The sequence below is a fragment of the Delftia sp. WSY_22 genome, assembly GCF_043104185.1.
Lineage (GTDB): Bacteria > Pseudomonadota > Gammaproteobacteria > Burkholderiales > Burkholderiaceae_C > Comamonas > Comamonas tsuruhatensis.
Genome location: NZ_JBICKN010000027.1, coordinates 110,104 through 167,179, shown reverse-complemented (window position 1 = coordinate 167,179; position 57,076 = coordinate 110,104). Strand labels below are relative to the sequence as shown.

Here is a 57,076-nt window from a genome sequence, read left to right as displayed (position 1 = left end):
TGCACATAGCCAATTCTTTCCTGTCCGAAATCCCTAGGACACCCATCCGCAGCACCTGGGCGCAGAAGGCGGCAGCCGCCGCCAAGCACCGGGCCGCAGCTGGCGTCCGGGCGCCAAAAGGTGTAGGCGGACGGCTCGGCATCTTCCGCATCCACCGCCCCTGCCCTGCATCAGGCCCGCGCATGGCCAGCCGCAGTCCTGCCGCCCTGGAAGGGCCTGCGCCATGAGACCCCGCATCAAGGGCCGCATCTGCCGGACCTCGGGCTGGTTCCCCCCCTGAGCGCACGCGCCGGCCCTCGTCATTGCCTTCGTTGATCCCTTTCCACCTTGCTCTGCACCGCAGGCCAGGTGTGCCCTGCTGCACGCCTTTTTTTGCTCCCTTGCCGTTCAAGGGATACGACTTCAGAACTTCGCCATGCAAGCCTTTCGCAACCTCAAGATCTCCTCCAAGCTGCTGCTGGCCTTCCTGGCCGTGCTGGCGCTGACCACCTTCGTGGGCCTGTATGCCGTGATGCGGCTCAGCCAGATCAACCAGGCGTCCGTCGACATCGCCACACGCTGGATGCCCTCGTCGCGCATGCTGCTCACCATCCGCGCCACCACGGCGCGCTACCGCGCCAACGAGCTTCAGTACCTGATCTCCACCAGCGACCAGGATATCAAGGCCTTCGACGCCATCATGAGCGACCTGTGGAGCAAGATCCAGACGAACTACGACAACTACGCCAGCTTCATCCAAACCGAGCAGGAAAGGGCGTCCTACGACGAGCTGGGCCGGCTGCGCAGCGCATATGCCAGGGAGCACGCCATGATCATGACCCTGGCACGCAACGGCCGAAAGGACGAAGCCTTGGTGCTGGCGCAGGGTGAATCGCTGGAGCTGAGCCGGCGCCTGTACGACCAGATCGACCGCATGGTGCAGATCGACCACGATGCCGGCCAGGAGGCCAACAGGCACGCCAATGATCTGTACCGCAGCGCGCGCGCCTGGGTGGTGGGGCTGCTGGCCGCCAGCATCGCGCTGGGACTGGCGCTGGCGCTGGCGCTGGCGCGCATCGTGGCGCGGCCGCTGATCGAGGCCGTGGGCGTGGCCCAGGCCGTGGCCGAAGGCGACCTGACGCGCCGCATCCAGGCCACTACCACCGACGAAACAGGCCAGCTGCTGCACGCGCTGCACCGCATGGACCAGAGCCTCATCCACATCGTCAGGCAGGTGCGCAACGGCACGGACTCGATCGCCACGGCCTCCAGCCAGATCGCCTCGGGCAACAACGACCTGTCGCTGCGCACCGAGCACCAGGCCAGCTCTTTGCAGGAGACGGCCGCCTCCATGGAGCAGCTCACCGTCACCGTGCGCCAGAACACCGACAACGCGCGCCAGGCCAACCAGCTGGCAGCCTCGGCCTCGACCGTCGCCCAGCAAGGCGGCGAGGTGGTATCCCAGGTGGTGGACACCATGGACGCCATCCATGCCTCCTCGCGCAAGATCGCCGACATCATCGGCGTGATCGACGCCATCGCCTTCCAGACCAACATCCTCGCGCTCAACGCCGCCGTCGAGGCGGCGCGCGCCGGCGAGCAGGGCCGGGGCTTTGCCGTGGTGGCGGCCGAGGTGCGCGCACTGGCGCGACGCTGCGCCGATGCGGCCAAGGAGATCAAGCTCCTCATCGAGGACTCCAACGGCAAGGTCAGCACCGGATCGGCCCTGGTGGCGCAGGCCGGCCAGACCATGCAGAACATCGTCAGCAGCGTGCGCAACGTGACCGACATCATGGGAGAGATCACCGCTGCCAGCGTGGAGCAGACGGCGGGCCTGGAGCAGATCAACCAGGCCATCTCCCAGATGGACCAGGTCACCCAGCAGAACGCGGCCCTGGTCGAGCAAGCCGCCGCAGCAGCACAGTCCCTGCAGGAACAGGCCTACGGCCTGCAGCAGGCCGTGAGCGTCTTCAAGCTGGAGCGCGGCATGGAACTCACCGCCCTGCCCGCCACCCCTCAGCCCATGCCGGCTCCAGACCTGGCCAGGATCACCAGCGCAGCCCAGTCAGGCCGCTGGGAAGCGCATTGATCAGAACGAATGGGCCATGCCCACGCCGAAGGCCGTGCGCGAGCTCTGGTTCTCGTAGCGCTGATGGCCCAGGCTGGTGTAGAGCATGGTGCGCTTGGACAGCGCGTACTCGGCGCCCAGGGACAGCATGTTGTTGGTGTCTCGGTCCAGGCGCTGGCGCGCATAGCTGGCCTTGAGCGTGGTCGCGCCCATGCCGTAGGTGGCGCCCAGCGAGACCATGCGCGACTTGTCGGGCCCCGTGCCGGGCGTGCCCGACTTGCTGCGGTCATAGGCCAGCATCACCGCCGCCGTGCCGATGCGGTACTTGCCGCCCATGTACAGGTCGGTGTCGCCGCTGCCGTTGCGCTCGTGCGCCACCATGGCCGCCACCGCGCCCTGGTCGTAGTTGACCGATACCGAACGCGCACGGCCCTGGCGGCCGGGCGCCTGGGTGCGTTCGGGCGAGGCGCTCAGGTGCAGGGAAAAGCCGCCGAACTTGGGCGAGTCGTAGAACACGCCGTTGGACATGCGGCCGTATTCGGGCGAGCCGTTGTTGCTGGCGCGGTCGGTGGGCGTCAGGTAGTGGGCCATGTGCCAGGCCGGCGAGGCGATGCGGTTGAAGTTGCCCCAGGGATCGAACTGCCACTCCTGGCTCCACATGGCGCTGAGCGCGCGGCCCAGGCGCAGGTGGCCCCAGTTGCCCTGCAGGCCCACGGTGGACTCGTCATGCCAGAAGGGCTTCTTCGGATAGTCCTCGGTCAGGCCCGTGTCCAGGTCGAAGCGCGTGCTCAGGCGGAAGGTGGCCTTCAGGCCGCCGCCCAGGTCCTCGAAGCCGGCAATGGCCAGGTTGCTGCGCTGAATCGTTCCCAGCTTGCTGGTCTTGTCGAAATCCCGGAACACACCCGCGTCCAGATAGCCACTGATGGTGACGTTGGAGCCGGCGCCAGATGACTGGGCGGCCACCGGCAGGGCGGCAGCGATGGCGAGAGAGGCAAGGGTCAAGCGGGAGGTACAACGCATCCTGAACGGGTTCCTGAAATGAAAGATGGCACAACACCGGCGCGGCCCGGGGGCATGCGCGAACGGCGACGGGGGCTGCCACAACGGGGGTGGCTGGAAAGGTGCGCGGCGGGCTGGTGGCCAGCCGCGACTTGAAGGCAGCCAGGATGCAGATCGCAGCATGATCGCTGCACATTCGTCAAACATCCCGGCCAAAGACGTCAACCGCGCAGGTGGCGGGCAACAGGCGGCATTATGAAAGCAGGGGCCGGCGATGACCACGCCACCGTCAGGCCCGGTCAGTTTCGCAAGGCCGGCCTCAGCGGCTGCGCTCGGTGCGCGACACGTCCCAGAGCCGGTTCATCTCGCTGCAAAAGGGCTGGGCACAGGGCGCGCGGCCCTCGTACTGGCAGCCTTCGGTGGTACAGAAATGCGACTGGTGCTCGAAGGCCCGGCGCTCGCGCGGCAGGGCGCCCGAAGCCTGGGCCGCCGCCATGTGCAGCCAGGGATCGTTGCGCTGCTGCAGCATCTGCTGCACCTCCTGCGCGAACGCGGGCGACAGCGACGCCACCGAGGCCAGCCCGGCCGGCGATGCCATGGCGCCACCGGGCTGGCGCAGCGGCTGCAGCTCCAGCAGCAGCAGGGCGCTGGTGCGCAGCGCATCGGCGCCACGCGGCTGCACCACCACGGCCACCGGCCCCGAGGCCAGGGACTGCAGCGATGCATCCAGCGGCAGGCGCAGGCCCGGCTCCGTGGCCTGCGCGCCCGCCAAGGGCAGCGCAGCGCCCGCAGGCAGGGCCGCCGCCGTGAAAGGGGCCGCACCCGGCGCGCAAGCCGATGCGGCCGCCAGCGCCATGGCCGCGCCCTGCGCCTGGGCCCAGGCCTGGGGCACCTGCAGGCTCAGCGTGAAGCCGCGCTCGCCCTGCGGCGTCAGCAACGTGCCCTGCTGCACCCACCAGCTTTGCAGGGCGGGCAGGGTCTGTGTGGCCCCCCCGGCAGCGCCGCCTGCAATGCCCCCTGCTGGGCGCGCCCCGGCCTGCGGCGCCAGCCCGGATCCGGCCAGCAGCGCATCCATCACCTTGCCCTTGGCAGCCGCCACGGCCAGCGTCACTGCGGCAGCGGTGGGCGGCATGGAGGCCGCAGGCGTTGTCGATGCAGACGGGATGGGCGGTCCGGCCTGGGCCGATGGAGCGCTCCGGGGATCCTGCCCGCCAGTCGCCGTCGTGCCTGCCGCCAGCGCCTGGAGCAATGCCGCCGAGCCCGGCTGGGCCGCCAGCAATTGCAGGGCCTGGCCCTGCTGGGTGCCCACCTGGGCCAGCAGGGCCTGCAGCAGCCGGCCCAGCGCCTCGGACACGCCGCTGGCCGGCCACTGCGGCGCAGGCGCGCCGGGGCTGGCCTGCACCTGGCGCGCCAGCTGGGCCACCAATTGCTCGAAGGCCTGCAGGCGCAGGCTTTGCAGCATCTCGGGCGACCAGCGCACGGCCGTGGCCGCTGGCGGCGTGACGGGAACGGAGGGTGAGGCGGATGACGCGGGTGAAGCCGGCGCCACCGGCGCACCAGCGGCCGGGCCGGGCACAGGCGCCGCCACGGGCTGCGGCAGCCCTGCGGCTGGAGACGGGACGGGCGGCAGCGGCGAACTCATGTCAGAGGCTCCGCCCGCGCGATCAGGCCGATTCCGGGTAGAACAGGCGGCGCGTGGGCGTGCTGCCCACGGCCTTGGCGATGGCGCCGATGTGGTCCGGCGTGGTGCCGCAGCAGCCGCCCACGATGTTGACCAGGCCTTCGGCCGCGAACTCATGCACCAGGCGGCTGGTGACTTCGGGCGTTTCGTCAAAGCCCGTGTCGCTCATGGGATTGGGCAGGCCGGCGTTGGGGTAGCAGCTGATGAAGGTCTCGGGCGCGGCCTTGTTCAGTTCCTGGACGTAGGGGCGCATCAGCGCCGCGCCCAGCGCGCAGTTCAGGCCGATGGACAGCGGGTTGGCATGGCGCACGCTGTGCCAGAAGGCCGTCACCGTCTGCCCGGACAGGATGCGGCCCGAGGCATCGGTCACCGTGCCGCTGATCATGATGGGCAGGCATTCGCCGCTTTGCTCGAAGGCCTCGTCCACCGCGAACAGCGCGGCCTTGGCGTTGAGCGTGTCGAAGATGGTCTCGACCAGGATGACGTCGGCGCCGCCCTCGATCAGCGCCAGCGTCTGCTCCAGGTAGGCCTGGCGCAGCTGCTCGAAATTCACGTTGCGCGCGCCCGGATCGTTCACGTCGGGGCTGATGCTGGCCGTCTTGGGCGTGGGACCCAGGGCGCCGGCCACGTAGCGCGGATGGCCCGGCGTGCTGTACTTGTCGCAGGCCGCGCGGGCCAGCCGGGCGCTCTCGAGATTCATCTCGCGCGCCAGATCGGCCATGTGGTAGTCGTCCTGCGCAATCGTGGTCGCGCCGAAGGTGTTGGTCTCGATCAGGTCGGCGCCGGCGGCCAGGTACTTCTCATGGATGTCGCGGATCACGTCGGGGCGGGTGAGCGACAGCAGCTCGTTGTTGCCCTTGACGTCATGCGGGAAGTCCTTGAAGCGGTCGCCCACGCTGCCCGGGCCCGTGTAGCCCTGGCCCCGGTACTGGGCCTCTCCCAGCTTGAAGCGCTGGATCATGGTGCCCATGGCGCCGTCAAGAATGACGAGGCGCTTGGCAAGGATGGCGGGAAGCTCTTTGGCGCGGGTGTACTGGGGCAGGCTCATGGGCAGCGATTGTAGGAATTCCGGGGCGGCCGTGCCGGGCACGAGGATTCCCCCAGAAAAACGGCCTGCGCCCCAAACAAAAGGCGCGACCTATGAAACTAGCGCGCCCCCACGCCAGAGACACCGAGGAAGGGCCTATGCCGGCCGCGCCGCCCCGCACCGAGGGTGTCGCCCCCTCCCGCGTAGCGAGAGAGGGCGCCGTGCACACGGGGGAAGCGGCGCAGCCGCTCAGGGGGTGCTAACCATTTCAGCTGCAGACAGAGACGACTTGAGCCGGCTGGCGGCTCAGGCTCACATACACATGGCCCACGCCGCTGTCGAAATACGCGGCCTCATGGCGGCCCAGCTCCACCGATTCGCCGTTCTCGAACAGGATGCGCACCCGGCCCGAGAGCACCATCACGAACTCCTGGCCCGCATGGCGGATGGTCTCCGAGAATTCGCCTGCCTCGCGCGCATTGATCACGGCCACCAGGGGCTGCATCTTCTTGCCCGGGAAGGCGCCGCACAGCACGCTGTAGAGGTACTGGTCGGTCTCGTAGCGCTGCACGTCCTCGAAACGGTCCTTGACCACGGTGGGCGTGTCGCCGGCCGCCTGCTGGGCGTCTCCGACCATGAACAGCCGTGTCATGTCGATGTCCAGCGCATTGCCCAGCATGAGCACCTTCTCGTAGCTCAGCGCGATCTGGCCGCGCTCGGCCTTGGAGATGGTGGACACGGCCAGGCCGCTGCTTTCGGCCACCTGCTGCAGCGTCAGGCCGCGCTCCTTGCGGGCCTTGCGCAGCTTGGCCCCCACTTCGTGCTTGCCTGCGGGCAGGGCGGCGGCCGTGCGGGCGCCCGGCAGCACGGCGGCAAGGACCTGGTCTGCCGTGGGAAGCGGACTGGAACGAGGGCTGGGGCCGGGACCAGGGGCGGGACTGGTGCGAGGACGGGGGCTGGGCATGAAGCGGGCGATCGGGGCTGGCGACCGCCCGATTCTAGGGTCAGGCCCGCCCCCTCAGGTGCCGCGCAGATCGGCCTGGGGCGCCGGCCCGCGGCCCATGCGCAGCCAGCCTGCCAGCGCGCAGGCCATGAGCGCGAAGCCGATGTAGCCATAGACCGGGTACACCATGCCCACCAGCGTGATGAAACCCGCGAAGCTGCCGCCCAGTGCCACCACGCCCGCCACGCCCGTGCCCCAGCGAAAACGCGGCGTGCCGGCCGGCAGGATGCGGGCCACGAAGGCATAGAGCATGCCCACGGCGGTGTTGAGGATCATGCCGAAGATGACCAGCGACATCAGGTGCCCCAGCCAGGGCGAGATCTGCGTGGCCAGCGCCAGCATGGGCATGGACAGACCGCCCAGCGTGTCCATGCGCCAGACCATGGCGGCCGCGATCAGCAGCATCAGCAGGCCCAGCAGCAGCCCGCCGGCCACGCCGCCCCACAGCGCCACGCGGCGCGAGCTGGCCTGGCCGCCCATGATCACCAGGAAGGGCATGCCCGCCACCACGTTGTAGGAGACATAGAGCAGCGCCGCCACCAGCCAGTGCCCCGCACCCCGGGGCTGGGCGGCGGTGGCGGCCTCCAGCGCGGCCGGCTCGCCCTGGGGCGTCACCAGCACGTAGCCTGCGACCACCACGGTCATGAACACCAGCAGCGGCGTGACCGCGCCGATGAAGGCGATCACCCGGCCCACGTCCAGGCAGACGATGAGCACCGTGGCCACGGTGGCCAGCACGCTGCCCCAGACCTCGGGCAGGCCCAGCCACTGGTGCAGCAGCGAGCCCGCGCCCGCCAGCATGACCACCGTGATGGCGAAGAGGAAGAAGGTGATCAGCACATCGAACACCATGCCCACATGCCGGCCCAGCAGGGCCTGCACCACCTCCTTGTGCGAGCCGGCCTGCAGGCGCTGGCCCATGGTGGAGAACGCCATGGACAGGAAGACGAAGGCCAGGGCCGCCACCAGGCAGCCCGCCAGGCCGATGGCGCCAAAGCCCGCGAAGAACTGCAGTATCTCCTGCCCCGAGGCGAAGCCCGCCCCGACGATGACGCCGACGAAGGCGCCGGCAATCCTGCTCACTTCCTTGAATGCACCCATGCCTGTCTCCTTGGATTGTTGTGTGTTGCGGGGGCTGAAAAAGCGAAAAGGCAGGCGTCTCAGGCCGCGAAGCGCTCCGGGCTCAGCCGCCGGGCATCGACGCCCTGGGCCAGCAGCTCGGCGGGCAGCGGCTCGCGCATCAGCAGCGCGGCAGCGGCGGCCGAGGCGCCGGCGGCCGTCTGTATGCCGTAGCCGCCCTGCCCTGCCAGCCAGAAGAATCCTTCACGGCGCGCGTCCCAGCCGATCACGAAGTCGTCGTCGGGCGCAAAGCTGCGCAGCCCGGCCCAGACATGGCGCGGCCGGCGTATGCGCAGGCGGGTCAGTGTCTCGATACGGTCTATACCCATGGCCACGTCCAGTTCCTCGGCCACCACGTCATGCGGCGGCACGGGATCGGCATTGGCGGGCGAGCCCAGCAGCTGGCCCGCATCGGGCTTGAAGTAGAAACTCTCGTCCACGCCGATCACGGCAGGCCAGCCGTGGATGTCCTCGCCCTCGGGTGCGGCAAAGGTGAAGGCCGAGCGGCGCCGGGGCTCGATGCCCAGCGGCCGCGCGCCGCACAGCCGGGCCACGGCATCGGCCCAGGCGCCTGCGGCATTGACCACGGCGCGGGCACGGACCTGCGACCCGTCCTGCAGCACCAGGGTCCACAGGCCCTGGCCATCACCATCCACCTCGCGCTCGGCGCCGGACAGTTCGGCGCCGCAGCGCAGCCGCGCACCGGCACGCGCCATGCCGCGCAGAAAGCCCTGGTGCAGTTCGGCCACGTCGATGTCCATGGCGTCCAGGTCATGCACGGCACCCACCAGCTGGCTCTCGTCCAGGCAGGGCACCAGGGTGCAGGCCTGGCGCGCGTCGAGGCGCTCGGCGCGCAGGCCGTCGCGGCGGTACATGGCCAGGGCCTCGTCCAGCTGGGGCTCCTGGCCGGCCGTGCCTATGTAGAGCACGCTGCGCGGCTGCAGCAGCGCGTGCTCGCAAAAACCTTCGGGCGGCGCGCTGTAGAAGGCGCGGCTGGCGCGTGTCAGCGCGCGTATCTGCCCGGTGCCGTAGCTTTCCATGAACATGGCGGCCGAGCGGCCCGTGGCGTGGTATCCGGGCTGCGGCTCGCGCTCGAGCACCAGCACCGAGGCGCCCGCACCGGCCAGCCGCCAGGCCACGGAGGCGCCGGCCATGCCGGCACCGATCACGGCGAAATCCAGAACCTGGCTTTCCATCATCCATCGCTCCATTTTTTTCCAATGAGAAAATTATCCGATAAGAAAAAAATGAGGCAAGCCCTTCTGACTCCTGGTTTTCACCGGGGGTCCGCACAAGCGAAAAAAAGGGACGGCGCCTGGCCGTCCCTTTTTGCAACGCACGCCTTGTGCTCAGGCTGGCGGCAGCTTCCCGTCCCAGCCACCGGCCAGGGCCTGGTACAGCGCCACGGCAGCGCGCAGGCCGCGTGCGCGGCTGTCGGCGGCGGCGTCCTGGGCCGCGTAGAGGTCGCGCTGCGCATCCAGCACTTCGTACAGGCCCACGCTGCCCAGGTGGTAGCGGCGCAGCGCCAGCTGTTCTGCGCGCTGGCGCTGCTCGGCGGCCTGGGCCAGGTGGGCATCCTCGGTGCGCGTGCGCTGCAGGCGCACCAGGGCGTTCTCGGCGTCCTCCAGCGCCAGCAGCACGGTCTGCTGGTACTGGGCCAGCGCGGCCTGGGCGCCGGCCTCGCTGGCCGCGATGCGCGCACGCACGCGGCCCACGTCGAGGAAGGACCAGTCCACGCCCAGGAACACGCTGCTGGTGGCGCTGCCGCCCTCGAACAGCGCGCCGCCGTGCAGCGCCGTGCTGCCCAGCAGCCCGCCCAGCGACAGGCGCGGGAACAGGTCAGCCGTGGCCACGCCGATGCGCGCCGTGGCCGCATGCAGCCGAGCCTCGGCCACGGCCACGTCCGGACGGCGGCGCAGCAGGCCGGCCGGTGTGCCGGGGTCGATGGCCGGCGGCAGCTGCGGCAGGGCGGCAGGCACATCCAGCGCGGCGATCAGCGCCTCGGGCACCTGGCCCGTGAGCACGGCCAGCCGGTGCTGGGCCATGGCGATCTGCGCCTGCAGTGCCGGGATGCGCGAGCGCGTGGCCTCCAGCTGGGCCTGGGCGCGCGCCAGGTCGAACTCGGTGCCGCTGCCGTGTGTGAGGCGCAGCTGCACCAGGCGCAGCGTGTCCTGCTGGTTGGCCGCATTGGCTTGGGCCAGGGCCAGGCGCTGCTGCCAGCCGCGCAGGTCGGCATAGCTGCCCGCGACCTGGGCCGCGATGGCCACCTGCAGCGCCGCGAGATCGGCCGCGTCGGCGCGCAGGTCGGCACGCCGCGCCTCGATGTTGCGCCGCACGCGGCCGAACACGTCGATCTCCCAGCTGGCCGACAGCCCGGCCGTGTAGCTGCGCTGGCTGCGCGGCCCGTAGAAGGCCTCGCTCTCGCTGCGCTTTTGCTGCGTGGCCTGGCCCGACATCGTGACCGTGGGGAACTGGTCGAAGCGGCTTTCGCTCAGCAGCGCCTGGGCGCCGTCCAGCCGTGCCAGCGCCACCTGCAGGTCCTGGTTGCCGCCCAGCGCCTGCTCCACCAGCCGCGTCAGCTGCGGGTCCTGGAACTGGCGCCAGAAGGCGGCATCGGGCTCGGCCTGCGGGGTGGCCGGTGCAGGCTCGGCCCGCGCGAACTGTGCTCCGGCCTGCGGCGCCGCAGGCGCCTTGAAGTCGGGGCCGACCGCGCAGCCGGCCACAAGCCCGGCAGACGCCAGCGCCAGCGCGTGTCGGCTCAGGGATTTGCGGATTTCAGACATGGTGGGGCTCCAGGGGTGCGGCTTTGTCGGAGGGTGGGAAGGCAGGCGCGGCATGTGCAGGCGCATGCCCCGTCAGCGCCCGGCCCGAGAGCCGGCGCAGCGTGACGTAGAACACCGGCGTGAGGAACAGGCCGAACAGGGTCACGCCCAGCATTCCGGAGAACACCGTCACCCCCGTGGCCGCGCGCACCTCGCTGCCCGCGCCGCCGCCGATGAGCAGGGGCACGGCACCGGCGATGAAGGCGATCGAGGTCATGACGATGGGCCGCAGCCGCAGGCGGCAGGCCTGCAGCGCGGCATCGACGATGCCCACGCCGCGCAGCTCCAGCTCGCGCGCGAACTCCACGATCAGGATGGCGTTCTTGCAGGCCAGCCCCATCAGCACCACCAGCCCCACCTGCACGAAGACGTTGTTGTCGCCGCCGGCCAGCCAGACGCCGAACAGCGCCGCGCAGATGCACACGGGCACGATGAGGATGACGGCCAGCGGCAGCGTCCAGCTCTCGTAGAGCGCGGCCAGCACCAGGAAGACCAGCATCACGGCGATGGCGAAGACCACGGCCGCCGCATTGCTCTGCTCCACCTGCTGGTAGCTGAGGTCGGTCCAGGCCAGCTCGATGCCGCGCGGCAGCGTGCGCTGCGCGATCTCCTGGAGCTTGGTCAGCACCTCGCCCGAGGACAGCACGCGCGGGTCGGAGTCGCCGATCAGGTCGGCCGCCGGGAAGCCGTTGTAGCGCAGCACCGGGTCGGGCCCGAAGCTGGGCACCACGGTGACCATGGAGCCTATGGGCACCATCTCGCCGCGCGCATTGCGCGTGCGCAGCCGCGCGATGTCCTCCACGGCCTGGCGGTGGTCGGCATCGGCCTGCAGCATCACGCGCCAGACGCGGCCGAAGGCGTTGAAGTCGTTGACGTAGACCGAGCCCAGGTAGGCCTGCAGCGTCTGGAACAGGTCGGTCAGCGCCACACCCTGCGCCTTGGCCTTGGTACGGTCCACCTTGACTTCGAGCTGCGGGATGTTGGACTGGTAGCTGCTGACCGGATAGGTCATGCCCGGCGTTTTGGCGATCTCGGCCTGGAAGGCCTGCAGCGCCTGCTGCAGCGCCGCGTAGCCCAGGCCCGCGCGATCCTGCAGGAACAGCGAGTAGCCCGAGCCGTTGCCCAGGCCCTGGATGGGCGGCGGCATCAGCGCGTAGGCGAAGCCGCCCTCGATCTGCGCGAACTTGGCGCCCAGCTCGGCATTGATCTCCTCGGCGCTGCGCGTGCGCTCGCCGAAGGGCTTGAGCATGATGTAGGAGCTGGTCAGGTTGGGCGTGGTCGTGGTCTGCAGCGCATTGAAGCCCGCGAAGGCAGCGACTTTGTCCACGCCCTCCACGCTGTGGGCCAGCTCCACGATCTGGCGCGTCACCTCGGAGGTGCGGCCCAGCGAGGCGCCCTCGGGCAGCTTGGCGCCGCCGAACAGGTACAGCTTGTCCTGCAGCGGGATGAAGCCGCCCGGCACGGCCTGGAACAGCACGGCCGTGCCCGCCAGCAGCGCCGCGTAGACCGCAAACACCAGGCCGCGGCGGCGCAGCGACTGCCCCACGGAGTTCTGGTAGCCGTGCGCGCTGCGGTCGAAGAAGCGGTTGAAGGGCCGGAAGAACCAGCCCAGGCTGCGGTCCAGCCCGCGCGACAGCAGATCGCGCGGCGCGCCGCGCGGCTGCAGCAGCTTGGCCGCCAGTGCAGGCGACAGCGTCAGCGAGTTGATGGCCGAGATCACCGTGGAGATGGCGATCGTCACGGCGAACTGCTTGTAGAACTGGCCCGTCACGCCGCTGAGGAAGGCCATGGGCACGAAGACCGCGCACAGCACCAGGGCGATGGCGATGATGGGGCCCGAGACCTCCTTCATCGCCAGGTGCGCCGCCTCCAGGGGCGAGTGGCCCTCCTCGATGTAGCGCTCCACGTTCTCCACCACGACGATGGCATCGTCCACCACGATGCCGATGGCCAGCACCAGTCCGAACAGGGTCAGCGTGTTGATGGAGTAGCCCAGCAGGTACAGCCCCGCGAAGGTTCCGACGATGGACACGGGCACGGCCAGCAGCGGAATGATGGAAGCACGCCAGGTCTGCAGGAAGACGATGACCACCAGCACCACGAGGATCACCGCCTCGATCAGCGTGCTCTGCACCGCCTTGATGGAGTCGCGCACGAAGACCGTGGGGTCCCAGACGGTCTCGAAGTTCACGCCTTCGGGCAGATCCCTGGACAGGCGCTCCATGGTGGCGTAGACCTCCCGCGCCACGCCCAGCGCATTGGCGCCCGGCGACAGGAAGATGCCCACGGCCGCCATCTGCCGCGTGTCGCTGAGCGAGCGCATGCTGTAGTCGCTGGCGCCCAGTTCGATGCGCGCCACGTCGGACAGGCGCACGACCTGGCCGTCGGCACCCCCCTTGAGCACGATGGAGCCGAACTCCTCGGCCGTCTTCAGGCGGCCGCGCACATTGATGGACAGCAGCTTGTCCGAGCCCTTGGGGCTGGGCTCGGCGCCCAGCTGGCCGGCCGATACCTGCACGTTCTGCTCGCGGATGGCGGCGATCACCTCGGCGGCGGTGAGCTGGCGTGCGGCCACCTTGCTGGGGTCCAGCCAGACGCGCATCGCATAGTCGCCTGCGCCGTACAGCGCCACCTCGCCGATGCCGGGGATGCGCGCCAGCTCGTCCTTGATCTTGAGCGTGGCATGGTTGCGCAGGTACAGCGCATCATGGTTGCCGTCGCTGGAGGTCAGGCCCGCATACATCAGCGGCGTGGACGAGCGCTTTTGCGTGGTCACGCCGTACTGGCGCACTTCCTCGGGAAGGCGGCTCTGCGCCTGGCTCACGCGGTTTTGCACGCGCACGGCTGCCGTGTCGGGGTCCACGTCGGCGCGGAAGGTGGCCACCACCTGCAGGCTGCCGTCCGAGGCCGCGACCGACTTCAGGTAGATCAGGCCTTCGACGCCATTGATCGCCTCCTCCAGCGGCACGGCCACCGACTCGGCGATCTCCTTGGGATTGGCGCCCGGATAGGTGGCGCGCACCACCACGCTGGGCGGCACGACCTCGGGATACTCGCCCACGGGCAGCTGCGGAATCGCAACCAGGCCCACGGCGAACAGGATGATGGAGAGCACGACCGCGAAGATCGGGCGGTCTATGAAGAATTTGGAGAAATCCATGGTGCGTCCCGGTTCACTGCGCGGCCACGGCCGACGCCTGGGCCACCGCCGCCTGCCCATCGCCGGGCGCAGGCTTGGGGCTGACCGGCATGCCGGGGTAGTAGATGCGCTGCAGGCCGCCGACCACGAGGCGGTCGCCCGCCGCCAGGCCCTTTTGCACCACGCGCCGGCCATCGACCATGCGGCCCAGCTCCAGGTCGCGGCGCTCGGCCTTGTTGCCCTCGCCCACCACATACACGTACTTGCGGTCCTGGTCGGTGAGCACGGCCTTGTCGTCGATCAGCAGCGCCTGCTGCCCGCCGCCGCCCTGCTCGGACTGCCCTGACTGCAACTGCACGCGCGCGAACAGGCCCGGCGTCAGCAGGCGGTCGGGATTGGGCATGCGGGCGCGCATGCGCACCGTGCCCGTGCCGGCGTTGAGCTGGTTGTCGGTGAAATCCAGCGTGCCCTTGTGCGGGAAGCCCTCATCGCTGGCCAGGCCCATGCGCACGGGCCGGCCCTTGCCGCCGTTGGCGGCGTTGGCGGCCTGCTGGTGGCGCAGGAAGCTGTGCTCGTCCGCATCGAAATACACATACACCGGGTCCTGCGAGACCACGGTGGTCAGCACGCTCTGGTCGGCCTGGGCCAGGTTGCCCACGGTGAGCAGGGCGCGGCCCGCGCGGCCGGAGACCGGCGCGCGCACCTCGGTGAAGTCCAGGTTGAGCCGCGCGGCCGCCAGCGCGGCCTCGGCGGCACGCACCTGGGCGGCGCTCTGGGCCATGGCGCCGGCACGCGTGTCGGCTTCCTCGCGCGAGACGGCATGCTCGGCCACCAGCTGGCGGGCACGCTGGTCCTGGGTGCGCGCCAGGGCGGCGCCGGCACGCGTGCGCTCCAGCTCGGCCTCGGCGCTGGCCAGGGCCGCGCGGTAGGGCCGCTGGTCGATCACGAACAGCAGCTGGCCCTTCCTGACCTCCTGCCCCTCGCTGAAGGCAATGCGCTCGATATAGCCCGACACGCGCGGGCGCAGCTGCACGGAGTCCACGGCATCGATGCGGCCGTTGAACTCGTCCCAGACACGCACGCTGGCCGGCACGACCTCGCTCACCAGCACCTCGGGCGCAGGCGGCGGGCCGTCGCTGGCATGGGCATCGCCCACGGCCTGCGGGCGGCAGCCGGCAAGCAGGGCCAGCGCCGCCAGGGCGCCTCCGAACAGGGCACGCCGCAACGGCGGCGGGGGAAGAACTGGCATGGATCGACTCTCCTTGAGGGGGATGGGCAAGGCCCTGCTGCCGGGGTCGGTGCAGGGCCGGAAAAAGGGGGGCTGTACCGCAGGTTCTGAAGGCCTTGCCGGCGGCTGCTCACAATGGGTTGCATTCTTCAAGTTCAAGTGAACTTGAAGTCAAGATCCAGCCACAAAGACACCACGAAAATTGAGGACGGTTTGCCAGGGGAATCAATGGCCGGATCGGACAAGCGCAGCGGCCATCGGTACTGCGGCGGGCACGCGGCGGGCGGCGCCCGCAGGGCATCGAGGCACTACACTGCGATGCCATCTGACCCTGCGTTGGCCAGCGGGAAACGACGGCCGCGAACACTTTGCGGCCCCGGTTGTTCCCGCCAGCCAACCCCATATGGAAAAGCACTGGATGCCTGCCGCATGAACCTGCTTGCTCAAGCCGTACTGTCCCGCCCGCAGGGACGCAATGAACGCATCAGCACCGTGACGTTGGTGGCCCTGGACCCGCAGGGGCGCGACGCGGCGGCGCGCCATGTCGTGACCTTGCAGGTCACGCAATGGAAGGCCGGCGTCGTCGCGCAGGTCGATGACAGCACGCTGACCCCGTTGCCGCTGGCACTGGAGCCTGCACGCCAGCGCGCACTGGCCTATCTGCGCCAGCGCCTGGCGGCCGGCGATGTGCTGCAGTCCCAGCAAGGTTTTGCCGAGCTGGATGGCGTGCAAGCCTTGCCCTTGGCTGGCCACGCCCAGGAACCGGCGCCGCAGCCGCCACAGCTGCCGGAGTCGCCCGTGCAGGCCGCCGCCATACCGGCCCTGTGCCGGCGCCTGGACGGCAATGCCTGGCGGCTGATGCCCGCAGGCCAGCAGGCGCGCCTGGTGTGGCGCCTGGCGGAATATGCGGATGCCGCGCGCGGCGGCGGCGCCCAGCGCCTGCTGCATGCGCAGGTGCCGCGCCTGGTGGCCCTGCTGGGCACGGGCGACGACCTGCTCGACTACTGCCTGGCCTATCTGGTGGGCCGCCTGGGCGATGGCGGCGCGGCGGTGGCCATGCAGGCGCTGTCGCAGCGCGGCGCCAGCGAGGCCACGCGCGACCTGGCGCACCAGGCCTGGCTGGCGCTGCTCGCGCCGCAGGAGCGCCAGGCGGCGCTGCAGGAGCACCGGCATCAGTGGGAGCAGTGGGTACAAGGGGAGCAAGGGGCACAGGGGGAACAAGAGACACGCACCGCCCCGCCGGAGGACGGCCCGCAGGCGCAGCAGGCCGTGTTCAACGCCCTCACGCCCCAGGCGCTGCTGGCGGCCGATACGCTGGGCGCGCACGATGGCGCCGTCCACCGGCAGCTGCTGGCCTGGATGGAGCGCATCCCTTTCACACGCCCCTGGTGGCCTGCCATACGGCGCATCCACAAGCGTGCCGAGTGGCGGCGCGACCACGCCCTGCTGGCCGTGCTGCATGCCCGCTTCGATGGCCCGCGCGACGAGGGTGCCGTCTTCAGCCGCGACACCTCCCTGTACCTGCGCCTGCGCGGCTGGCGCCAGCTGCGGCGCATGGTCTCGGCCGGGCACAGCGAAGGCGCCGCGCAGGCCACGGCCCTGCTCCAGGCCATGGACCGCCGCTGCGCGGGCCAGGCTGCCTCGCGCTCCGGCCGCCTGCCCGAATCGCGCTGGCTGCTTGCCGCCCGGCTGCTGCTGCCGCGCTGGCCGCAGCTGCATGCCTCGGCACGCGCCCATGGCTGGTACACCGACAAGCCGCTGGACCTGCAGCAGCTGCCCGCGCAGCGCGTGGAAGGGCTATCGGCCATGTGGGACGCCCACCCCGGGCAACTGCTGCAACTGGTGGGCCGTTCGCAGTCCACGCTGCTGCTGTGGTCGCTCACGCGCGCCCTGCAGGACCAGAAGGCCTTTCTGGACAGCCTGGATGCAGCGGCCGCCGCGCCGCTGCTGCACCAAACCTATGCGCCCGCCGCCGCCTTGGGCCTGGAGATTGCCCAGCAGCGCATGGTCGCTCTGACCGACGATGCGGCGCGCCGCCCCTGGCTGCTGGCGCTTGCGCAATGCGGCGAGGGGCCGGCCGCCCGCTACCTGGGCGCCTGGCTGTCGCGCGACCGCGCAGCCGCCGCGCGCGATGCCGAGCTGGTGGCGGCCCTGCTGCTGTCGCCCGCCGCCAGCTCGCGCACGCAGGCACTGGCCCTGCTGCTCTATGCCGATGGCGCCGCCGTGGCCCTGGCCCTGCTGGCGGCGCTGCCCACGCTGGATGCGGACGGCGCTGCGCTGGCCGACATCCGCGATGCGGTGCAGGCCCTCTTCGCGGACAAGGCACCGCTGGTCGCGCACGCGCCCGGCGTTCCGGCCCCGCCGCTGCACCACCTGCTGACGCATTCGGTGACGGCACTGGTGGAGATGGCGACCGCCTGGCTGCTGGTCCACCCGCAAGGCCTGCGCACCCTGCCTGCGGCGGCGCTGCGCGGGCTGCTGGAATCCGAGGAACCTGCGCGCATGGCCTGCGGCATACGGCTCATGGGCAGCCTGGCCGACGATCTGCTGTGCGAGCAGGCCGACATGCTGGCCGGGTTCGCGGTATCGCCCCATGCCGCCTTGCGCGCAGCGGCCGCGCCCCTGGTCGAGCGCCTGGCCGGCACCCCTCTGTACAACGCGCGCTGCAACGCCCAGATCGCCGAACGCCTGCACGAGGTGCTGTTCCGTGCGGAAAAGGCCGAAGGCGTCCACGACGCGGCGCTGCGCCTGCTCACCGGCCCGCTGGCCGCCGTGGCCCCGGCCCGCGATGCCTCGGGCATCTGGCGCGCCCTGCAGGCCCAGGCCACGGGTGCGCAACGCTACGGCGCCTGGGGCCTGAAGGCGCTGGACATCCAGGCCTACACCCTGCGCCAGTGGTCCACGCTGGCGCGGCATGCCGATGCCGATGTGCGCGCACTGAGCCGCCAGAGCATCGACACGCGCCTCACGCCCATGGAACAGACCCGGCCCGAGCAGGCGGAACAGCTGCTGCCGCTGGCCGACGCCCTGTTCGCCGACACCCAGCAGTACGCACGCGAGATGTTCGGCCAGCGGCTGCCGGCCAATGCGCTCACGCCCGAGCTGCTGATCGGCTGGGTGGACCATCCCCAGTCCTGGGTACAGGCCCTGGGCCGCCAGCGGCTCGAGCAGCACATGAGCGCGCCCGAGGCCAGCCTCTACCTCGCGCGCCTGGCCCAGCACCCGGCCCCCGGCGTGCAGCTGTTCGTCACGCAATGGCTGCTGGCCCTGCCCGACGAGCCCGCACCGCAGCGCGCGGCGCGCCTGCAGGAGCTGCAGCCCTACTTCCTGGCCGTGCTCAGCCAGGTGCACCGCGCGCGCGCCAGCAAGACGCGCGTGCTGCATTTCCTGCGCGGCCAGGTCGATGCGCCCGAGACTGCGGCCGTGGTCGCGGCCATCTTCGCGCGGCAGGTGGTCAGCGCCAGCCAGGCCGACCAGCCCGACTATGTGGCCGGGCTGCGCGACATCGTGCAGCGCCATCCCCATCTGGCGCAAAGCTTCATGCAGCCCCTGGCGGCGGAGCGGCGCGGCCAGGCCCCGTCTTCCACCTGAGCGCCTGTTCACAGCACGGAGTCGAACGGACATGGAATTTCGCTATCAGTACTACGGCAGCACGCAGGTCAGCGACACGGCCACGCAACAGGCGTTTTCCTTCGCGCCCGACCTGCTGCGGCCTCCCACGCGCTTCGACGGCCTGCTCCGGCGCGACGGCCCGGCCTTCCTGCAGGTGCGCGAAGGCCTCAGCGCGCTGCACAGCGTGGTGGTCAGCGACATGCGTACGCGCGGCCGCGACAAGACGGCCTACCGCGAATGGCTGCAGGAGCATGAGTCCCAGCTGCTGGCCGGCTTCATGGCCGACACCGGCGGCGCCCAGGCGCGCGCCAAGGAAATCAGCGCCGAACTCAAGGACCTGCGCGAGACCCGCAACCAGGTGCTCTCCCCCTTCTACAAGGCCCAGCGCAAGTACTTCGACTGGCTGTTCGTGGCCAACCGCGATGTCTGGTATGTGCTGGACCCCGTGATCACCGTGCACCCGGACCGGCTGCTGTTCGAGGCCTTCAGCCAGGACGAGTCCAGCTACTGCGCGGTCAGCATCCGGCACGAGGCCTTCGAGCATGCGGGCGAGCGCATCTGCGGCACCACCAACATCGACTACTCGGCCAGCCTCTACGAAGAATTCCAGAAGATCCGCAGCTACCGGGACACGCGGCTGACGCTGGACCCGGCGGGCTTTGCCGTGCAGGTGGGCGCCGATCCGGCACTGCGCGAGGAAAAGATCGACCTGCCCGACAGCTGGCTGCGCGGCTTCGTGCAGGTCTCCAGCGCCATGGCCCTGCCCGCCACCGTGGTGGAACTGCACCCCATGGACCTGTTCAACATCTGCGCGCGGCTGCGTGCCCGGCGCGAGCGCCATGGCCCGCGCGCGCTGCGCTTCGAGCTGACGCCGGGGCAGCCGCCCGCCGTGGTGTTCGAGCCCTGGGAGGAACGCCTGGCCACCCGGCGCTCGCACGTCGTCAGCGATGCCTTGGGCACGGGCGGCGGCACCATCCGCCTGTGGGGGCGCCGGCGCCTGCTCACGCTGGAACGGCTGATCCCGCAGGCCACGCGCGTGCGCGTGCACCTGCTGGGCAGCGGCATGCCCAGCTTCTGGGTGGTGGAGCTGGGCCAGGTCACGGTCACGCTGGGCCTGTCGGGCTGGAGCGCCAACGACTGGGCCGCCAGCGCGCGCTTTCACCTGATGGCGCCGCAGGCCGAGGTCACGCCCGCCCAGGTCGAGGCCGTGGGCCGGCAACTGCAGTCGTGCTGGCAGGCCGGCGCGCAGGAACTGGCCCAGGCCACGGGCCTGGCCCCGGCCCAGGTGCACACGGCCATGACGCGCTGGATGCAGGCCGGGCGCGCGGTCTACGACCTGGACGCCGGGCGCTACGCCTGGCGCGAGCTGCTGCGCGAGCCGCTGACGGCGCAGCAATTGCAGCCCGTCAACCCCGAGGAGGACAAGGCGCTGGCCCTGGTGCGCGGCAAGGCCATTGCCCCGCCGCGCATCGACCGCAAGGACGGCTTCAGCCGCATCACCGGCCAGATACCGCGCGCCGACGGCAAGCGCCTGTTCGACACCCAGCTCGAACTCAACGCGGACGAGCGCCTGACCGATGCGCGCTGCAGCTGCAACCACTACCAGCAGCACCGGCTGCGCCAGGGGCCCTGCGAGCACATGATTGCGCTGCGCCTGGTGGCGCAGGCCCAGCTCGATGCCGCACGCCAGCCGGCAGGCCCGCAGCAGGCGGCCGCAGCAGGACAAGGAGAAATCGCGTGAACCGCCTCAATTGCTCTACACTGCCACGCGGAGCGACGCGCAGGCTCTTGCAACCCGGGTGGTGTTTCGCCACCCTTGTGAACTGCCGTTTCATGCACCACGGGCGCCGTTTTCACTGTGCCACCCCAGCGACGGTATGCGTTTTCCTGAGTGGCTTGCCACAAGCGAAACACGCATACCGTCGCGGGGTGGCGTCGAGCGAACAGCTCCCGTCCCGTGAGCCCTGCGGGCTCTTCGACGAGAAGCGCGTCGCTCCATTTCTTTGCCCACCGCACAGCGGCCGGGCCCGCCTTGCCGGGGTGGCCGCATGAGCCAGCCGCAACCCACCCGCGCCGAGATCTACGAGCGCATCAAGGCCTCCAGCAAACAGGAAGTCATCCTCGACGAGATGCAGCGCCTGGGCTTCTGGCCCAAGGACGAGGGACAGCCGCAGCTGGCCGCCGCCCACATCCAGCGCGAAGGCGAGCTGCAGCGCGAGCTGGCCGAGCTGCGCCAGCAGATCGCCGTGCGCCAGAACCCCGAGCGCGCATTGCGCCAGATGCGCAAGGAGCGCATGCAAAAGGCGCTGGCCCAGCGCGAGGAAACCAAACGCCGCCAGGCCCAGGAACGCCATGACAAGGCGCTGGCCTGGCATGCCAGGCGGTCCACGCACGTGGGCTATCTGGGCCCCGGCGTCTCCGCGGCCCTGCAGGATGCCGCCCGGGATGGCACGGAGCGCAGGCAGGCCGATCCGCAGCGGCTCGCCCGGCATGGCCTGCCGCAGCTGGCCGATGCCGCCCAGCTGGCCCAGGCCATGGGCATCACGGTGGCCGAGCTGCGTTTCCTGGGCTTTCACCGCGAGGTGGCCCGCACCCACCACTACCACTCGTTCACCCTGCCCAAGAAGACCGGCGGCGAGCGGCTGATCTCCGCGCCCATGCCGCGCCTCAAGCGCGCGCAGTACTGGGTACTGGACAACATCCTCGCCAAGGTGCCCGCGCACGATGCCGCGCACGGCTTCCTGGCCGGCCGCTCCATCGTCAGCAATGCCGCGCCGCATGCGGGCCACGACGTGGTCATCAACCTGGATGTGAAGGACTTCTTTCCCAGCATTGCCTTCGGCCGCATCAAGGGCGTGTTCCGGCATCTGGGCTATGGCGAGGCCATGGCCACCCTCCTGGCCCTGCTGTGCAGCGAAAACCGCGCCCAGGCCTGGCAGGTGGATGGCGAGAAGCTCTTCGTTGGCGGCAAGGCGCGCGAGCGCGTGCTGCCCCAGGGCGCGCCCACCAGCCCCATGCTCACCAACCTGCTGTGCCGCCGCCTGGACCGCCGCCTGCTGGGCCTGGCCAGGCAGCTGGGCTTTGTGTACACGCGCTATGCGGACGACCTGACCTTCTCGGCCTCGGGCGAGGCCGCGCGCGACAACGTGGGGCGGCTGCTGGGCCGCGTGCGCTGGATACTGCGCGACGAAGGCTTCACGCCCCACCCCGACAAGGAGCGCGTGATGCGCAAGGGCCGCCGCCAGGAGGTCACGGGGCTGGTGGTGAACGCGGACAAGCCCGGCGTATCGCGCCAGACGCGCAGGCGCCTGCGCGCCGCCCTGCACCGCGCCACGCAGGCCGGGACAGGCCTGCCAGGCCAATCTGTCCAGCCTGCCCAGGCGCCCCACTGGCAAGGCCAGCCGGCCCATGCCTCGCAGTTGCTGGGAATGGCGCAGTTCGTCCACCAGATCGATCCCGTGCAGGGCGGGCCGCTGCTGGCACAGGCCCGGCAGCTCACGCGCAGCCCTGTGGACCGGGCGAACGACGCCCTGCTCGAGGCCAGCCGGCAGGACCGCGCCGCCGCGCGCGCCAAGCCCGCCGCAAACGCCACGTTCCGGCGCCTGGCAGCCGGCGGGCAGGCACCTGCGCTGGCCAGCGGCAAGCCATGGTGGCAGCCGGCCGCACCTGCAGCGCCCGTGCTGGAGAAGACCGATCAGCAGCGGCGCGAGCAGCGCCAGGAGGAACGGCAGGCCGCCCGGCAGGCGGCTGGCCCTGCCCCCGGCGCCGCAAGCACCCTGCCCGCGGCATCGACCTCTCCATCGCCATCGCCGGCCGCACCGGACCCAAATCCGCCCGCATCGAAAAGGCCGCCGATGGCCGGCCTGCTCACCTACTGGGCGCAGATCGTGATCTGCTTCCTGCTGGGCACCGTGTTCCAGGCCCGGCTGATCACGCTGATCGGCATCGTCCTGGTCGTCATCCTCAGGTACCGGCGCATCCAGCGCTGGGATGTCTTCGGGGCGGCGATGGTGGTGGCCGTGCTGGCCGGCCTGGGATTGCGGCTTTCGTAGCGATCAGCGCACCGCGCTGCGCAGTGCCAGAAAGCGGCGCGGCGAGGTGCCCACGGCCTTGCGGAACATGGTCACGAAGGCCGGTGCGCTTTCGTATCCCAGGGCATCGGCCACGGTCTGGATGCGCAGCCCCTGGGACAGCTGCTGCAGCGCGGTGAGCACATGCAGCTGGCGGCGCCACTGGTTGACGGTGAGGCCGGTCTCGGCCAGGAACAGCCGCGTCATGCTGCGCTCGCTCATGCCGATGCGCTGGGCCCAGTCGGCCAGCCGCGCCTGCAGCTGGGGCTGCTCGCACAGGGCGCCGGTCATGCGACGCAGGCGGCGGTCGCGCGGCAGGGGCAGGTGCAGGCCCTCGGGCTGCGCGTTCTGGATTTCATCGAGCAGGACCTGCATGAGCCGGCCATCGCCGCTGTCGGGCTCGTAGTCCTGCGGCAGGCCCTGCACGCGCTCCAGCAGGGCATGCAGAAAGGGCGAGACGGCCAGCGCATGGCAGGGGCCGGGCGCGGGGCGCGCCGCGCCGGATTCCACAAAGACGATATGGCCGCTGGCCGCACCGCTGCAGCTGACGCGGTGCAGCGTGCCGCCCGGAATCCAGGCGGCGCTGCGCGGCGGCACCACGCAGACTCCGGCCTCGGTTTCCAGCGTGATCAGGCCCGCATTGGTGACCATGAGCTGGCTCTTGCGGTGGGCATGGAAGTCCATTGCCCAGTCACCCGGGCCCGAGCGCATCGGCAGGACGATCACGGGACGGTCCACATGGTCGGGATCCCACCTCTCGGGCAGGACTTTGAGCAGGGCGGAATCCACGGCATTCATGGTGTTTCTCTCAGTTCATGTCAATCGGTCATCAATCGGACCCGAGCAGCTCCCGTGCACGCTGCTGCGCCTCCTCGGGGGAGGCCACCAGCAGCATGGGATAGCCCCAGGCCTTGCCGAACATCTGTGCGAAGGCCTCGGCCTCGGCGCGCTTGTGCGCATCGGGCTCGGCGTGGACAAGGGCGCGCACCAGGCTTTTGAGCTCGGGGCGGCGGGCCTTCATCCACAGCACGACCTGCTTGCGCTCCTCGGGCGAGCGCTCCTCCTGGGACATGTCGCCGTCGCTGAAGAAGACAAAGGCCTGGCCGCGGGCCAGCAGGGCCGAGAAGTCCTCCAGCAAGCGGTCCACGGGCACGGCCTTGTCGCGCTCGTAGCCCATGCGGACCAGGGGAAAGCTGCTGCTGTCGATGTACATGGAAACCTCCGGCCGATGCCATTCAATACAAATGAGACCCATTACTGTATGAATGAACGGCAGCTGCGTCATTGCAGCACTCGGCCAAAGAATTTCGCAGTCCGGCCAGGACGCCTGCAGGGGCGGTACAAGCCCCGGTTGCCCTGTTCCTGCGCTTTCGCTCAGAATGGCCGCATTCTTCGAGTTCAAGTGAACTTGAAGTCAAGCCACGAAGGAAAGCCACCATGAAAACCGAGGATGATCCGCTGCTCAGCATCGGCGACGTGGCGCAGCGCAGCGGGGTCAAGGCCTCGGCGCTGCGCTTTTACGAGTCGCTGAACCTGATCGAGTCCGTGCGCAGCGCCAGCGGCCACCGGCGCTACCACCGCTCGTCGCTGCGGCGCATCGCCTTCGTGGTGTTCGCCCAGCGCATAGGCTTCACGCTGGAGGAGATCGCCGAGCAGCTGGCCAAGCTACCCAGCCGCCATGTCCCCACGGGCGGGGACTGGCAGAAGATGTCGCGGGTCTGGAAGCAGCGGCTGGACGACCGCATAGGCGAGCTGCAGCGGCTCAGCGAGAGCCTGGACCAGTGCATTGGCTGCGGCTGCCTGTCGCTGCGCCACTGCGTGCTGCACAACCCCGGCGACCTGTGCGCACAGAACGGCCCCGGGCCGCGCCGCTGGCTGGGCGACCCGCCGCCCGTGGCCATGGGCGGGCCCTGCCCGGGCCACTGCCACGACGAAGGCTGATCAGGACACGCGCCGTGTCGTGACGAAGTCCAGCACCGCCTGCAGCATGCGCTGCAGCGTGGGCTGGATCTGTTCGGCGCGCTCGGGCAGGTAGTCGAAGGGCAGGGCTTCCTGCATGTAGCTGCACTGCGTCATCTCCAGCTGCACGGCGTGGATGCCGGCCTCGGGCTGGCCGTAGTGGCGCGTGATGTAGCCGCCCGTGAAGCGGCCGTTGAGTATGGCGGTATGGCCTGGCGCGGTCTGCGCAATGGCCAGCAGATGCTCGGCCAGTTCCAGCGCGCAGCTCGTGCCCTTGCCGGTGCCCAGGTTCAGGTCGGGCAGCTTGCCTTCGAAGAAACGCGGCAGCACCGAGCGGATGGAGTGCGCATCCCACAGCGCCACGGTGCCGTGCACGGCCTTGAGGCGGTCCAGCTCGGCGCGCAGCTGTGCGTGGTACGGGCCCCAGATGGCCTCGCGGCGCGCGGCGATCTCGGCGTCCGCGGGCACATCGGCCGGGTCGGCGTACAGCGGCGTGTCGTCGAAGGTGTCCACGGGGCACAGGCCGGTGACGCTCTGGCCCGGGTAGAGGCTGGCGCCATCGGGCGGACGGTTCAGGTCCACCACATAGCGCGAATGCGTGGCCACGAGGATGGAGGCGCCCATGGCCCTGGCGAACTCGTACAGGCGCGGCAGGTGCCAGTCGGTGTCGGGCACGTGGCGGGCTTCCTCGGTCAGGCGCGCGGCGATGTCGGGCGGCACATGGGTGCCCGCATGCGGCATGGAGATCAGCAGCGGCGCCGTGCCCTGGTGGAAGACGAAGGGAGGGGGAGCGGTATCGGTCATGGCGTGATTCTGGAACGTTTCTGGCGGTTTTGCGGGCCCATGGCATGCGGGGGCCTCAGGATTGCAGGGTGGCCGCGCGGGCCGCGACAAAGCCATGGGCTGCCGCCTCGTGCAGCGCATGCCGTCCGGCCTGCACGCGGCGCTCGCCGCCCACCCACAGGCTGTGCAGGGCGCTGCTGCGGTGGCTGCCGAAGACATGGGCCGAGACCATGGCCTGCACCGGCAGGCCGGCCAGCGCCACATGGTCTGCATCCAGCGCCAGGAAGTCGGCCTGCTGGCCCACGGCCAGCCCGGCCACGGGGCGGCCTGCGGCCCGGGCACCGCCCTGCACGGCAGCGGTCCACAGCGCGGTGCCCACCTGCGGGTCGGGGCCGGCCAGCACATTGCGCTGGCGCAGCGACAGGCGCTGGCTGTATTCGAGCATCAGCAGTTCCTCGGCCGCGTTGACGCAGGCATGGCTGTCCGAGCCCACGCCCCAGGCGCCGCCGTGGCCCAGCCATTGCGGCATGTCGAAGATGCCATCGCCCAGGTTGGCCTCGGTGGTGGGGCAGATGCCGGCCACGGCGCCGCTGCGCGCGGCGCCCGTGTATTCACCGGGCGTCATGTGGGTGGCGTGGACCAGGCACCAGCGTGCGTCCACGGAGGCATGCTCCAGCAGCCATTGCACGGGGCGCTGGCCGCTCCAGGCCAGGCAGTCGTCCACCTCCTGGGTCTGCTCGGCAATGTGGATGTGGATGGGCGCGCGCGCGTCCAGCGCCGTCAGGCCCTCCACGGCCACGCGCAGGCTGTCGGGCGGCACGGCGCGCAGCGAGTGGGGCGCCAGGCCCAGGGCCGCGCCTTGTGCGCGCGCCTCGGGCAGCAGGCGCTGCAGCAGGGCCAGCATGCTGTCGGTGCTGCGGATGAAGCGCGCCTGGTCGGCGCGCGGCGGCTTGCCGCCGAAGCCGCTGGTCTGGTAGAGCACGGGCAGCAGGGTGATGCCCATGCCGGCCTTGCGCGCGGCGCGCAGCAGGGCCAGGGACAGCGTGGCGTCGTCGGCATAGGGCCGGCCATCCCGGTCGTGGTGCACGTAGTGGAATTCGCAGACCGAGGTGTAGCCGGCCTCCAGCATCTCCACGTACAGCCAGGTGGCGATGGCTTCCAGCGACTCGGGCGTGATGCGCGCGGCAAAGCGGTACATGAGGTCGCGCCAGCTCCAGAAGCTGTCCTGGGCCTCGGCGCGGTATTCGGTCAGGCCCGCAAAGGCGCGCTGGAAGGCATGCGAGTGCAGGTTGGGCATGCCGGGCAGCACGGGGCCGGGCGCGCGCGGCGCGCTGCCGGGCGGGGCGTCGGCCTGTACGGCCTGCAGGCGCCCTGCGCCATCCCAGCGCAGCAGTACATTGCGCGCCCAGCCCGTGGGCAGCAGCGCATGCTCGGCGAACAGCGTGCGGCTGTCGGGTGTCGGGTCGATGCCGCTCATTGCACGGCCTCCAGGATCTCGGCCAGCGCGCGCACGAAGCGTTCGTTGTCGGCCTCGGTGCCCACGGAGACGCGGATGAAGTGCTCGAAGCCCGGCTCCTTCCAGGGCTTGACGATCAGGCCCCGGGCCAGCAGCGCCTCGTTCACGGGGCCGTTGGGGCGGCCGATGTCGATGAACAGGAAGTTGGCGGCCGAAGGCGCTATCCGAAGTGCGGGCAGGGCAGGCAGGGCGGCCAGCCGCTGCGCCAGCACATCGCGCAGGCGCACGGTCTCGGCCACGCCGCGCTGCATGAAGTCCTCGTCGCCCCAGGCCGCCAGCGCCGCCGCCTGGGCGGCCTGGTTGACGTTGAAGGGCGTGCGCACGCGGTCCAGCAGTTGCACCAGGGCCGCGTCGCTGGCCAGTCCGTAGCCCACGCGCAGGCCCGCCAGGCCCCAGGCCTTGGAGAAGGTGCGCAGCACGATCCAGGGCATGGCGCGGCCGCGCAGCAGGGCCAGCACGTCGGGGTAACCGTCGGCGTGCAGGGCGTACTCGTAGTAGGCCTCGTCCACCACCAGCAGGGTCTGCGGCGGTGTGGCGTCCAGCAGGCGCACGAAATCGCCGGCGCTGAACATGCAGCCCACGGGATTGGAGGGATTGGCCAGCATGGCGATCTTGGGGCCGCGCGCCAGCGCCTGGCACCAGGCATCGACATCGAAGCCCAGCGCGGGCGTCAGCTCCAGCAGCTCGACGCGGGCGCCCATCATGCGCGGGTAGATCTCGTGCAGGCCGAAGGCCGGGCGCTGGGTGAGCACGCGGTCGCCGGGCGAGAGAAACGCCTGGCACAGCATCTGCAGGATGTCTTCGGAGCCGTTGCCCACGGCAATGGCCTCGGCCGGCACGCCGGTACGCGCTGCGATGGCCGCGCGCAGCGCCGTGCATTGCGCATCGGGATAGGTGCCCACGTGCAGGGCCAGGTCGGCCAGGGCGCGGGCCACGGCGGGGCTGGCGCCAAAGGGGTTCTCGTTGCTCGCCAGCCGCGCGATCTCGGTGACGCCGTAGCGCGCCCGCACGGCCTCGGAGGACAGGCCTGCGTTGTAGGGCGGCAGCGGCGGCACTTCGGGGCGTGCCAGGGTGTGGATCGCGTGGAGGGCGGGAGCGTTCATAGGTCGAATACCTTGCCGGGGTTGAACAGATGCAGGGGGTCCAGCGCCTGCTTGATGGCGCGCATGACGGCCAGTTCGGCCGGGGTGCGGCTGGCGCCGAGATAGGGCTTCTTGTGCAGGCCGATGCCGTGCTCGGCCGAGACGCTGCCGCCGAACTCGCCGACCAGGTGGTACAGCGCGGCCTCGACGCCTTCGCAGTCGCCGTTGGCGGTGGCACCGTCCACCGAGACATGCAGGTTGCCGTCGCCCACATGGCCGAAGAACAGCGTGTGGTGGCCGGGCCAGCGCGCGTCGAACGCGGCGCGGCAGGCATCGGCGAAGCGGCCGATGTCGGCCTGGGGCAGGCTGACGTCGAAGTTCACGGGCGGATGCATGTTCGTGTTGAGCTCGGCCGGCGCCTCGCGCAGCTTCCACAGCTGGCGCGCCTGTGCCACGGATTGGGCGATGACGGCATCGGCCACCTCGCCGGCCTCCATGGCCTCGCCCAGGGCCTCTTCCACGTCGGCGCGCAACATGGCCTCGTCCTTGCCGTCCACATCGATCAGGGCCAGCAGCGCATGCGCCTGGCCAAACGGCGGCTGCAGCTTCTGCCAGCGGATGGAGGCCTGGATGAAGCTGTCCCACATCAGCTCGAAGGCCGCCACGCCGTTGCCAAAGCGCGATTGCATGCGCGCGAGCACGGACAGCGCCGCATCGAAGTCCGGCACGGCCACCAGGGCCGTGGCGCGGGCCTGGGGCGCGGGGCGCAGGCGCAGCAGCACGCGCGTGACGATGCCCAGCGTGCCCTCCGAGCCGATGAAGAACTGCTTGAGGTCGTAGCCCGTGTTGTTCTTGAGCATGGGGCGCAGCATGGGCAGCACCGTGCCGTCGGCCAGCACCACCTCCAGGCCCAGCACCTGCTCGCGCATCATGCCGTGCTGCAGCACGCCGTTGCCGCCCGCATTGGTGGCCACGTTGCCGCCGATCTGGCAGCTGCCGCGCGCGCCCAGGTCCACGCCGAAGACCATGCCTGCGGCCACGGCCGCCTCCTGCACGGCCTGCAGCGTGGCGCCGGCCTGCACGGTCATCAGCGCGGTGCGCGCGTTCACGTCCTCGATGGCATTCATGCGCTCCATGGAGACGGCCACGGCACCCGCCACGGGCACGGCCGCACCGGCCAGGCCCGTGAGCCCGCCCTGGGGCACGACAGGCACGCGGTGGGCCGTGCACAGGCGCATGAGCGCGCTGACCTCGTCGGTGCTGCGCGGGCGCACCAGGGCCAGCGGGCGCTGGGGCGGCGTGCCGCTCCAGTCGGTGTGGTAGCGCGCGGGCACATCGTCGCCGCGCTGCGCCACTTCGGCGCCCAGGGTGGAAATCAATTCATCGAGAAACAGTGCATGGGGCATGGGACAGGCTTTCAGTGGCTCCCCTGCCCGCGGGTCCGCACGATGCGGCCCTGGCGCACGATGGTGCAGTCAGGCTTGCTGCCGAACCAGTAGGCCAGCTCGGCCGCATGGCGCACGGGCCAGAGCACGAAGTGGGCGGGACGGCCGGCCGCGATCAGGCCATGCTCGTCCTGCAGGCCCAGGGCGCGCGCGGCATGGCGGGTGATGCCCGCCAGGGCCTCGGGCACGGTGAGCCGGAACAGGGTGCAGGCCATGTTGGCCATGAGCAAAAGGCTCAGGCAGGGGGAGGTGCCCGGATTGTGATCGGTAGAGACGGCCATGGGAACGCCCGCGGCACGCAGGCCCGCGATGGGCGGCATGTGGGTGTCACGCAGCGTGTAGTAGGCGCCGGGCAGCAGCACGGCCACGGAACCCGCGCCGCGCATGGCGGCGATGCCTGTTTCCGACAGGTGCTCGATGTGGTCGCACGACAGCGCGCCATAGCGGGCCGCGAGGGCCGCCCCCTCCATGTTCGACAGCTGCTCGGCATGCAGCTTGACGGGCAGGCCCAGGCCGCGTGCGGCCTGGAAGACCTGCTCGGTCTCGGCCAGCGAGAAGGCGATGCGCTCGCAGAACACATCGACCGCATCGACCAGGCCCTCGGCCGCCAGCGCGGGCAGCATGGTGCCGGCGACCAGGTCGATGTAGTCCTGGCTGCGCCCTGCGTACTCGGGCGGCAGCGCATGCGCGCCCAGGAAGGTGGTGCGCACGGTCACGCCCAGGGCCTGGCCCAGGCGCCGGGCCACGCGCAGCTGCTTGCGCTCGTGCTCCAGCGCCAGGCCGTAGCCCGACTTGATCTCGATGGCGCAGACGCCCTCGTCCAGCAGCTGCTGCAGGCGCGGCAGGGCCTGGGCGAACAGCTCGTCCTCGCTGGCCTCGCGCGTGGCACGCACGCTGGAGACGATGCCGCCGCCGGCGCGTGCCACTTCCTCGTAGCTGGCGCCGTCCAGGCGCATGGCGAATTCGTTGGCGCGCTCGCCGCCATAGACCAGGTGGGTGTGGCAATCGACCAGGCCCGGCGTGGCCAGCATGCCCTGGCCGTCATGGCGCGGCAGGGACGCATATGCGGGCGGCAGGGCCTGCTGCGGCCCCACCCAGGCCACGCGGCCCTGCTGCACCACGATGCAGGCATCCTCCCCGTCACCCACGGCCTGGCCGGCCTCGAACATGTCAGGCGCCAGGCGCAGGTTCTGCCAGCAGCCGTCGGCCGAGGAGGATGGAGCGAGTGCGGAAGCAGGTGCAGAAGCGGATGCAGAAGCGGGTGCGTGGGGCTCGGTCATGGGGTGAGTCCTTGGATGTCGTGGTTCGTCAGCAGGCTTGCAGCAGCACCTGCACCAGCCGCGCGTCGTCGGTCTGCGGCACCAGCTGCTGCGGGTCGGGCTGCTGCGCGCTCCACCACAGGCCCTGGCCGGGGATGAGCGCAGCGCCATCCGCCTGCCAGTCGCCCTGCAGCACCATGCACAGGCCGGCGTCGGCGCGGCCGGCGTCGGCAGCGCTGTCCAGCACCTGGACCTGCGCCCGCCACCGGCCGCGCCGCGCCATCACGTTGAAGTCGGTGGAAGTGCCGCCCAGCAGCGAGCAGCCCAGCGCCACATCGCCGGAGAAGGCAAACGGCTGCCAGCGCGCGTCCAGCACATGGTCGATGCCTTCGCCGCGCAGGTGCACGCCGTCGCCATCGAGCAGCATGATCTGCCGGTCCACGCCTGCAAAGGCCGAGAACGGGCCGGGCTGGTCAATGGTGGCCACGCTGATGCGCCAGCCGAAAGCCTCCATGCCCGCCCCGGGCGGCCAGCAGGCGATCTCGCGCGTGCTGCCGCCCCCGTTCTTCCAGGGGCTGGCGGCGATCTGGTTCAGGTCGAAACGCTGCATGGCCGTGGTGTCCTGCAAGCGGCTCACTTGACCATGGGCAGGTTCAGCTGATGGCGCTTGGCGGCCGCCACGGCAATGTCGTAGCCCGCATCCGCATGGCGCATCACGCCGGTGGCCGGATCGTTCCAGAGCACGCGGCCCAGGCGGGCGGCGGCCTCGTCCGTGCCGTCGGCCACGATGACCACGCCCGCATGCTGGGAGTAGCCCATGCCCACGCCGCCGCCGTGGTGCAGGCTGACCCAGGTGGCGCCGCCTGCGGTGTTGAGCAGGGCGTTGAGCAGCGGCCAGTCGCTGACGGCGTCCGTGCCGTCCTTCATGGATTCGGTCTCGCGGTTGGGGCTGGCCACCGAGCCGCAGTCCAGGTGGTCGCGGCCGATCACGATGGGGGCCTTGAGTTCGCCGTTCTTCACCATCTCGTTGAAGGCCAGGGCCGCCTTGTGGCGCTCGCCCAGTCCCAGCCAGCAGATGCGCGCGGGCAGGCCCTGGAAGCTGATGCGCTCGCGCGCCATGTCCAGCCAGCGGTGGGTGTGCTTGTTGTCGGGGAACAGTTCCTTGATCTTGGCGTCGGTCTTGTAGATGTCCTCGGGGTCGCCGGACAGGGCCACCCAGCGGAACGGGCCCTTGCCCTCGCAAAACAGCGGCCGGATGTAGGCGGGCACGAAGCCGGGGAAGTCGAAGGCGTTCTTCACGCCCTGGTCCAGGGCCACCTGGCGGATGTTGTTGCCGTAGTCCACCGTGGGAATACCCATGGCCTGGAAGTCCAGCATGGCCTGCACGTGCTGGGCGCAGCCCTGGGCGGCGGCGGCCTTGAGCTGGGCATGGCGCGACGGGTCGGCCGCGGCGGCACGCCACTCGTCCACGGTCCAGCCCACGGGCAGGTAGCCGTTGATCAGGTCATGGGCCGAGGTCTGGTCGGTCACGATGTCGGGGCGGGCGCCGCCGGCCTTTGCGCGGCGCACCAGCTCGGGCAGGATTTCGGCGGCATTGCCCAGCAGGCCGATGGAGATGGCCTCGCCCGCAGCCGTGTGCTGGGCGATGAGCTCCAGCGCGTGGTCGATGTCGCGCGCCTGCTTGTCCAGGTAGCGTGTGCGCAGGCGGAAGTCGATGCTGCTTTGCTGGCATTCGATGGCCAGCACGCAGGCGCCGGCCAGCACGCCGGCCAGCGGCTGGGCACCGCCCATGCCGCCCAGGCCCGCCGTGAGGATCCACTTGCCCGTGAGGTCGTTGTTGTAGTGCTGGCGACCGGCCTCGACGAAGGTCTCGAACGTGCCCTGCACGATGCCCTGGGCACCGATGTAGATCCAGCTGCCGGCCGTCATCTGGCCGTACATGAACAGGCCCTTCTGGTCGAGCTCGTTGAAGTGCTCCCAATTCGCCCACTGGGGAACGAGGTTGGAGTTGGCCAGCAGCACGCGCGGTGCGTTCTCGTGCGTCTTGAACACGCCCACGGGCTTACCCGACTGGATCAGCAGCGACTCGTCGGCCTCCAGCTTTTTCAGCGACTCCAGGATCTGGTCATAGCACTCCCAGTTGCGCGCCGCGCGGCCGATGCCGCCGTAGACCACCAGGGCCTTGGGGTTCTCGGCCACGTCGGGGTCCAGGTTGTTCTGCAGCATGCGGTAGGCGGCCTCGGCCAGCCAGTTCTTGCAGTGCAGTTCGCTGCCGCGCGGGGCGCGGATGACGCGGCTGGCGTCATAGCGGGGATTGGTGGCAGCCGTGGCAGCGTTGGCGTTGAGGATGGCGTCGTTGGCGTTCATGGCGATCTCCTGGGTGCGTAGGGTGAGCGGTTGCGGGGTTCAGGCAGCCTGGTGGCTGGGCAGGTGGCGGGCGATGGCCTGGGGCCAGTCCGTGGCAAGCGCCCACTGGCGCATGGTTTCGATGTCGGGTGCCAGGTAGCGGTCACGGTCCAGGTGCGGAACCTGGCTGCGGATCAGCGCGTACTGCGCCTCGATCAGCTCGGAGCTGTTCAGGCTGCGGTCGAAGTCCATGCCCTGGGCGGCGGCCATGGCCTCCACGCCCACGATGACGGCGGTGTTGCGCGCCATCTCGCCCAGGCGCCGCGCGCCGTAGGTGGCCATGGAGACATGGTCTTCCTGGTTGGCCGAGGTGGGCAGGCTGGTGACGCTGCTGGGGTGGGCCAGGCACTGGTTCTCGGCAGCCAGGGCGGCGGCCGTGACCTGGGCGATCATGAAGCCCGAGTTCACGCCGCTGTCGGCAATCAGGAAGGCCGGCAGGCCCGACAGGCCGGTGTCCAGCAGCAGGGCCATGCGGCGCTCGGAGATGGCGCCGATCTCGGCCAGGGCCAGGGCGATGATGTCGGCCGCGAAGGCCACGGGCTCGGCATGGAAGTTGCCGCCCGAGATCACGTCGCCGTTGTCGAAGACCAGCGGGTTGTCCGAGGCGGCGTTGGCCTCGATCACCAGCACGCGGGCCGCATGGCTGAGGTTGTCCAGGCAGGCGCCCATGACCTGGGGCACGCAGCGGATGGAGTACGGGTCCTGCACGCGGCCGCAGTGGGGGTGGGAGGTGTCGATGGCGCTGCCGTCCAGCAGCTCGCGCACGGCGGCGGCCACGGCGATCTGGCCAAGCTGGCCGCGCGCCTCGTGGATGCGGGCGTCAAACGGCTTGACCGAGCCCTTGATGGCCTCCAGCGTCAGGCAGCCCGCTACCAGGCCGGCCGCGAACACGCTCTCGCCCTGAAACAGGCCCACCAGGGCCAGGGCCGTGGACACCTGGGTGCCGTTGAGCAGGGCCAGCCCTTCCTTGGGGCCGAGCACGAAGGGCTCCAGGCCCACGTGGCGCATGGCCTCGGCGCCGGACACCACCTGTCCGTCGATCTTGGCCTGGCCTTCGCCGATCAGCACGCAGGCCAGGTGCGACAGCGGCGCCAGGTCGCCCGAGGCGCCCACCGAGCCCTTGGCGGGGATCACGGGCAGCACGTCGGCGTTGGCCAGGGCCAGCAGCGCGTCCACCAGCTCGGGGCGCACGCCCGAGTGGCCGCGCGCCAGGCTCACGGCCTTGGTGGCCAGCACCAGGCGCACCACGGCGTCGGGCAGCGGCTCGCCCGTGCCCACGCTGTGCGACAGCACCAGGTTGCGCTGCAGTTCGGCCAGGCGGTCATGGGCGATCTTGGTGGAGGCCAGCTTGCCGAAGCCGGTGTTGATGCCATAGACAACCTGGTCCTCATCCACGATGTGCTGCACATGGGCCTGGGCGGCGCGCATGCGCTCGTAGGCGGGCGCCGCCATGGACAGGCGCACGCCGCCCTGCTGTATGGCCCGCAGCTGGGCCAGGGTGACCTGGCCGGGCTGCAGCGTCAGCGCGGTGCCGGGACGGGAGGTGAGGCCGGGAGTCGTGATGTTGTTCATGGTGATGCCCTGTCGGTGTCTGGAAGGATGTGCCAGGATGGATGTCTATGCCTGTCTATACAATATCAATCGAAGCGGAACAGCGCAAGAGCGGGAACCCCGCCTTTCCGGCCTCAGCCGTCGTGCGATCCGCCGTCGGTGCGAAAGCGGCTGCCCAGCCGGTAGCGCATGCCCGGATGCACGCAGTGCACCCAGGTCACGGGCGTGCCCAGGTACCAGGTGCGGCGCGTCAGCGTCAGGCAGGGCTGGTCGGTCTCCATCTGCAGCCAGCGTGCCTGCTCGGGCGTGGGCAGCATGGCGTCCACCACATGCTCGATCTGGTCGAAGGGCACGTTGCGCACCAGGTACACCGAAGGCTGGATCAGCGAGAAGTCCTGCTCCATGAAGTCCGGCGCCATGCGCGGGTTCACATGGCGGTCTTCCAGCTGCACGGGCACGTCGTTCTCGAAATGCACGCCCTGCAGGTGGAACACCGAGCTGCCGGCGGACAGCTGCAGCGAAGCCGCCGCCTCGGGCGAGGCCGACTCGCGGCGCACGCTGATCAGCTCGAAGCGGTGGTCATGGCCGCGCTGGCGGATTTCCTCGGCGATGTTGGCGATGCGCAGCAGCGTGGACTGCGGCTTTTCCTCGGCCACGAAGGAGCCCACGCCCGCCACCCGCACGATCACGCCCTGCTCGGCCAGCTCGCGCAGCGCGCGGTTGGCCGTCATGCGGGCCACGCCGAACTCCTGCACCAGCTCCTGCTCGGACGGCACGCGCTCGCCGGCCGACAGCGAGCCATCGGCGATCTTGCGCATCACATGGTCCTTGACCTGCTGGTACAGGGCCATGGGCACCTCCGCCGTCGTTGCGGAAAGACGAGAAGCCGTGGAGCGGGAAGACATGGTGTGGGCAGTGGTCATGGAAAAGCGTCAGTGTGCAGCAGCAGCCAGCGACTCTGCGCGAATCTCTTCGGTCAGCCGGGCTTTCAGCTCCATGAACTCGGGCGATGTCTTGACCGTGTAGTGGCGCGGATGCGGCAGGTTCACGGGGATGTCGGCCTTGATGCGGCCCGGGCGCGCGCTGAACACGGCCACGCGGTTGGCCATGAAGATGGCCTCGTCGATGTCGTGGGTGACGAACATCACGGTCTTGCGCTCGGCCTCCCAGATGCCCAGCAGCAGCTCCTGCATGAGCACGCGGGTCTGGTTGTCGAGTGCGCCGAAGGGCTCGTCCATGAGCAGGATCTTGGGATCATTGGCCAGCGCGCGCGCAATGGCCGTGCGCTGCTGCATGCCGCCCGACAGCTGCTTGGGAAAGTGGTTCTCGAAGCCGCGCAGCCCCACCTTGGCGATGAAGTAGTCGCTGCGCTCCTTTTGCAGCGCCTCGCTCACGCCCTTCTCGCGCAGGCCGAAGCGGATGTTCTGGGCCACCGTCAGCCACGGGAACAGCGTGTAGCTCTGGAACACCATGCCGCGGTCGGCGCCCGGCCCGTCCACGGCGCGGCCGTCCAGCAGCACCTGGCCCGTGGTCGGGAAATCCAGCCCCGCCGCAATGCGCAGCATGGTGGACTTGCCGCAGCCCGAAGGGCCGAGGATGGTGACGAAGTCGTTCTCGCGGACCTCGAAATCCACAGGCAGCAAGGCCTGCGTGCTCGTGCCCTTGTGGCTGGTGAAGGTGCGCGAAACACCTTGAATGGACAAAAGATTCATCACGATTCTCCAGGGCGCTTGTCAATATTCACGGCGGCTGCAACCGGCGCGACTCACCTCAGAGACACCGAGGAAGGGCCGCCCCGCACCGAGGGTGTCGTCCCCCTTCAAGGGGGAAGCGGCGCAGCCGCTCAGGGGGTAGATCCTTTTCACAGGGTGCTCCACTCGAACATGCGACGGTTCAGCGATTTGAAGATGAAATCGGACACCAGGCCGATGAGGCCGATCACGATGATGCCGAAGATGATCTGGCCCGTGTTCAGCAGCGCCTGGCTGTCGGTGATCATGTGGCCGATGCCCGAGGACGAGCCGATCAGCTCGGCCACGATCACATAGGTCCAGGCCCAGCCCAGCACCAGGCGCAGCGTCTCGGCAATGCCGGGCGCGGCGCCCGGAATCAGCACGCGGCGCACCACGCCGGTGTTGGAGGCGCCCAGCGTGTAGGCGGCCTCCACCAGGTCCTTGCGCGCGCCGCCCACGGTGACGGCCACCATCAGCGTGATCTGGAACACCGAGCCGATGAAGATGACCAGCAGCTTCTGCGTCTCGCCCACGCCGGCCCACAGGATCAGCAGCGGGATGAAGGCCGAGGCCGGCAGGTAGCGGCAGAACGACACGAAGGGCTCGAAGAAGGCCTCGACCGGCTTCCAGGCGCCCATGGCGATGCCCAGCGGCACGGCCACGACCGAGGCCAGGATGAAGCCGCCCATCACGCGCCAGACCGTCATGCCGATGTCGTGCAGGAAGCCGTACTCGGTGAACAGCAGCACGCCCTCGCGCGCCATGGTCATGGGGCTGGCCAGGAAGGTCGGGGAGACGAAGCCGCCCAGCGTCACAGCCGCCCAGACGAGAAAGAACAGCACGAAGAAGGCCACACCCAGCACCCACTTGGCCGTGGGGCTGACGGGCTCCAGCGGCGCCATGCGGCGGCGGCGGACGGGGGCTGGCGCCGCGGCGGGCGCGGGAGCGTGCGGTGTGGCGTGGGTCATGGGCTTGTTAGCCGGCTGGACTGCGGAAGTGGATGCGGCTTGCATGGTCATCCCCTGGCGGGCTTACTGGATGAAGCTGGCGTCGTACATCACGCCATAGTTCTCGGGGATGGAGCGGATGATGCCGGCCTCCTTGAGGATCACGGCCGATTCCTTCATGAACGGCACCAGCTCGTTGGCGAAGAATTTCTGGTTGGCTTCCTTGTCGGACCACTTGAGGTAGGAGGCCGACTTGCCGAACTGCTCGCCGCTTTGCTTGACGGCCGTGCCCATGATCTCGAAGGACTTGGTCTTGTCGGCCTCGATCATGGCCACCGCATCGAAATACGACTGGGCCAGGGCCTTGGCGGCGGCGGCGTTGGCCTTGAGCCACTTGGGATCGCAGCCCACGGTGTCCATGACCATGGGGTAGTCGATGGTGGTGGCCAGGATCTTGCCCGCCGCCGGGTTGGCGCGGATGGTGGACAGGTAGGGCTCGTAGCTCATGGCCGCATCGTTCTGGCCGGCCACGAAGGCCTGGGCCGCGGGCTGCGGCTCCAGCGAGACGGTCTTCACATCCTTCATGGTCATGCCGTTCTTGTGCAGCATCCAGGCCAGGCCGAAGTACGGCGCCGTGCCCGGCGCGCTCACGGCCACGGTCTTGCCCTTGAGGTCGGCAAAGCCCTTGACGTCATTGCGCACGGCAATGCCGTCGGCACCGTAGGACTTGTCCATCTGGAAGATCTGCACGATGGGCACGCCGTTGGTGTTCCAGGCCACATGCGTCTCGATGGTGGTGGCCGCGCACTGGATGGCGCCAGAGGCCAGGGCCAGGTGGCGGTCCTTCTGCGGAATCATCTTCAGGTCCACCGCCAGGCCGTTCTTCTTGAAGATGCCGGCCTTGTCGGCCAGGGTCAGCGGCGCGAAGCCGGTCCAGCCCGACATGCCCAGGGTGATCTTGGTCTCCTGCGCGGCAGCGGGCTGCAGTGCGGCGGCAAGGCAGAGGGCGGCGGCCAGCGGCCCCAGGGGCAGGCGGCGGAACGTGGGGATCGAACTCATGTGGCACTCCTCGGTCGGGAAAGCAAGTTGGCAATGGCAGTTTCGGGGTCCGCGGGCAGACCGGTGCGGAAGCCCGAAGTGTGTTTTTGCCGACCAAACATGTATATACAGGATTACCCGGCAAACCTGGCAAGGGCGGAAACCTGCATCCATCTGCGGTCAACACAGAGAGCGAGAGCAAGCACCGTGCCAACCCATCTTGTCCATACAAGCTGGGGAAAGTCCCTGGTCGCGATTCACCACCGTGGTGCAGGCCACCGCACGGCGCGCCGCTACGGTGCAATCACAGCCCGCGCCACCTTCAAAAAAGGTGCAATCAGCGGCGAGGCATTGCCCGCCGGCACGGCCAGCACCACGCCCTGGGGGGCCACGCGGCCCCGGATGCGGCGGCAGGCCAGGCGCTGGCCATCGTGGGCACGGTCCACCACCGGCCGCGTGGTCAGCACGCTCAGGCCGTGGCCGTTGGCCACCATGGAGCGCAGCATCTCGATGGAGGCGAACTCATGGGCCACCAGCGGCGTCACGCCGGCCTCGCGGAACAGCGACAGGAAATACTCGCGGCTGTGCGGCAGGTTGATCAGCACCAGCGGGTAGCGGGCCACCTCGGCCAGGCCCACGCTGGTCCTGGCCGCCAGCGCATGGCGCTGCGGCAGCAGCACATAGGGCGGCAGCGCCGCCACGGGCAGCAGCTCCATGCGGGGACGCGCCAGGCCCGTGTCGTACTGCAGGGCCGCATCGAGCTCGCCGCGCTCCACCTGCTGCGTGAGCGAGGCGATATCGCCCTCCACCAGCTCCAGCGCAATGCCGGGGTGCAGGCGCTGCATCTGCGCCAGCAGGGCCGGCACCCAGCGCGCGCCCAGCGTGCTCAGAAAACCCAGGCGCAGCACGCCCGCCATCGCCGCCGTGCGCGGCCCCTGCAGGCTGCGTGCGCCGTCCAGCAGCGCCTGGGCCTCGCGGCTGCGCACCGCGCCGGCCGCCGTGAGATCCAGTCCCCTGGCATGGCGGCGCACGAACAGCGCCTCGCCCCACAGCGCCTCCAGGTCGGCAATCGCCTTGGAGATGGACGGCTGGGACACGCCGATGGCTTCTGCCGCGCGCGCCGCACTGCCATGGCGTGCAGCGGCCACGAAGTACTCAAGCTGCCGGAGGCTGATATGGATCATCTTTTTGAATGCATTGCATCAGGATTGAATATTTTCCATTGATTCAATTGCGGGCCAGCATGCAGCCATCCACCACCTGTCCATGGCTGCATCAATGACCGAATCCGCCTCGCCCCCCGCCCCTGCCAGTACCGCCCGCCCGCTGGACGGCGTGCGCATTCTCGACTTCACGCGCGTGCTGGCCGGGCCGCTGTCCACGGCCCTGCTGGCCGACCTGGGCGCCGAGGTCGTCAAGATCGAGCCGCCGCAGGGCGACGACTACCGCGCCATCGGCCCCATGAACAACGGCGAAAGCGCGCTGTTCACGGTGATGAACCGCAACAAGCAAAGCCTGGTGCTGGACCTCAAGCACCCCGAGGCCGTGGCCCTGGTCCACGAGATGGCGGCCCAGGCCGACGTGGTGGTGGAGAACTTCCGGCCCGGCGTGGCCGAGCGCCTGGGCATCGGCGCAAGCCAGTTGCGGGCGCTCAATCCGCGCCTGGTCTATGTCAGCGTCTCGGGCTTCGGCCAGACCGGGCCGCTGGCCCACCGGCCGGCCTACGACATCATCGTGCAGGCCATGAGCGGCCTCATGGAGGCCACGGGCGAGCCCGATGGCGCGCCCACCGTCGTGGGCGAGGCCGTCAGCGACGTGGTGGCCGGCCTGTTCGCCTCCTGGGCCACGCTGGCCGCGCTGCTGCAGGCCCGCGCCACCGGGCAGGGCCAGCAGGTGGACGTGGCCATGTTCGACACCACGCTGAGCTTTCTGGCCACCTCGGTGGCGCGCTACCTGTTCACGGGCCGGCCCGCGCGCCGCGTGGGCAACCGCCATCCGCTGTCGGCCCCCTTCGGCGTGTACCGCGCAGGCGACGGCCACTTCGCGCTGGCCGTGCTCAACAACAAGCTGTTCGCCGCCGCCCTGCAGGCCATGGAGCTGGGCAGCCTGGCCGGCGACCCGCGCTTTGCCAGCGACGAATCACGCTCGGCCCACGAACCCGCGCTGCGCGAGGCCATCGAGGCCTGGGCCGGCCGCCATGAAGTGGCGCAGGTGGTGGCCGCGCTGGATGCGGCCGGCGTGCCCGCCGCCCCCATCTGGAACATTGCCCAGGCGCTGGAGTCGCCCCAAAGCCAGGCGCGCGGCCTGCTCGGCGCGGTGCACGACGAGCGCCTGCCCGGCCTGCGCCTGCCCACCCAGCCCGTGCATTTCAGCGGCGCCGCACCCAACCGCGCCGAGCGCGCACCGGCCCTGGGCGAGCACACCGAGGCCCTGCTCTCGCAGTGGCTGGGCCGGGGCGCCGAAGCCATTGCCGCGCTGCGCGCATCCGGTGCCCTGGGCACCGCAGGCGCAGCCCCCTCTTCCCCATCACATTGAGCAACCGACATGAACTTCCAACGACTGGGCACCACCGCCGACGACCACGCCATTGCCGATGCCGTGGCCCGCTTTGCCGACGACGTACTCGCCCCGCTGGCGCAGCGCATGGACGAAGAGGCGCTGTCCGCCACCTGCCATGTGCCGGGCCTGTCGGCCCTGGGCGTGATGGGCATGAACCTGCCCGAGGCCCTGGGCGGCCCCGGCGTCACGCCCACGGCCATGCTGCTGTCCCTGGTGGCCATCTCGCGCGCCTGCGCGGCCACCTCGTCCATGATCGGCGCCCACTACCTGGGCACGGACGCCGTGCTCATCGGCGGCGACGACGCCCAGCGCCAGCAGTGGCTGCCGCGCTGCGCCAGCGGCCAATGGCTGGCGGCCTTTGCGCTGACCGAACCGCGCGGCGGCTCGCACCCGGCCGACATGCGCACGCGCGCCGTGCGCGATGGGGACGACTATCTGATCACGGGCGTCAAGCACTTCATCTCCAACGCCGCCGAGGCGCGCTTCATGGTCGTCTTCGCCAAGACCGACATGGAGGCCGGCGCGCGCGGCGTCAGCGCCTTCATCGTGCCGCGTGACCTGCCCGGCATCCAGGTCTCGGCGCCCGAAAAACTCATGGGCATCCGCGGCGGCCATGCCTTCGAGGTATCGCTGGACGGCGTGCGCGTGCCTGCCAGCCACCGGCTGGGCGCCGAGGGCACGGGCTTCAAGACGGCCATGAAGGTGCTGGACAACAGCCGCCTGGACGTGGCGGCCACCGCCCTGGGCGTGGCCGAGGCCGCCCTGGCCGCCGCCGCGCAATGGGCCAATCAGCGCCTGGTCGGCGGCGAGCCACTGGCCACGAAACAGGGCATCCAGTGGAAGCTGGCAGACATGAAGCTGCGGCTGGAGTCCTCATGGGCGCTGACCATGCAGGCCCTGGCCTTGCGCCAGGCAGGCCAGCCCTTCACCCAGCACTCGGCCATGGCCAAGCTGCATGCCTCGGAAATGGTGGGCTTCGTCACCGACGAGGCCCTGCAGATCCACGGCGGCTACGGCTACACGCGCGAAATGCCGCTGGAGCGCCTGGTGCGCGATGCGCGCATCCTGCGCATCTACGAAGGCTCGTCCGAAGTGCAGCGCAGCATCATTGCGCGCGGGGTGCTGGGCGGCAGCTGAATGCAGCAGCGGGTGGCTAGGAGAAATCTGAAAATGGCACCCTCGCGCCCGGAAAAGGCCATTGATGCAGAGCGGCTCAAACCCCAGGTCTTCCCTGGACCTTGCGAGGGGGCGCAAAATGGCGGCTGTTGCGGCCTTCGGGCCGCAGCGCATTTTTTGCGGGAAGCGCCCGCATCCCGCTCCCTCCCGCGCCAGCCGCCTCTGCCGAAAGAAGTCCCCGTTGTCCGCCGCGCATTCCGTCCTGCAAGCCGTGTTCGGCTACGAACAATTCCGCGGTCCGCAGGAAGCCATCGTCTCGCACGTGGTCGCCGGCGGCGATGCGCTGGTACTCATGCCCACGGGCGGCGGCAAGAGCCTGTGCTACCAGGTGCCGGCCATCGTGCGCCAGCAGCAGGGCCACGGCGTGGCGGTGGTGGTGTCGCCGCTGATCGCGCTCATGCACGACCAGGTGGGCGCGCTGCACGAGGCCGGCGTGAGCGCGGCCTACCTGAACTCCACGCTGTCCTATGACGAGACGCAGGAAGTCGAATGGCGCCTGCAAAGCGGCGACATCACCTTGCTGTATGCCGCGCCCGAGCGCCTGAACACGCCGCGCTTCCTGGGCCTGCTCGACGACCTGCATGCCCAGGGCAAGCTGTCGCTGTTCGCCATCGACGAGGCCCACTGCGTGAGCCAGTGGGGCCATGACTTCCGGCCCGAGTACCGCGCGCTGAGCGTGCTGCACGAACGCTATGCGGGCGTGCCGCGCATCGCGCTCACGGCCACGGCCGATGCGCTGACGCGCGCCGACATCGTCGAGCGGCTGCAGCTGGAGAGCGCACGGCATTTCGTCAGCAGCTTCGACCGCCCCAACATCCGCTACCGCATCGCCGAGAAGAAGGACGTCAGCAACCAGCTGCTGCGCTTCATCGAGCGCGAGCACGAGGGCGAGGCCGGCGTGGTCTATTGCCAGTCGCGCAAGCGCGTGGAGGAGCTGGCCCAGACGCTGAGCCAGGCCGGCGTGCCCGCCCTGCCCTACCACGCGGGCCTGCCCTTCGAGACGCGCCAGCTGCACCAGGACCGCTTTCTGCGCGAGGACGGCATCGTCATCGTGGCCACCATCGCCTTCGGCATGGGCATCAACAAGCCCGATGTGCGCTTCGTGGCGCACGTGGACATGCCCAAGAACATCGAGGGCTACTACCAGGAAACCGGCCGCGCAGGCCGCGACGGACTGCCCGCCGACGCCTGGATGGCCTACGGCCTGTCCGACGTGGTCAACCAGCGCCGCATGATCGACGAAAGCCCGGCCGAGGACACCTTCAAGCAGGTCATGCGCGGCAAGCTCGATGCCCTGCTGGGCCTGGCCGAGGCCACGGACTGCCGCCGCGTGCGGCTGCTGGCCTACTTCGGCGAGCAGTACGGCCTGGGCGCACCGGGAGAAGACGCAGAGACGGACATTGAAGGCCGGCCGCTGCAGCGCGTGGCAAAGACCGCCTGCGGCAACTGCGACAACTGCCTGGAGCCCCCGGCCCTGTGGGATGGAACGGACGCCGCGCGCAAGCTGCTGTCCACCATCTACCGCGTGCACGAGGCCAGCCAGCTGACCTTTGGCGCGGGCCACATCATGGACGTGCTGCGCGGCAAGGACACCGAGAAGGTGCGCCAGTACGGGCACGAGAAGATCTCCACCTTCGGCCTGGGCAAGGACTACAGCGAGCCCCAGCTGCGCGGCGTGATGCGCCAGCTGCTGGCCACTGGCGCCCTGGGCCTGCACAAGATCACCAGCGAGAACAGCGGCCACAGCTTCGACACCCTGTGCCTGGCCGAAGGCTCGCGCGAAGTGCTGCGCGGCAATGTCCAGGTACAGCTGCGCGAGGCCGTCGCAGCGCCGCGCACGCGCACCTCCAAGCGCGCCACCCAGCCCAACGCGGCCGCCGCCAGCCTGGGGCCTGATGCCCAGGTGCGCTTCATCAACCTCAAGGCCTGGCGCGCCGAGGTCGCGCGCGAGCACAACCTGCCCGCCTACGTGATCTTCCACGACGCCACGCTGGCCGCCATTGCCGAGCGCAACCCGGCCTCGCTGGACGACCTGCAGGGCATCAGCGGCATGGGCGCCAAGAAGCTGGACGCCTATGGCGCCGAGGTGCTGCGGGTGGTGGCCACGGGTTGAGGCGCATAGCCCTCATGCACATCGCCTGGGGCTGGGCTTCACCATGAGAAAAGGCCTGCACCTCCATGGCGGCAGGCCTTTTTCGTGAAGCCGGAACCCCTTACTGCGCCAGCACCCTGAACGTCAGCGTGTAGTTGTTGCCGTACTGCGGCGCGGCGGCGCCGGCGGGGGCGTCGGCGCGGTAGCGCACCAGGGCCAGGTAGATGCCGGACTTGGGCAGGGCGTAGGAGATGCGGCCCTGGCCATCGGTGGTCAGTGCATCCACGCTGTGCTGGCTGGCCAGGTCCATGGCCGAGCGGAAGATTTCCACCTTCTGCGCGGCCAGCGGCCTGCCGTCGTATTGCACGGTGAAGTCGAACTTCTCGCCCGCGAACAGGTCGGCCGGATGCGTTACGGGCACGATCTCCAGGCCCTTGCCTGAGGGCGCGAGCGCAGCCCGGCTGGGCTTGCCCACCGTGATGTAGGTCTCGGAGACCGACAGCGACTGGTAGTGGCTCAGCAGCCTGGCATCGGCCGGCGTGGGCGTGGCGGGATCACGCGCGGTCTCGACCTTGCCGTTGCGCTCCCACGAACGGAAGACAGCGCCCAGGCGCGGGCCGGTGCTCACGCGGTAGGTGCCTTTCTCGTCGGGCAATTGGTGCTCGGCCACGGTGCGGGTCTTGAACTGGCGCACATCGGCCATGGGCGTGACCGAGCCATCGGGCGCCGTCACGGTGAAGCGCGTTTCGCCAAAAGCCACTTCGGGGATGAAGAACTTGTCGGCAAAGCTGGCGTCCACGCTGATGACGGCCCGGGGCTGGGCCTCGAAGCTGGTGGGCAGCAGGTAGGGCGTGTGGGCCTGGGCGGAGATGCACACGGCCGACAGCAGCGGCAGCCACCAGGCCAATCGCTTGGATAGGGTTCCAGCCATGTCCGCTCAGGGCTTCTTGACGTCGTTCTTGTCCACGACGCCGTCGGCATTGACGTCGGCTTCCTTGAAGCTGCGATCGGCGATGGCCATGTCTTCTTCCACGGTGTATTTGCCGTCGCGGTTCCTGTCCACGATGCCGAAGCGCACATGGGCCTGCTTCATGGACTGGGCATAGCGCTCGTCGGGCTGGCGGCCCGCGTACTGCTGCTTGAGGCGGGCCTCGAACTCGTCCACGTACTCCTTCTCGCTGAGCCAGCCGTCGCCATTGGTGTCGCCGGCCAGGAAGCGCTGCTTGCGCACGGTGTCGTACTCCTGGCGCGTGACCACGCCATCACGGTTGGCGTCGTAGCTGCCCATGAAGGCAGACTGGCCATGCCCGCCCGCAGGCTGGGCCGGGCCGCTGGCGGACGGTGCCGTGGGCGATGCGCAGGCGGTGAGCAGGGCCGCCAGGCCGGCAGCGGCCAGCATGCGGTGGGACAGAGAGAACTCGATCATGAAACGACTCCTGAAGTAGGCAGATACAGCGGCGGCTGCGATGGTGGTGGAGGCTTTCCGGCCGACACCGCCGCTGTAGGGAAGGCCGGCCGGCCCCTGGAGAAACTCCTCGGATCCGCGCCACGCGGCAAGTGAAGGTGGCGTGGGTGCAATGGCATGGTGCGCAGGGTGCTCAGAACGCAACGTTCATGGACACGGCGAAGGTGCGGCCCGGGTTGCTCAGCAGCTCGATGTCGCGGCGGTCGCGCGCCACGCCGGGCTGCAGGCTGCGGGTGCTGGAATAGTCCCAGTAGCGCTTGTCGCCCAGGTTGTAGATGCCGGCGTTCAGGCGCACGTTCTTTGCGACCTGCCAGTAGCCGGCCAGGTCGAAGATGGCATAGCCGGGCACGCGGAACAGCTCGGTGGTCGAGTCGGTCAGGCCGGTGCCCGCGTTCTGGTAGCTGTCGCGGTTGGTGGCCACGGCCTGCTTGCCCGCGACGAAGGTGCCGGTCAGGTTCAGGCCCCATTGCCGGGCCGGTGCGTCATAGCCCACGCCGACGATGGCCTTGCGCGGCAGCACGCTGTCCAGCGGCACATCCTTGTCGCCTGCGTAGTAGGACTTGGAGGTGCCGCGGCTGAGGCCCAGCGCCCAGGTGGAGTACAGGCCCCTGGCGGCGGGCATCCACTGGCCGTGGTCCAGGCGCGCGCTGGCCTCGAAGCCGTAGATCTTTGCGCTGTCGCGGTTCTCGGCCTGGTAGATGGTGCCGATGTGGGCGGGCACGTTGACGAACAGGTCGGGACGGCCCGCGCGCAGGTAGCGCGTGTAGGCGATGAAGTCGGAGTACCTGGTATAGAAGACCGAGCTGTTGAAGGTCACGCCCGGCGTAGGCGAACCCTTGAGGCCGAAGTCGAAGGCATTGCTGCTTTCCTCCTTCAGGTTGGGGTTGCCCACCAGGGCGTACTGGCCTGCCGCGTTGTAGTTGCTGGCCATGTTCCACGAGCCGAAGATCTCGCCGGCCGAGGGCTCTCGCCCGCTGCGCTTGAACTGGGCATAGGCGCTGAACGTGGGCGTGAGGTCATAGACCAGGGCGAGGCTGGGGCTGAGGATGGTGTTGCCGCGCGTGCCGCCGTAAATCTTTTCCACATCGGCGGCCGTGAGCACGCCCGAGACGAAGTTGTCCAGGTCGCGTGTCTTGATCTCCACGCGGTCCACGCGCAGCGCGGGAATCAGCGCCAGGCGGCGGCCGCCGGCCTGGAAGCTGATCTCGTCCTGCAGGAAGGTGCCGTAGCGGCGGGTGGTGGTGTCGGGCTGGGGCTTCATGCTGCCGGACACGGCCCAGGGGCGCTCCGTGTCCTGGGTCGAGGCATTGACGCCAAAGCTCAGGCGGTGGCGGTCGATGCGCTTGTCGCCCGTGCTCGAGAAACCCCAGGTGCGCGTCTCGTTGCCCGAGACGTTGTGCACCTTGGCGCCCGTGGCCAGCGTGGTGGTGTCGGTGACGTCGTTGGTGTCCGTGTTCTGGAAGTACAGCCGCGTGTCCAGCTGGTCCACCCAGGCGCCGGCCGGTGTCCACAGGTGCTGCAGCTGCAGCGTGTTGCGGCTGGTGTCGCTGTTCTGGCGCGAGCTTTCGGTGATGCTGGTGTTGGTGGTGTCCCAGCCGTGGAAGGAGGTGTCGTTCTTGCGGCGATACAGGTCGGCCGACAGCACCAGGCGGTGGGCCGGGTTGATGCGCAGGCCGCCCTTGAGCAGCAGGGCGTTGGAGTTCCAGTCGTCGGGATAGCTGTTGACGATGGCGCTGTGGTTGCGCGTCTCGTGGCCGTCGCGGCGCGAGTAGGCGATCAGGCCGTCGAGGTCGCCCGAGCGGCCAGCGGCCGTGAAGCTCTCGTTCCAGGAGCGGTCGGCCGTGTCGTGGCCGATCTTGCCGCCCAGGTAGGAGGTCTTGCCGCCCACCAGGTAGTCCTCGGCGGACTTGGTGCGAAAGCCCACCGAGCCGCCGATGCCACCGGCCGCGCGCCGCGCCGTGGTGGTGCCGGAGTGGATGTCCACGCCCGAGAACATTTCCGGATCGATGAAGTCACGGCCCACGCCGAAGGTGTTGGCGCCGACACGGCTCACATAGGGGCGCGTGGTGGCGTCGGGCATCTCGACGCCGTCCACATCCATGCCGATGCGGTTGCCCTCGATGCCGCGGATGTTGTAGCCCGTGGTGCCCGAGCGGTCGAAGCTGCTGCGGTTGCGGCTGGTGCCCGAGGCCGTGCCCGGCGCGGAGACCAGGGGCTGGTAGCGCACCACGTCGGCCATGCTGCCGGCCTGCTCCAGCGCCGGGCCGCTGACGGTGGTGGAGGCGCCCGGGGTTCGCTGCGCGGGCTCGGCCGTGTCGACCACGTCGACCTGGGCCAGTGCCTTGGTGGGTGCCTGCGCCATCAGCCGGGCCTCATCGTCCAGGGCCTGAGGCCGGGGCTGGGCCCAGGCGCCGGACGTGGCCAGGCCGATCACGGCGGCCTGCACGGCCACGGCCAGCAGGCTGGGCCGCAAGGCCGGCGCAGCGCAGGGATTCCAGAAAAGGGAGACAGGGGCGCAGGAGCGTGAAGATGGAGCCATGGCAGGAATCGGGGAACGAGGGTTGCTGGCTAGCTGCCGACCTCTTCGCGGAGTGCTCTTGCGAGACCATTGATTCCCCCCGGGTGTGATTTCTTCCTGCTGGCTTTCCGCGATTCTCCCACCAATTGATAATGATTATCATTTGTTTTGTATCATTTACGTCACAGGGACAGATCACGGTCCCGCGCGGACCTCCTCCACAAACCCCACACAAAGACTCGACAGCGCAGCAAGATTGCCCGCTCACACTGCGGCGGCTGAATATCTGGAGCCCTTTGCTGTGACCAATAACGCCCAACTCCTGGCCGACGAAGCCAAGTACTGCTCGTTCGGGGATACCGTCCACTACGTCAATCCCCCCAAGATCTTTTCGGGCTGCGAAGGCAGCTACATGTACGACGAGGCCGGCACGCCCTACCTCGATCTGCAGATGTGGTATTCGGCCGTGAACTTCGGCTACAAGAACAAGCGCCTCGAGCAGAAGATGATCGAGCAGCTGCAGACCCTGCCCCAGGTCGCCAGCCAGTACCTGCACCCCACCAAGATCGAGCTGGCCAAGTTCATCGCCCAGGATGCGGAGCGCAAGTGGGGCCATGCCGGCCGCGTGCACTTCAACGTGGGCGGCGCCCAGGCCATCGAGGACTCGCTCAAGGTCGTGCGCAATGCCAGCGGTGGCAAGAGCCTGATGTTCGCCTTCGAGGGCGGCTACCACGGCCGCACGCTGGGCGCCTCCAGCATCACCTCCAGCTACCGCTACCGCCGCCGCTACGGCCACTTCGGCGACCGCGCGCAGTTCATCCCCTTCCCCTACCCGTTCCGCCGCCCCAAGGGCATGACGTCGGAGGAATACGCGGACTCCATCGTCCGGGAATTCGCGCGCAAGTTCGAGAACGAATACCACGCCATCTGGGACCCCAAGACCAACCAGTGCGAGTACGCAGCCTTCTACGTGGAGCCCATCCAGGGCACGGGCGGCTACGTCGTGCCGCCGCCCAATTTCTTCAAGGGCCTCAAGAAGGTGCTGGACGACCACGGCGTGCTGATGGTGGTCGATGAAATCCAGATGGGTTTCTGGCGCACCGGCACGCTGTGGTCGGTGGAGAACTTCGGCGTCAAGCCCGATGTGCTGGTCTTCGCCAAGGCGCTGACCAACGGCCTCAACGCCCTGTCGGGCCTGTGGGCGCGCGAGGAACTGATCAACCCCACCATCTTCCCGCCGGGATCGACGCACTCCACCTTCGCTTCCAACCCGCTGGGCACGGCCCTGGGCCTGGAAGTCATGAAGATGACCCACGAGATGGACTTCGGCCGCCAGGTGCGCGAATCGGGCGCCTACTTCCTCGAAGGCCTCAAGGAGCTGCAAAAGCGCCACAAGGAAATCGGCGATGTGGACGGCCTGGGCCTGGCGCTGCGCGCCGAGATCTGTACCGAGGACGGCTTCACGCCCAACAAGGCGCTGCTGGACAAGATGGTGGACATCGGCCTCGAAGGCGGCCTGGAATACAAGGGCAGCAAGCGCGGCCTGGTGCTGGACGTGGGCGGCTACTACAAGAACGTGATCACCTTCGCGCCCTCGCTGATGATCTCGCGCCCCGAGATCGACGAGGCCATGGTCCTGCTGGACCAGTTGCTCACGAAAGCCAAGGCGGCCTGAAGGCGCGATGCCCGCAGAGCGCCTGCACAACCAGCTCGAACCCCCAGGCCTGCTCGCGCAGTTCGCGGCCCATCCTCCCGAGGGCTTCGCACTGCTGCAGGACTGGCCGGCGCCGGCCTTCACGGCGCCCTTCGATCTTCTGACCACGGCGGACGACGCGCTCAAGGCGCGTCTTTTGTCGTTGCCCGGTGGCGGCTGGCTGTCGCGCCGGCTGCGCCTGTCCACCGACTTCGTGGGCACCACGGTCAGCGAGTACGCCGTGCTGCCCATGGGCACCCCTGCCGCCCAGCAGGCTGCCGCGCTGCGCGCGCGCGCAGGCCGGCGCTTGCTGACCATCGTCAAGGACCTGCCCCAGGATTCACCGCTGCTGCCGGACGCCGACAACGCCCACGCACGGGCGCTGGCGCAGGCCCTGGCCGATGCGGGCTTCATCCTGGTCGAAGGCCAGGCCCTGGCCCATGTGCCCATCGACTTCTCCAGCCTGGACGAGTACCTTGCGCGCCTGTCCAGGAGCCGCCGCCAGAACCTGCGGCGCAAGCTCAAAAGCCGCGCGCAGCTGCAGGTGCAGCGCATTCCCACGGGCGCGGCCTTTGCCGATGACGCCCGGGTCGATGCCTACTACGCGCTGTTCGATGCGGTGTATGCGCAAAGCGAGATCCACTTCGACAAACTCACGCGCGATTTCTTCGCGGCCGTGCTGCGCGACGCGGACAACGGCGGCCTCGTCTTCGAGTACCGCTCGCTGCAAGACGACGGCGCGCCCGGCGCGCTGCTGGGCTGGAACCTGTGCTTCGAGCACGGCGGCAAGCTGGTCGACAAGTACATCGGCCTGTCCTACCCGGCCGCACGCGAGGCCAACCTCTACTTCGTGAGCTGGATGGTCAACCTCGAATACGCCATCGAACGCGGCCTGAGCCACTACGTGGCCGGCTGGACCGATCCCGAGGTCAAGGCCCAGCTGGGCGCCAGCTTCACCTTCACGCAGCATGCGGTCTTCATACGCAACCCGCTGCTGCGCGCACTGGGCCGGCGCTTTGCCGGCCACTTCGAAAGCGATCGCCAATGGAGCGAACAGAACTGAATGCCCAGCCGGTCGTGCTGGATGTGGATGGCTCGGTGGGGTCCTTGCCCGGCGAGCTGCGCCTGCCGCTGCAGCACTGGCAGGAGCAGGTGCGCTTCGGCTGCGGCCTGCGGCGCTTCGCGCGGTTCCGCGCGGCGCTCGATGCACAGTTGCCCGCCGCGCATGGCACGGCCCTCATGGGCAGCGGCGACTTCCACCATCTGAGCTGGCCGCTGATCGAGCGCTGCATCGCGGCGCGGGCCCTGTCCTCAGGCCGGCCGCTGCGCGTGGTCGTGCTGGACAACCACCCCGACAACATGCGCTTTCCCTGGGGCGTGCACTGCGGCTCCTGGGTGCGCCGCGTGGCCCTGCATCCGGCCGTCTCGCATGTGCACGTGGCCGGCATCACCTCCGGCGACATCGGCCGCGCACACGCCTGGGAGAACTACCTCACGCCGCTGCGCGCGGGCCGCCTGAGCTACTGGAGCGCGGGCGTGGACACGGGCTGGGCGCGCCGCCTGGGCGTGGACTCGGCCTTTCGCAGCTTTGCCAGCGTGGCCGAGCTGTCGCGCACGCTGGCGCGCATGCTGCGCGAGCAGGCCCAGCCCACCTACCTGAGCATCGACAAGGACGTGTTCGCGCCCGAGGTGGTGCGCACCAACTGGGACCAGGGCCGCATGCTGGAGAGCGAAGCCATGGACATCATTGGCGCGCTGTCCGGCCAGATCGTGGGCAGCGACATCACGGGCGATGTGTCTTCCTGGCGCTACGCGACCTGGTGGAAGCGCTGGATGAGCGCGGGTGACGGCCAGGACACGCAGATCGGCGCGCAGACGCTGGCCACCTGGCAACTGGGCCAGCATGCGTTCAACGAGCGCCTGGTGGAGCGTCTGCAGCAGGCCGGCTGAGGCCCCACCGGAGCTGCGGCGACCGGTGCTGCGAGGTCAGGCGGCGGCCTGCTTCATGGCGCTTTCCAGCACCTGGACCAGATCGCCAAAGCGCGCGTCGTCGAACCACAGGCTGTTGCCCACCGCCACCAGGCGCTGCGCCCAGTCGCGCCCCTGGTCCACCACGTCCTGGCGTGCCAGGCCCAGCACATGGTCGTAGCGGCCATAGTCGGGCAGCACATGGACGAAGGGCAGCGACAAACCCCAGCCCCGCCCCCATTGCGCGCGCAGCAGCGCATCGCGCGTGGCGGCATCGCGCAGGCGCAGCAGCAGCACGGGCCAGACGCCTTGCGCACCCGGCACGGTGTCGCCCACCACCTCGATGCCATCGATGGCCGACAGCCAGGCGCCGCGCTCACGCGCCTGGCGCTGCAATTGCTGCTGGAAATCCGCCAGCCGCGCCAGTGCGCGCCGGCCCACGCGGCGGCGCCAGGCGCCCAGTTCATGGCGGGCAATGGCGTCGTCGAAATCATCGCCGGCGGCCTGCACCCAGTCGCTGCGCGACAGCGCATCGCGCAGGGGGCGGCCATAGGCCAGGTCCAGCCCGGCGGGGCGGTACAGCGCCGCATAGCCCAGCAGCTCCAGGCTGCGGCGCAACTCCCAGCCCCGGTCCTGGCGCACGCTGGCCGCATGTGTCTCGCGCAGTGCCTCGCGCAGCGCGGGGTCGCGCGCCAGCAGCACGCCGCCCTCGAAGGTGGTCAGGCCCTTGCCCACGGCCAGGCTGTAGAAGCCCACATCGCCCTGCCAGCCCACGGGCTCGCCGCGCAGGCGCGCGCCCAGGGCCTGGGCCGCGTCCTCCACCACCCAGGCACCCACGGCGCGCGCGCAGTCCAGGGCCGTGTCCACGTCGGCCACGCGGCCGCACAGATGCGTGGGCAGCACGGCCAGGGTGCGTTCGCTGCACAGGGCGCGCAGGCGCGCGGGGTCCATGTCCAGCGTGTCGGCATGCAGATCGCACAGGCGCAGCTGCAGGCCGCAGTGCGCCACGGCCAGGGCCACCAGCGGGCAGGTATAGGCGGGTGCGATGACTTCGCTGCGGCCCGGCGCCAGGCGGCGCAGGGTCTGCAGCGCCACCATCAGCGCCGAGGTGCCAGAGCATTCAAGCTGCACGGCGGGCACGCCCAGCCACTGCGCCAGCGCCGTCGCCAGGTCCGCGTCGCCCCAGGGCAGCAGGTCGGCCGCGCGCAGTGGCAGGCCCGCCGTGGGCGGCAGCATGCGTTCAGCCACGGTGCGTGCCGTGCTCGGCCGAGGCCGCCAGATGCGCGGCACCCGCGCTGGCCGAACCCGCGCCCGGGTTGCCGCCCACATGGCCCGGCGTGTCATCGTCTGCGCCGGGCCCCTCGGCCTCCTGCGTCTCGCTGACGGCCAGGCAGGCGATGCCGGCCACGATGAACAGGCAGCCGATGATCTGGGGCATGCCTATGCGCTCGTCGAACAGCCAGTACGACAGCGCCAGCACGGAAAGAATCTCCAGGTGCGATGCCGCAAAGGCCGGGCCGATGGGCGCGCGCTTGAGCAAGGTCATCCACGAGAAAAAGGCGCCGATGTAACCCACGAAGGCGCCATAGATCCAGGGCTGGCCGAACACGCGCGCCAGCCAGTCCACCGAGAACTCCAGCGGCAGCGCCGCATTGCCGGCCTGCTTGAAGCTCAGCTGGGCCAGCGTGTCGAAGGCCATGAGCACCAGAAAGCCAATGAAATAGAAACGTTTCATCTCAGTTATTCACGGGGCTGCGCGCCGCCCGCATCGTATGAAACTGGCGAGCCCCAAAGCCAGGGACACCGAGGAAGGGCCGCCCCGCACCGAGGGTGTCGTCCCCCTCCCGCGAAGCGAGAGAGGGCGCCGTGCACACGGGGGAAGGCGCGAAGCGACTCAGGGGGTGCTGTTTCATCTCAATGCAGGCCCACGATGGCGACGCCTATGGACACCAGAACGATGCCTGCCACGCGCATGGGTGCCAGCTTCTCGGCAAACAGCAGCCGGCCCGCGATCATGATGGCCACGATGTTGATGGAGCCCAGCAGCACACCTTCGGACAGCGGCACCAGCGAGAGAAAGGCCAGCCACAGCACGAACTCGGCCACATAGCAGCCCACGCCCAGCCACAGCCAGGGCCTGGAGGCCATGAAGCGCCAGCGTGCCAGGCCGTCGAGGTCACCGGGCTGGCTGGCAGCGGCCTTGAAGGCCAGCTGGCCGCCGCTGTCCACCAGCACGTTCAGCACCCACAGCGTGATGACCAGCGGCGAGAGATCACTGCCCATGCGGCGCAGCCTCCACAGCCCGGCCTTCGCGGGGGGCGGCGCCGCTGGCGATGCGCGCCACGAACTCGGTGGTGCGCGCGATCACGGTGCGGCGGTCGCGGTCGATGGTGACCATGTGGTAGCTGTTGTCCAGCAGCACCAGCTCGACATGGGCCTGGCTGGCGCCGTGCACGATGTCGTGGGCGTTGGCCACCGACGAGATGTCGTCGTTGCGCGCATGGATGACCAGGCAGGGCGAGCGCAGCTGGGGCAGGCGCGCCAGCACATGGGCCGAGAGGCGGCGCAGCTCGATGATGGACCACCAGGGATTGCCCGGCAGGCCGGCCGCCGCGCTGTCGCCCGAGTGCATCTGCTCGACCACGCGTGCGCGCAGCGCCTCGTCCTTGATGCCGTAGGGCGGCTGCTCCATGAACACGCTGCGGCGGCCAATGCCCAGCGCGCGGAACAGCGGCAGCAAAAAGGCCAGGCGCGTGTAGAAGGGGATGCTCCAGCCGTCGTAGCGGAAGGTGGTGGACAGGGCGCAGACGCCGTCCACCTTGTCGGGATGACGCTGGGCCACGGCCAGCGAGAGCACGGCGCCCATGGACAGGCCGCCGACCACCACATGGTCCACATGCTGCGACAGCCGCTGCAGGCCGCCTTCCACGCTGGCCAGCCAGTCGGTCCAGCGCGTGTCCACGAGATCTTCCATGCTGCCGCAATGGCCGGCCAGCTGGACCGCATAGACGGTGAAGCCCTGCTTGTTCAGCCCCTTGGCCAGCAGGCGCATCTCGGCCGGCGTGCCCGTGAGCCCGTGCACCAGCAGCACGCCGGTGCGCGCGGCAGCGCCCGTGCCGGGCATGACGAATTCATGCTCGGTCACGCAGACGCTGTCCAGCCCCGTGGCAGGCTCGCTGCGCTGAACCAGGGAGAGCCCATCACTCAAATTCATGTCAATTTTCCATGACGCTGCGCGTCGCCCTCTGACCATGAAAATGGCGTGCCCTGAAGCCAGAGACACCAAGGAAGGGCCTTGGCCGGCCGCGCCGCCCCGCACCGAAGGTATCGTCCCCCTTGGGGGGCGCCGTGCAACGGGAAGGCGCGAAGCGACTCAGGGGGTGGTATGTCATGCCAGCGCCTCCAGGCCCAGGACGACCTTGTCGAGCAAGGCCGTGGCCTGCTCGAAATGCTCGAAGGGCGCATGGGCGATGCCCCGGCTTTCGCAGTGGGCGATCAGCTTGTACTTGGCCAGCACGAAGTCGGCGCGGCCCGAGACGCAGAAGTCCGAGGTGCTGTCGCCCACATAGAGCACGCGGCCGTGCAGGGCCTGCTGCTCGGCCAGGCGCTCGCACTTGCAGTTGCCGCTGGCGCGCGCGCACTGCGCGCTGGCCCAGGGCGAGTCCAGGCGCCAGCTGCGCTCGCCGGTCGGCACCAGGCGGTTGGCGATGACCTGCAGATGGCCCAGGCCATGGCGCTCCAGCACATGGCGTATGGCGTAGTCGATGCCGTCGCTGACCACCTGCACCACCATGCCGTGGGCCTGGGCGGCCGCCACGAAGCCGGCGAAGCCGGGATCGATCTCGATGGTGTCCAGGTGGGCGCGCAGCTCGGCCTCGTCCATGTCCAGCAGCGCGACCTGGCCCTTCATGCATTCGCGCGAGCCGATCTCGCCGCGCTCCCAGGCGTCTTCCAGCTCCTGCCAGCCGGGCTTGCCGAAGCGGTTGAGCAGGGTGTCGGTCACGTCCAGCAGGCTGATCGTGCCGTCGAAATCGCTTTGCACCATCCAGCCGGGCGCGGCGGTGTCCAGATACAGGGGAATGCGCTTATTCATGGAACTGCACCCTTACGTTTTGGCCCACGCGCACGGCGGCGGCGGGAGCTTGCTCGAAGACCAGCACACATTCGATGACACGCACCGGCCCGCGCTGCTGGTCGTCCTGCAGCCGCGCCGTGCCATAGACGGGGCTGATGCGCAGCACGCGTGCCGAAGGCAGCTGCTGCTGTGCGGAGCCATCGGCATCCAGCGTCACCGTGGCACGCATGCCTTCGCGCACGGCGGCGGCGAAGCTTTCGTTGATTTCGGCGCGCACCTGCAGCGGGCGCTGCGGCAGCAGCACCACGGCCGGCGTGCCGGGCACGGCCTGGCTGCCCGCGTGGGTGGCCAGGCGCACCACGGTGCCGGCCTCGGGCGCGCGCAGTTCCTGGCGCTTGTGCTGGGCGCGCAATTGTTCGAGCTTGCGCTGCGCCACCTGGGCCTCGGCCGCGGCCACGTCGATCTCGGCCTGCGCATCGCGCAGTGCCTGCGCGGCCTCGTCCACGTTCTGCGCGTCGGCCGCGCCTTCGCGGGCCGCTGCCTGCCAGCGCGACAGGGTCTGCTTGAGCTGGGGCAGGCGCGCGGCGCGTGCCTTCTGGCGGGCCTTGGCCAGCTGGGCCTCGGACTCGGCCACGGCCAGGTCGGCCAGGCCCGTCTCGTCGGCCAGCCTCAGCAGCAACTGGCCGCGCTGCACGGACTGGCCTTCCTTGACGGACAGCTGCTGCACCACGCCGGCCACGGCGGGCGACAGGTCCAGCAGCCCGCCTTCCACCTCGATCTTGCCGCGCGCCACGGCCACTGCCGCCGGGCCGCTTTGCTGCGCCCTGGAGCTGGCCTGGCCCGCATTGGCGGGCGCATCGTGCGAAGGACCGCAGCCCGCCAGCAGCGCGGCGGCGGCCAGCGCCGCAGCCAGTCCGGCAGTGGAAGCGGCAAGGCCGCTCAGGGGGTGCTTCATTGTTTTTCCTTCAACGGGGAGGTCTGGCGCCAGTCGCTGCGGATGGCGCCGTCCTCCATGCCGAGCACGCGGTCGGCATGGCGCACCAGGCGCGGGTCATGGCTCACGC

Annotated in this window: 45 protein-coding genes (1 of these 45 cut by a window edge); 11 read left to right on the top strand and 34 right to left on the bottom strand. The window is 69.8% G+C overall.

The window, feature by feature from the left end:
* The first annotated feature begins 415 nt into the window (after window positions 1–415).
* On the top strand, window positions 416–2,068 hold the full coding sequence (locus tag ACF8NF_RS14930) for a methyl-accepting chemotaxis protein (protein ID WP_034365601.1): 1,653 nt from the start codon (window positions 416–418) through the stop codon (window positions 2,066–2,068).
* Here ACF8NF_RS14930 and ACF8NF_RS14925 read toward each other — a convergent pair whose 3' ends face one another.
* From ACF8NF_RS14925 to ACF8NF_RS14885, 9 genes are all read right to left on the bottom strand, one after another.
* Window positions 2,069–3,067 (bottom strand): porin, encoded by a 999-nt coding sequence (locus ACF8NF_RS14925; RefSeq protein ID WP_026062702.1) that lies wholly within the window; start codon window positions 3,065–3,067, stop codon window positions 2,069–2,071. It abuts the gene before it with no gap.
* Between the two features lie 298 nt (window positions 3,068–3,365).
* A complete protein-coding gene (locus ACF8NF_RS14920) occupies window positions 3,366–4,688 on the bottom strand; it encodes a Fe-S oxidoreductase (RefSeq protein WP_209801375.1) in 1,323 nt (440 codons plus the stop codon).
* 22 nt (window positions 4,689–4,710) lie between these two features.
* A complete protein-coding gene (locus ACF8NF_RS14915) occupies window positions 4,711–5,775 on the bottom strand; it encodes a homocysteine S-methyltransferase family protein (RefSeq protein ID WP_017406622.1) in 1,065 nt (354 codons plus the stop codon).
* A gap of 247 nt (window positions 5,776–6,022) precedes the next feature.
* Window positions 6,023–6,718 (bottom strand): helix-turn-helix domain-containing protein, encoded by a 696-nt coding sequence (locus ACF8NF_RS14910; RefSeq protein WP_016447398.1) that lies wholly within the window; start codon window positions 6,716–6,718, stop codon window positions 6,023–6,025.
* Window positions 6,719–6,772: 54 nt separating this feature from the next.
* Complete coding sequence (locus tag ACF8NF_RS14905) at window positions 6,773–7,858, bottom strand: hypothetical protein (RefSeq protein ID WP_016447397.1); 1,086 nt, start codon at window positions 7,856–7,858, stop codon at window positions 6,773–6,775.
* 59 nt (window positions 7,859–7,917) lie between these two features.
* Window positions 7,918–9,072, bottom strand: a complete 1,155-nt coding sequence (locus ACF8NF_RS14900; RefSeq protein WP_392450786.1) for an NAD(P)/FAD-dependent oxidoreductase — start codon at window positions 9,070–9,072, stop codon at window positions 7,918–7,920.
* Between the two features lie 153 nt (window positions 9,073–9,225).
* Window positions 9,226–10,659, bottom strand: coding sequence for an efflux transporter outer membrane subunit (locus tag ACF8NF_RS14895; RefSeq protein ID WP_046982621.1), 1,434 nt, complete (start codon window positions 10,657–10,659; stop codon window positions 9,226–9,228).
* Complete coding sequence (locus ACF8NF_RS14890; protein WP_061287500.1) at window positions 10,652–13,858, bottom strand: efflux RND transporter permease subunit; 3,207 nt, start codon at window positions 13,856–13,858, stop codon at window positions 10,652–10,654. The genes ACF8NF_RS14895 and ACF8NF_RS14890 overlap by 8 nt, the downstream gene beginning before the upstream one ends.
* Before the next feature lie 13 nt (window positions 13,859–13,871).
* Window positions 13,872–15,086 carry an efflux RND transporter periplasmic adaptor subunit gene (locus ACF8NF_RS14885; RefSeq protein ID WP_016447393.1) on the bottom strand — a complete coding sequence of 405 codons (1,215 nt, stop codon included), beginning with the start codon at window positions 15,084–15,086 and terminating at the stop codon, window positions 13,872–13,874.
* A 408-nt stretch (window positions 15,087–15,494) separates the two neighbouring features.
* Here ACF8NF_RS14885 and ACF8NF_RS14880 point away from each other — a divergent pair, with 408 nt between their 5' ends.
* The 3 genes from ACF8NF_RS14880 to ACF8NF_RS14870 all read left to right on the top strand — a co-directional run bounded on the left by ACF8NF_RS14880 (window position 15,495) and on the right by ACF8NF_RS14870 (window position 22,729).
* Window positions 15,495–18,656 carry a hypothetical protein gene (locus ACF8NF_RS14880; protein ID WP_392450785.1) on the top strand — a complete coding sequence of 1,054 codons (3,162 nt, stop codon included), beginning with the start codon at window positions 15,495–15,497 and terminating at the stop codon, window positions 18,654–18,656.
* A 31-nt stretch (window positions 18,657–18,687) separates the two neighbouring features.
* Window positions 18,688–20,418: an SWIM zinc finger family protein gene (locus ACF8NF_RS14875; protein ID WP_209801371.1), complete on the top strand. Its 1,731-nt coding sequence runs from the start codon at window positions 18,688–18,690 to the stop codon at window positions 20,416–20,418.
* Between the two features lie 307 nt (window positions 20,419–20,725).
* Complete coding sequence (locus ACF8NF_RS14870; RefSeq protein WP_209801368.1) at window positions 20,726–22,729, top strand: reverse transcriptase domain-containing protein; 2,004 nt, start codon at window positions 20,726–20,728, stop codon at window positions 22,727–22,729.
* A 3-nt stretch (window positions 22,730–22,732) separates the two neighbouring features.
* On the opposite strand, the gene ACF8NF_RS14865 is transcribed toward ACF8NF_RS14870, so the two are convergent.
* On the bottom strand, window positions 22,733–23,545 hold the full coding sequence (locus tag ACF8NF_RS14865; RefSeq protein WP_016447389.1) for a helix-turn-helix domain-containing protein: 813 nt from the start codon (window positions 23,543–23,545) through the stop codon (window positions 22,733–22,735).
* A gap of 31 nt (window positions 23,546–23,576) precedes the next feature.
* Window positions 23,577–23,960 carry a hypothetical protein gene (locus tag ACF8NF_RS14860; RefSeq protein WP_016447388.1) on the bottom strand — a complete coding sequence of 128 codons (384 nt, stop codon included), beginning with the start codon at window positions 23,958–23,960 and terminating at the stop codon, window positions 23,577–23,579.
* Between the two features lie 224 nt (window positions 23,961–24,184).
* Here ACF8NF_RS14860 and soxR point away from each other — a divergent pair, with 224 nt between their 5' ends.
* Window positions 24,185–24,688, top strand: coding sequence for a redox-sensitive transcriptional activator SoxR (soxR, locus tag ACF8NF_RS14855; RefSeq protein WP_012202096.1), 504 nt, complete (start codon window positions 24,185–24,187; stop codon window positions 24,686–24,688).
* Here the strand turns inward: soxR and hutG are convergent, their stop codons facing one another.
* From hutG to ACF8NF_RS14790, 13 genes are all read right to left on the bottom strand, one after another.
* The gene (gene hutG, locus ACF8NF_RS14850) at window positions 24,689–25,510 is read right to left on the bottom strand and encodes an N-formylglutamate deformylase (protein ID WP_209801366.1); all 822 of its coding nucleotides are present in this window, start codon (window positions 25,508–25,510) and stop codon (window positions 24,689–24,691) included.
* Window positions 25,511–25,565: 55 nt separating this feature from the next.
* Window positions 25,566–26,966, bottom strand: a complete 1,401-nt coding sequence (locus tag ACF8NF_RS14845) for a formimidoylglutamate deiminase (RefSeq protein ID WP_209801364.1) — start codon at window positions 26,964–26,966, stop codon at window positions 25,566–25,568.
* Entirely contained in the window at window positions 26,963–28,108 is a 1,146-nt protein-coding gene (locus ACF8NF_RS14840) for a histidinol-phosphate transaminase (protein WP_209801362.1), read from the bottom strand. Before ACF8NF_RS14840 ends, ACF8NF_RS14845 begins: the two co-directional genes overlap by 4 nt.
* Window positions 28,105–29,493 carry an FAD-binding oxidoreductase gene (locus ACF8NF_RS14835; RefSeq protein WP_209801360.1) on the bottom strand — a complete coding sequence of 463 codons (1,389 nt, stop codon included), beginning with the start codon at window positions 29,491–29,493 and terminating at the stop codon, window positions 28,105–28,107. The genes ACF8NF_RS14840 and ACF8NF_RS14835 overlap by 4 nt, the downstream gene beginning before the upstream one ends.
* Before the next feature lie 11 nt (window positions 29,494–29,504).
* Window positions 29,505–30,812: an imidazolonepropionase gene (gene hutI, locus ACF8NF_RS14830; protein WP_126311577.1), complete on the bottom strand. Its 1,308-nt coding sequence runs from the start codon at window positions 30,810–30,812 to the stop codon at window positions 29,505–29,507.
* A gap of 28 nt (window positions 30,813–30,840) precedes the next feature.
* Window positions 30,841–31,401 carry a HutD family protein gene (locus tag ACF8NF_RS14825; protein ID WP_016452222.1) on the bottom strand — a complete coding sequence of 187 codons (561 nt, stop codon included), beginning with the start codon at window positions 31,399–31,401 and terminating at the stop codon, window positions 30,841–30,843.
* Between the two features lie 23 nt (window positions 31,402–31,424).
* Window positions 31,425–33,158: a urocanate hydratase gene (gene hutU, locus ACF8NF_RS14820; RefSeq protein WP_016447381.1), complete on the bottom strand. Its 1,734-nt coding sequence runs from the start codon at window positions 33,156–33,158 to the stop codon at window positions 31,425–31,427.
* 39 nt (window positions 33,159–33,197) lie between these two features.
* Complete coding sequence (hutH, locus tag ACF8NF_RS14815; protein WP_392450783.1) at window positions 33,198–34,769, bottom strand: histidine ammonia-lyase; 1,572 nt, start codon at window positions 34,767–34,769, stop codon at window positions 33,198–33,200.
* Window positions 34,770–34,882: 113 nt separating this feature from the next.
* Window positions 34,883–35,653, bottom strand: a complete 771-nt coding sequence (gene hutC, locus ACF8NF_RS14810) for a histidine utilization repressor (RefSeq protein ID WP_026062963.1) — start codon at window positions 35,651–35,653, stop codon at window positions 34,883–34,885.
* A gap of 27 nt (window positions 35,654–35,680) precedes the next feature.
* A complete protein-coding gene (locus ACF8NF_RS14805; protein ID WP_012202086.1) occupies window positions 35,681–36,460 on the bottom strand; it encodes an ABC transporter ATP-binding protein in 780 nt (259 codons plus the stop codon).
* A 149-nt stretch (window positions 36,461–36,609) separates the two neighbouring features.
* A complete protein-coding gene (locus ACF8NF_RS14800) occupies window positions 36,610–37,494 on the bottom strand; it encodes an ABC transporter permease (RefSeq protein WP_016447378.1) in 885 nt (294 codons plus the stop codon).
* A gap of 18 nt (window positions 37,495–37,512) precedes the next feature.
* Window positions 37,513–38,487 carry an ABC transporter substrate-binding protein gene (locus tag ACF8NF_RS14795; protein WP_013800043.1) on the bottom strand — a complete coding sequence of 325 codons (975 nt, stop codon included), beginning with the start codon at window positions 38,485–38,487 and terminating at the stop codon, window positions 37,513–37,515.
* 272 nt (window positions 38,488–38,759) lie between these two features.
* The gene (locus tag ACF8NF_RS14790) at window positions 38,760–39,650 is read right to left on the bottom strand and encodes a LysR substrate-binding domain-containing protein (RefSeq protein ID WP_097204749.1); all 891 of its coding nucleotides are present in this window, start codon (window positions 39,648–39,650) and stop codon (window positions 38,760–38,762) included.
* A 94-nt stretch (window positions 39,651–39,744) separates the two neighbouring features.
* On the opposite strand from ACF8NF_RS14790, the gene ACF8NF_RS14785 reads away from it, so the two are divergent.
* The 3 genes from ACF8NF_RS14785 (at window position 39,745) to ACF8NF_RS14775 (ending at window position 44,314) form a co-directional block, all read left to right on the top strand.
* The gene (locus tag ACF8NF_RS14785) at window positions 39,745–41,001 is read left to right on the top strand and encodes a CaiB/BaiF CoA transferase family protein (protein WP_392450782.1); all 1,257 of its coding nucleotides are present in this window, start codon (window positions 39,745–39,747) and stop codon (window positions 40,999–41,001) included.
* Window positions 41,002–41,010: 9 nt separating this feature from the next.
* Complete coding sequence (locus ACF8NF_RS14780; protein ID WP_392450781.1) at window positions 41,011–42,162, top strand: acyl-CoA dehydrogenase family protein; 1,152 nt, start codon at window positions 41,011–41,013, stop codon at window positions 42,160–42,162.
* 220 nt (window positions 42,163–42,382) lie between these two features.
* A complete protein-coding gene (locus ACF8NF_RS14775; protein WP_017405658.1) occupies window positions 42,383–44,314 on the top strand; it encodes a RecQ family ATP-dependent DNA helicase in 1,932 nt (643 codons plus the stop codon).
* 100 nt (window positions 44,315–44,414) lie between these two features.
* On the opposite strand, the gene ACF8NF_RS14770 is transcribed toward ACF8NF_RS14775, so the two are convergent.
* From ACF8NF_RS14770 to ACF8NF_RS14760, 3 genes are all read right to left on the bottom strand, one after another.
* Window positions 44,415–45,224, bottom strand: a complete 810-nt coding sequence (locus tag ACF8NF_RS14770) for a DUF4198 domain-containing protein (RefSeq protein ID WP_392450780.1) — start codon at window positions 45,222–45,224, stop codon at window positions 44,415–44,417.
* A gap of 6 nt (window positions 45,225–45,230) precedes the next feature.
* Window positions 45,231–45,719: a hypothetical protein gene (locus tag ACF8NF_RS14765; protein WP_016447372.1), complete on the bottom strand. Its 489-nt coding sequence runs from the start codon at window positions 45,717–45,719 to the stop codon at window positions 45,231–45,233.
* 172 nt (window positions 45,720–45,891) lie between these two features.
* A complete protein-coding gene (locus ACF8NF_RS14760) occupies window positions 45,892–48,297 on the bottom strand; it encodes a TonB-dependent hemoglobin/transferrin/lactoferrin family receptor (protein WP_392450779.1) in 2,406 nt (801 codons plus the stop codon).
* A gap of 280 nt (window positions 48,298–48,577) precedes the next feature.
* On the opposite strand from ACF8NF_RS14760, the gene ACF8NF_RS14755 reads away from it, so the two are divergent.
* From ACF8NF_RS14755 to ACF8NF_RS14745, 3 genes are read left to right on the top strand one after another with little or no spacing between them, the layout of a single operon-like run.
* On the top strand, window positions 48,578–49,951 hold the full coding sequence (locus ACF8NF_RS14755; protein WP_016452231.1) for an aspartate aminotransferase family protein: 1,374 nt from the start codon (window positions 48,578–48,580) through the stop codon (window positions 49,949–49,951).
* 7 nt (window positions 49,952–49,958) lie between these two features.
* Entirely contained in the window at window positions 49,959–51,032 is a 1,074-nt protein-coding gene (locus tag ACF8NF_RS14750) for a peptidogalycan biosysnthesis protein (protein WP_392450778.1), read from the top strand.
* The gene (locus tag ACF8NF_RS14745; RefSeq protein ID WP_016447368.1) at window positions 51,014–51,919 is read left to right on the top strand and encodes an arginase family protein; all 906 of its coding nucleotides are present in this window, start codon (window positions 51,014–51,016) and stop codon (window positions 51,917–51,919) included. The genes ACF8NF_RS14750 and ACF8NF_RS14745 overlap by 19 nt, the downstream gene beginning before the upstream one ends.
* Window positions 51,920–51,955: 36 nt before the next feature.
* On the opposite strand, the gene ACF8NF_RS14740 is transcribed toward ACF8NF_RS14745, so the two are convergent.
* The 7 genes from ACF8NF_RS14740 to ACF8NF_RS14710 all read right to left on the bottom strand — a co-directional run.
* Window positions 51,956–53,185, bottom strand: coding sequence for a DegT/DnrJ/EryC1/StrS family aminotransferase (locus ACF8NF_RS14740; RefSeq protein ID WP_392407052.1), 1,230 nt, complete (start codon window positions 53,183–53,185; stop codon window positions 51,956–51,958).
* Entirely contained in the window at window positions 53,178–53,672 is a 495-nt protein-coding gene (locus ACF8NF_RS14735) for a DMT family transporter (protein ID WP_392450777.1), read from the bottom strand. The genes ACF8NF_RS14740 and ACF8NF_RS14735 overlap by 8 nt, the downstream gene beginning before the upstream one ends.
* A gap of 179 nt (window positions 53,673–53,851) precedes the next feature.
* Window positions 53,852–54,220 carry an EamA family transporter gene (locus tag ACF8NF_RS14730; protein WP_012202070.1) on the bottom strand — a complete coding sequence of 123 codons (369 nt, stop codon included), beginning with the start codon at window positions 54,218–54,220 and terminating at the stop codon, window positions 53,852–53,854.
* Window positions 54,210–55,151, bottom strand: coding sequence for a carboxylesterase (locus tag ACF8NF_RS14725; protein ID WP_016447365.1), 942 nt, complete (start codon window positions 55,149–55,151; stop codon window positions 54,210–54,212). The genes ACF8NF_RS14730 and ACF8NF_RS14725 overlap by 11 nt, the downstream gene beginning before the upstream one ends.
* 174 nt (window positions 55,152–55,325) lie before the next feature.
* Complete coding sequence (locus ACF8NF_RS14720) at window positions 55,326–56,030, bottom strand: MtnX-like HAD-IB family phosphatase (protein ID WP_065344924.1); 705 nt, start codon at window positions 56,028–56,030, stop codon at window positions 55,326–55,328.
* The gene (locus tag ACF8NF_RS14715; protein ID WP_070080779.1) at window positions 56,023–56,967 is read right to left on the bottom strand and encodes an HlyD family secretion protein; all 945 of its coding nucleotides are present in this window, start codon (window positions 56,965–56,967) and stop codon (window positions 56,023–56,025) included. The genes ACF8NF_RS14720 and ACF8NF_RS14715 overlap by 8 nt, the downstream gene beginning before the upstream one ends.
* Window positions 56,964–57,076 carry the 3' portion of an ABC transporter ATP-binding protein gene (locus tag ACF8NF_RS14710; protein WP_016447362.1) on the bottom strand. It continues 646 nt past the right edge of the window, so the window shows 113 of its 759 coding nt (coding positions 647–759); the start codon falls outside the window, past its right edge; its stop codon occupies window positions 56,964–56,966. The genes ACF8NF_RS14715 and ACF8NF_RS14710 overlap by 4 nt, the downstream gene beginning before the upstream one ends.

Bases quoted from the DNA above. Each gene is read 5' to 3' on its own strand.
- ACF8NF_RS14735 (WP_392450777.1), bottom strand. From the start codon at position 53,672: ATGAAACGTTTCTATTTCATTGGCTTTCTGGTGCTCATGGCCTTCGAC.
- ACF8NF_RS14895 (WP_046982621.1), bottom strand. From the start codon at position 10,659: ATGTCTGAAATCCGCAAATCCCTGAGCCGACACGCGCTGGCGCTGGCG.
- ACF8NF_RS14790 (WP_097204749.1), bottom strand. From the start codon at position 39,650: ATGATCCATATCAGCCTCCGGCAGCTTGAGTACTTCGTGGCCGCTGCA.
- ACF8NF_RS14880 (WP_392450785.1), top strand. From the start codon at position 15,495: ATGAACCTGCTTGCTCAAGCCGTACTGTCCCGCCCGCAGGGACGCAAT.
- ACF8NF_RS14865 (WP_016447389.1), bottom strand. From the start codon at position 23,545: ATGAATGCCGTGGATTCCGCCCTGCTCAAAGTCCTGCCCGAGAGGTGG.
- ACF8NF_RS14925 (WP_026062702.1), bottom strand. From the start codon at position 3,067: ATGCGTTGTACCTCCCGCTTGACCCTTGCCTCTCTCGCCATCGCTGCC.
- ACF8NF_RS14715 (WP_070080779.1), bottom strand. From the start codon at position 56,967: ATGAAGCACCCCCTGAGCGGCCTTGCCGCTTCCACTGCCGGACTGGCT.
- ACF8NF_RS14930 (WP_034365601.1), top strand. From the start codon at position 416: ATGCAAGCCTTTCGCAACCTCAAGATCTCCTCCAAGCTGCTGCTGGCC.
- ACF8NF_RS14915 (WP_017406622.1), bottom strand. From the start codon at position 5,775: ATGAGCCTGCCCCAGTACACCCGCGCCAAAGAGCTTCCCGCCATCCTT.
- ACF8NF_RS14730 (WP_012202070.1), bottom strand. From the start codon at position 54,220: ATGGGCAGTGATCTCTCGCCGCTGGTCATCACGCTGTGGGTGCTGAAC.
- ACF8NF_RS14785 (WP_392450782.1), top strand. From the start codon at position 39,745: ATGACCGAATCCGCCTCGCCCCCCGCCCCTGCCAGTACCGCCCGCCCG.
- ACF8NF_RS14800 (WP_016447378.1), bottom strand. From the start codon at position 37,494: ATGCAAGCCGCATCCACTTCCGCAGTCCAGCCGGCTAACAAGCCCATG.
- ACF8NF_RS14840 (WP_209801362.1), bottom strand. From the start codon at position 28,108: ATGAACGCTCCCGCCCTCCACGCGATCCACACCCTGGCACGCCCCGAA.
- ACF8NF_RS14725 (WP_016447365.1), bottom strand. From the start codon at position 55,151: ATGAATTTGAGTGATGGGCTCTCCCTGGTTCAGCGCAGCGAGCCTGCC.
- ACF8NF_RS14795 (WP_013800043.1), bottom strand. From the start codon at position 38,487: ATGAGTTCGATCCCCACGTTCCGCCGCCTGCCCCTGGGGCCGCTGGCC.
- ACF8NF_RS14885 (WP_016447393.1), bottom strand. From the start codon at position 15,086: ATGCCAGTTCTTCCCCCGCCGCCGTTGCGGCGTGCCCTGTTCGGAGGC.
- ACF8NF_RS14910 (WP_016447398.1), bottom strand. From the start codon at position 6,718: ATGCCCAGCCCCCGTCCTCGCACCAGTCCCGCCCCTGGTCCCGGCCCC.
- ACF8NF_RS14805 (WP_012202086.1), bottom strand. From the start codon at position 36,460: ATGAATCTTTTGTCCATTCAAGGTGTTTCGCGCACCTTCACCAGCCAC.
- hutC (WP_026062963.1), bottom strand. From the start codon at position 35,653: ATGTCTTCCCGCTCCACGGCTTCTCGTCTTTCCGCAACGACGGCGGAG.
- hutH (WP_392450783.1), bottom strand. From the start codon at position 34,769: ATGAACAACATCACGACTCCCGGCCTCACCTCCCGTCCCGGCACCGCG.
- ACF8NF_RS14845 (WP_209801364.1), bottom strand. From the start codon at position 26,966: ATGAGCGGCATCGACCCGACACCCGACAGCCGCACGCTGTTCGCCGAG.
- soxR (WP_012202096.1), top strand. From the start codon at position 24,185: ATGAAAACCGAGGATGATCCGCTGCTCAGCATCGGCGACGTGGCGCAG.
- hutI (WP_126311577.1), bottom strand. From the start codon at position 30,812: ATGACCGAGCCCCACGCACCCGCTTCTGCATCCGCTTCTGCACCTGCT.
- ACF8NF_RS14760 (WP_392450779.1), bottom strand. From the start codon at position 48,297: ATGGCTCCATCTTCACGCTCCTGCGCCCCTGTCTCCCTTTTCTGGAAT.
- ACF8NF_RS14875 (WP_209801371.1), top strand. From the start codon at position 18,688: ATGGAATTTCGCTATCAGTACTACGGCAGCACGCAGGTCAGCGACACG.
- ACF8NF_RS14920 (WP_209801375.1), bottom strand. From the start codon at position 4,688: ATGAGTTCGCCGCTGCCGCCCGTCCCGTCTCCAGCCGCAGGGCTGCCG.
- ACF8NF_RS14720 (WP_065344924.1), bottom strand. From the start codon at position 56,030: ATGAATAAGCGCATTCCCCTGTATCTGGACACCGCCGCGCCCGGCTGG.
- ACF8NF_RS14890 (WP_061287500.1), bottom strand. From the start codon at position 13,858: ATGGATTTCTCCAAATTCTTCATAGACCGCCCGATCTTCGCGGTCGTG.
- hutU (WP_016447381.1), bottom strand. From the start codon at position 33,158: ATGAACGCCAACGACGCCATCCTCAACGCCAACGCTGCCACGGCTGCC.
- ACF8NF_RS14860 (WP_016447388.1), bottom strand. From the start codon at position 23,960: ATGTACATCGACAGCAGCAGCTTTCCCCTGGTCCGCATGGGCTACGAG.
- ACF8NF_RS14765 (WP_016447372.1), bottom strand. From the start codon at position 45,719: ATGATCGAGTTCTCTCTGTCCCACCGCATGCTGGCCGCTGCCGGCCTG.
- ACF8NF_RS14780 (WP_392450781.1), top strand. From the start codon at position 41,011: ATGAACTTCCAACGACTGGGCACCACCGCCGACGACCACGCCATTGCC.
- hutG (WP_209801366.1), bottom strand. From the start codon at position 25,510: ATGACCGATACCGCTCCCCCTCCCTTCGTCTTCCACCAGGGCACGGCG.
- ACF8NF_RS14750 (WP_392450778.1), top strand. From the start codon at position 49,959: ATGCCCGCAGAGCGCCTGCACAACCAGCTCGAACCCCCAGGCCTGCTC.
- ACF8NF_RS14835 (WP_209801360.1), bottom strand. From the start codon at position 29,493: ATGCCCCATGCACTGTTTCTCGATGAATTGATTTCCACCCTGGGCGCC.
- ACF8NF_RS14825 (WP_016452222.1), bottom strand. From the start codon at position 31,401: ATGCAGCGTTTCGACCTGAACCAGATCGCCGCCAGCCCCTGGAAGAAC.
- ACF8NF_RS14905 (WP_016447397.1), bottom strand. From the start codon at position 7,858: ATGGGTGCATTCAAGGAAGTGAGCAGGATTGCCGGCGCCTTCGTCGGC.
- ACF8NF_RS14900 (WP_392450786.1), bottom strand. From the start codon at position 9,072: ATGGAAAGCCAGGTTCTGGATTTCGCCGTGATCGGTGCCGGCATGGCC.
- ACF8NF_RS14745 (WP_016447368.1), top strand. From the start codon at position 51,014: ATGGAGCGAACAGAACTGAATGCCCAGCCGGTCGTGCTGGATGTGGAT.
- ACF8NF_RS14870 (WP_209801368.1), top strand. From the start codon at position 20,726: ATGAGCCAGCCGCAACCCACCCGCGCCGAGATCTACGAGCGCATCAAG.
- ACF8NF_RS14770 (WP_392450780.1), bottom strand. From the start codon at position 45,224: ATGGCTGGAACCCTATCCAAGCGATTGGCCTGGTGGCTGCCGCTGCTG.